We start from the raw sequence: 57,344 nt of genomic DNA, 5'->3' as shown, positions 1-57,344 counted from the left end.
TTGAGCATTCTATTTTTTTGGCTGACCGCGCATTGATTGTTTCAACACCAGAAGTTTCGAGCGTGCGTGATGCAGATAGGGTGATTGGAATCATTGATGCAAAAAGCAAAAAGGCGCAAGAAGGGCAAGAAGTGCTAAAGCATGTGATTATTAACAGACTAAAACCTGAAATGGTAGAAAAAGGTGAAATGTTAAGTGTAGAAGATGTGCTAAATATTCTTGCTTTGCCTCTTATTGGAATTGTGCCAGAAGATGAGAAAATCATCTCTTCTACTAACACGGGAGAACCTGTGATTTATGGTAATTCTCTTTCTGCTCTTGCTTATCAAAATATTGCAAAACGGATTTTGGGTGAAGAAGTACCCTATTTGGAATTGAAAGCCAAAAAGGGATTCTTTGGAAGGTTATTTTCATGAGTTTAATGGATAAATTCTTCGGTAGCAAAAAATCTTCTGCTAAGGAAGCAAGAGACCGCTTAACATTGATTTTAGCTCACGAACGCGCAATTAATGTGCCTTATATGGAGCAAATGAAAGAAGAGATACTAGAAGTGATTAAAAAATACACAAAAGCTCAAAAAATTGATATGAAAACAGATTCAAATCAAAATTTTAATACACTTGAAGTTGAGATTCTATTAGAAAAATAATTGAATATATGGATAAAGTAAAGCCCATAACTATTGGTATTATTGCATTATTGCTCGTATTGCTTAGCTTTAACTTTATCCCCAAAACTCCCAAATCAAAACCTGTCTTGCAAACAAAAACACAAGAAAATTCTCAAGTCTCAAAAATCATATCAAGCAAGGAATCAAATGCGACTATAATGCAAAGCAATGCAGAGTTAATCCAAAAAAATATTGATTTTTTGAAAGAAAATTTAGAAGCACTTAAGGCAAGTTCTCTCGCGGAATCCTCAAAAGAAATCTCCCAAACACAACCTCAAGACACAGATAATTCGGAGGTTTTTAAAAAACAAGTCGTATCTAATGCAACAAAAGAATCTCAAGAAACACAAAAAGAATCCGCTCTTGCTAAAATGCAGGAAAATTCATCTGAAACAAAAGAATCTGCACTATGTCGCCGAACGAAGCCGCAGCTTGCAATTATTATTGATGATATTGGGAATTTCGCACAATATCAGGCAATAACTAAAATTCATTACAAGATTACTCCCTCGCTTTTTCCCAAAAGCAAGGCGAATCCAAAAACTCCAAAAATTGCGAAACTCGCTCCTTTTTATATGGTGCATTTGCCACTTGAGGCATTGGACTTTTATCAAGCAGAGCACGAATGGCTGTTTGTTGGAGATTCACAAAACAAAATTCAACAAAGAATCCAAGCAATTAAGCAAGATTTTCCAACACTTACCTATATCAATAATCATACAGGGAGTAAATTCACGCAGGATTTAGATTCTATGACGCTACTTTTAGAGACGCTTAATAAAAATAAAATTAGTTTTCTTGATTCCAAAACAGCTCCCAATACCAAAACAAGTGTATTTTACTCTACACATTCTATGGGGCAACTCAATCCTTGCCAAAGCAACTATTTGGAACGTGATGTGTTTTTGGATAATGAATTGAATATTTCAAAAATTACACAAAATCTAATCCAAGCGGTGAAAATAGCGAAGACTAAGGGTTATGCTATTGCGATTGGACACCCTCACAAAGAGACTTTGCTAGCTCTTAAAAATGCAGAAAATTATCTATCCAAAAGCGGGGTAGAGCTTGTATATGTGAATGAAATTATTGCACCATAACAATTTTATAAAGAATTATGCTAAAATATTGAGAATTTTAGGATTTTTAAGGGATTCGCAATGACAACTCCAACAGAAACTCGCCAGCTACAAGGGAGCATTTTAAATATTGCGTGTGTAAAAGATTCCACTTTTTGTATTGATAATGTTTTTTATATTTCTGAAATCAATCAAAACTTACATATTGGAACAAGTATCCGAGTAATTAAAGATATAGAATCTCCGCATCGTTATTCGCACGCATTTGGAATCTCTCCGCATTCTTATTTTTGTTTTCCTATTATGGGTGAAAGGAAAGCATTTGTTTTAGAACTCAATGGTTCTACTTTGAAACACATTGCGACATTAGAAGACCACGATGGCGATATAGAATCTTGTGCTTTTTCTCACGATGGGAGATTTTTTGCCACAGGTGGGCAAGACGGAAGAGTTTTTTTATATGAAGGACGTAGCTTTTTGGCTATTTCCTCTTTATTGGCGCGCTCGGATTATATTTCTACGATTCGCTTTTCTAAAAGCGGCGATTTTATTGCAATTAGCGGATTTGATAAATTTACGATGATTTTTGATGTTTTGCGACATAGAATCGCTTTTAATTTTGCTACAAACGATGTTGTAGAGGATTCTTGTTTTTTTGAACACGATGAAAAAATTTTGTTAGTATGTCGCAACAATGCAAGCATTATTTTTAGCTTAAAAGAGGGCAAAATTATTTCGCAAGAATACCCTTTTGCATTTTGGCCCACAAGTATTGCCATTACAGAGGAAGAAAATTACGCACTTGTTGGCACGCGTTCAGATATGCTTTATGTCTTGTCTTTGAAAGATAATTCAAAAGCTATGGAGATTAACAACGAACACGCTGGCACAGCCTCACTGGCTTTTTCTCACGGACATTTATATATCGGTTCTATTGACGGAGCACTTTTGATTATTGATTATAATGAAGGTAGAGAGGAGCTGGAATCTAGTTTGCAAAAAAAAGATTACAAAAGCGCACGTGAGGCGATTAATAAAAATGTATTTTTAAGCATTCACCCCTTGACGAAAATCTTTGATGAAGTGTGGCCCGAAATCCTAAATGAAGCCATTGCATTGTTGAATGAAAATGAAATAGAAAAAGCAGTGGAACTTACTGCACCCTTTGTCGTCAATGAATCAAAAAAGAATGAATTTGACTTTTATTTGTCTCAAAAGGAGGGGGTAAAGACTTTTTTAGAGTTAGTTAATAAAAAAGATTTCACCAAAGCCTACGAGATGCTAAAGACAACGAAATTTTTAGTTAAAACACAAGCCTATGAAAAGCTAGAAAATATCTGGAATAAAGCATTTTTTAATGCCAAAAAACTTCTTATGGAAAATGCAAGCACCAATAAGCGTTTGGCAGAGCAGGCTTTAGCACCTTTTAACAATACGCCCAAAAAAGAACTCATTGTGCAGCTTTTGCGTAACTGCGATGTGTTTGAAAAAGCAGATATGCTGATTAAAAAGCAAAATTTCAAGGAATATTTTAGCTTAACCTTTCAATTTTCATTCTTGCGCGAGACGGATTTGTATAAAAAAGTGCTTTTAGTGGGCGAGCGAATGCTCACAAATCTGATTGAATTAGAAAAAAACTTCCATTACGATGAGGCAAAAAAAATTGCAGAAACTCTTCTTGTTTTTCCAACACTAAAGCGCGCAGCAAATGAACGCATTGTGCTAATGCAACAAAAAGAGAATCTCTTAATAGCGATTGAAGCAAAAGACATTAAAAAAGTCTATTCCTTGGTAGATGAAATTGAAAGTTTGCGCTCTATGCAGCAGTTTAAGGATTTCACAAAAGACTTTTTAAGATGTTATGAAGAAGCAAAAACCTACGCGCAAACAGGAGATGCAAAGCGCGCAATGGTTGTTTTTGGCGAGTATATGGAAGTGCATTATTGGGTAGATAAAATTGGCTCACTTTTAAAAACAGCTTATTTAAGTCAGATTCAGCAAAACTTGCAAAGTGCCGATGTGAATTGGGTGATTACAATCAAACGTTATTTTGAACGTTTTGGTAAAAGCATAGAATTAGTTAGATTGCTCCAAGAGCACCCAGCCAAAGAAATCCTAGATGAGTTTGAGGGTGATGGCGAGGGTGATGGTTATCGTCGTTATGGTTTTGTGGATACAATTGTCATTTATCTGGTTCAAAAAGAATCCTAAAGAAATAGTTTGGAGTCCTTAAAAGATTTTGCGATTCTGCCTACAATTCCGACTGAATTGTCGTATTTGGGTTTAAAGCAGATTTTTTACTGCGGCAATTTAGAATTATTAAACTCACGTAAAATTACTATTGTCGGCACGCGGAATCCCAACCCTTATGCTCAAAATTTCACCCAAACTCTTGCGCGCAAGCTTACAAATAAGGGCGCGGTAATTGTGAGTGGAGGCGCGCTTGGCATAGATATTATTGCACATAAATATGCCTTACCCAATACCATTATGGTTTCGCCTGCTTCTTTGGACATTATCTATCCGCGCACAAATGCAAAAATCATTCAGCAGATTTACCGAGATGCTTTGATTTTAAGTCCATTTGATTCTCCTTATTCTCCCCGCGCTTTTTCGTTTTTGGAGCGCAACAAATTGGTCGTTAGTCTTGGAGAATATGTGATTATCCCTCAAGCAGATTTAGAAAGTGGGTCAATGCGAAGCGCGAATTATGCACTAAAGCTTGGCAAACAAATCTTCGTACCACCTCATCAGATAGGGCAAAGTCAAGGCACTCAAAGTTTGGCTCAAGAGGGCAAAGCGCAAGTGATTTGGGATATAGATGAGTTTGTAGAATTGCTAGGATTCCAAGAGGAATGCAAGCAGGATTCTGCAAATCAAACAATAGCGGTAAAAGATGAGGTGTTAGAATTTTGTAAAGGCAATCCACTCTTTGAGGAAGCGTTTTTGAAGTTTGGGGCAGTTTTGTTTGAATATGAACTAGAGGGTAAAATTTGTCGTCATAATGGCAGGATTGAAGTGCAATAAACTTGTTCCCTTGCGTAACAACCTCAAATAAACAGAAAAATTAAAAAACCTTTACACTTCATTTTAAGACTCTGTAATTTATAACGAATACCCAAACTTTCTTTGAAGTCTTATAGAAAAGAGACAAACTAGAAAAAGAGAATCAAGAATTGAAAAATAAACAAGCTTTTAACGCTTATGGAATCCCTCAAAACATTTTTACTAAATCCGATTCTAAAAGTGATTCTATAATACAAACCTTGCTAAAGGATTCTAAAGAGGGCAAGGGGGTTTAAAGATTTTATTGCAAAGCTTAAAGTATGCAAGATTATAGATTGCTTCGTCTCTTGCTAAAACTCATTTCTTGCAAGGACGCAATGGCAAGTTTTAACCTGCTGCTTGCCACCAAGAAAATGCACCCAAAAGCACCAAATATCGCAAGCCTTTGCCAAGTGCAATAAAGAAAACCGCCTTGATAAAAGAATATTGATAAACGCCAAGTGCGAGGGCAAACACATCGCCTAAAAAGGGCAAAAAACTAAAAAATGCAAAGCAGAATCCGTATTTTTGGATTTTGTCTTGGTAACGATGGATTTTTTGGCTCGTGTTTTTGAAGTATCGGTTGAGTAAATAATCGTTGCCAAAATAGCCAATCGCATAAGTTGTCAGTGCACCAAGTGTGTTACCGAATGTGGCGACACACCACACGATAGATTCGGAATATCCTAAGGATACGAAGCCCAACACAAAGACTTCAGAGCCTAGCGGATAAAGACTGCTTGCCAAAAAGCAGACAAGTAACAATCCCACTAGTCCTAGAGATTCTAAAGTTTCCATAAAATTTTTTTATGATTTTTCTATATTAAATTTAAATTATTTCAAAAACTCCGTGATATTGTTTATCACCCCGTCAATCAATACGCATTTGCTTTCCTCATATCCCCAAGCATTATGAGGAGTCAAAACTAGTTGATTAGCTATTTCTTCATTTAAGAAAGGGTGATTTTGCGGTATGGGTTCTTTTGTAAAAACATCAAATCCCGCATAAATCTCGCGTTTTTTTAACTCGTCTGCCAAATCCTCTTCATTCACGATTCCGCCTCGTCCGACATTGATTAGAATTGAGCCATTTTGCATAAGATGCAAATTATTTTTATTTAATAGATTTTTCGTATTGTCATTTAGTGGCGCGTGGATAGAGACAACAAAGCATTCTTGTAGAAGCGTCTTTAAATCCTTGTGCGGATAAGTTGCATTGAGATTTTTACCGCTAGTAGAATAATAGCAAACTTCCGCACCAAAGGCAGTTGCTAGCTTCGCTACTTCTTGTCCTATGTTTCCTAGTCCTATAATTCCCCATTTTTTGCGGTAAAGTAGTTCTAATGGTTTGGCAAGATTCGTAAAAAGTGCGCTAGAAGTGTAGTAACCGCTTTTGCAGAAAAAATCATAAAGCGGCAACTTTGCACTTAATGCTAATGCCATCATTAAAGTGTGTTGTGCCACGCTTTTTGTAGAATAGCCCGCGACATTTTTTACCGCGATTCCACATTCTTTTGCCACCTCCAAATCCACATTATTCATTCCGGTAGCAGTAATGCAAATGAGTTTCAAGGTTTCTTTGAGAGCATTTAAAATAGGAGCATCTAATACGACTTTATTGCTAAGCACGATTGTAGCACCTTTTGCCCTCTCTAATGTCTGTTCTGGTGTGGTTGTAGGATACTCTGTATAATCTACATTTGGGAGTTTTTTGAGTAGTTTTTCCTGCAAATCGTGTTCTCCCAAGCTTAGTCCGTCCAAAAACACAATTTTCTCTTGCATTTGCAATCCTTTTGGTTATAATTTCGCATTATTTTACTATATAAAGAGGCAAAATGCGTAATTATTCTAAAATTGTTTCTATTCTTTTGGATTCGCTACCTTATATTCGGTTTTTTCGTGGTTCTAAAATCGTGATTAAATATGGAGGTGCGGCGCAAATCAATCCGAATCTAAAGGAGCAATTCGCAATTGATATTGTAATGCTTTATATGTTGGGAATCAAGCCCATCATCGTGCATGGCGGTGGGAAGCGCATTAATGAGCTATTAAACGCACTTAAGATTCAAAGTGAATTTGTAGATGGATTGCGAGTTACGAGTATTGACGCACTAAAAATCGTAGAAATGGTGCTTAGCGGGGAGATTAATAAAGAAATTACAGCCTTTTTGAATTTTCACGGGGTGAATGCTCTAGGTTTAAGTGGCAAAGACGCTTCTTTGTTCCAAGCAAAGCCAAAGGAAAATGGCAGGTATGGCTATACAGGTGAAATCATTGAAACGCGCGGTGAAGTGATTGACAATCTGCTTGCTCAAAATCTCGTTCCGGTGATTGCACCGATTGCTTGTGGAGAAGAAGCAGGACACCCGGGGTTTAACATCAATGCAGATTCTGCTGCAAGCGCGATTGCGATTGCCACAGGAGCAAAGCGCGCAATTTTTTTAACCGACACCAAAGGTGTATTGGATAAAAATGGCGAGATTATAGAATCCTTGAATATTGCTCAAACCGAGAATCTCTACCGCGATGGCACGATTTGTGGTGGAATGATTCCAAAAGTAGAGGCGTGTTTGGATTGTGTTAAAAATGGGGTAGGGAAAGCTCATATTATTGACGGACGGATTCCGCATTCTTTGCTTTTGGAGCTTTTCACAAGTGCGGGAATTGGGACAGAATTTACAGCAGAATAATTGCTAATGAGGATTTTCTTGCCTATTTTATTGGAAGTTTTTTTGTTTTGCATTTTTTTGCTTTTAGTATCTGGAAATTTCCTTATGGGATTGCGTGCTTTGGAATACGCTTCTAAAGTGTATGATTATAGCTACTCTGGCGTTGGACCTAGAGCACATTATACTTTGTTGATGTTTTATAGTATTCCTGTCGTGCTAATTTATAGCATTTTTCATTATGGAATTTACCGCAAATACAGGGGAAGAAAATTTTTCTATATAGCCCTTATATCTTTTGTCGTAATCTTTTTCTCTTTGTGTATAGAATTTCCGGTTTATAAACGAGCAACATTTTCAATGCATTCTGTGATATTTGGACTAATGTGTATGGAGATTGCTACTTTATATCGTTTGCGAAATAAATGTTTGGAAAAAATTAAAATCTTGACAAATAAGTAAAAGTTAGATTTTGTAACTTAAGTTTTTATCCAATTGTTGCGTATTTTGTATGGATTTTCACTTCGTGGGTGAGTGTTTCGCACACCACGAAAATTTTCTCACAAAGACAAAAGCAAACCGCCTTGTCATTGCAATGACTGCGCATAGGCAAACTGCTACGCAAGTTGTGCGCAACACATTATCACAAATATGAGAATTTGAAACTAGACTTGATAAAAAACAGAATCTAAAATCTTGATTTTTTCTTGCAAAATATGCGCTTTAATAGCTTGTGCGTTGGGGAGGTTCTTTTGGGATTCTAGCCAGAGCTTGGGAGAATAAGCATTGAGTGCATTAAAAGTTTGAAGTATGCGTTGTCTAAAAGCTTGATTGGAAAGAGAATCGTAAGGAGAATCTTTGCTTTGGGTTGTGGAATCTTGCAAATCAATGCGCCCTTTTCTGTCAGCGAAGAGCAAGGCAATTTGCAGGTTTAACAAGGATTTGTCTCTGCAAAAAGAATCAAAAAACTCTATTATTTTAGAGGGACGCATTTCGTCTAGTTTGTAAATTTTGGTATGGTTTTTGATGAGTTGCAACATCGGTTTTTGGATAGATTTTGGAATAAAAATATCAAGAGCAGGCAAAATATATTCTTGCTTATCGTGTCCGCTAGAATTGCCAAAATGGCGATAACAATAAGGTTTGGCAATATCGTGATATAAAGCGGCGAATTTCAAAATTAAAAGTTGTTTGTTTGAAATTTGTTGTGTTGCTTGGAGGGTTTTTGCTAGCGATTCGGTGATTTTTAAAACTTCCATTGTGTGTGCAAACACGGAGGCTTCTAAATGGTGTAAATTGCCCTCTTTTAAGGTGGTGAGCGCATAGAGATGTGGAAAAATAATATCCAAAACTCCTAGTTCAAAAAGTGTTTCAAAAAACAAAGAAGTATTGGGGGCTTGCATTGCGGATTCTACTTCGCGATAAACGCGGTTTGGCTCAAGCGATTCTAGTTCTTTGCGCATTTGATAAATTAGCACTTTTGTGCTGGGGTGGATTTTCCAACAGATTCCAAAGCGTGCGCGAAATCTTGCGATTCTAAGCACACGTAAAGGGTCTTCACAAAAAGATTCGGAAGTGTGGCGCAAAATCTTGTTTTTTAAATCTTGGATTCCATTAAAGGGGTCGTAATATTCGCCCTTTGCTTCATCTAGAGCAATAGAGTTAATTGTCAAGTCGCGCCGCTTCAAGTCCTCTTGTAGCGAGACTTGCTTTGTTTGCACGCAAAATCCATTATAACCTGCGGAAACTTTCTTTTCTCTGCGTGCTAAGGCGATTTGCGAGCCATCTTGACGCAAAAAAACAGGGAAGCTTTTACCCACGCGTGATAAATGGCTAAAGTCTTTTTCGCTATAACCTACCGCGACATAATCCCTATCTTTGATGGGTAGGCATAGGAGTTTGTCGCGCACTGCACCGCCTACGAGACAGATTTGTTTAGTATAGCCCGTATTTGCCATCAGTTCGTTTATAAATGACACGCATTTTGGAATCTTTGTCGTTAAAGACAAAGAATTGTTGCGAGCTACTTTTAAGACGCTCTAGCGCGTCTTCAATATCCAAAGGCTTGTGCAAATCTAAATCCATCGGCACGATTTCGTCCTCACCCTTGTGTGCGCTTGCTTCATCGCGTAAGATTTGATTTGCCACAATAGTTTCGCTTGGGATTGCTTGCTTGTGATGGATTTTATCGTGATAACGACGCAAGATTTTGTGCATACGCGAGATAGCAAGGTCTGCCGCAGCATAAAGGTCTTTGTCATTTTGATTAATCACTACGGTGTTAGCGTGAGCTAAAGAAAGCGTCAAATCAATATTGAAAAGACATTTTTTCTTTTTCTCGCCCTTTTTGTGCCCCTTTTTTTCTTGATAGGAAATAACGACACGGACACTCAAGATGTCTAAATTATATTTTCCCAAACTCTCGGTTAAATGATAAATATAATCTTTAATAGAATCTGTTAGTTCAAAATGTCGCGAAGTGATAATGGTGTGCATAGGGTTGCCTTTAAATTAGAATGGAGCTATTGTAGCATATTAAAGTGCAGTTTGCATACTCTGGCGCAAAATTGTTTTGTTTATTGGAATCTTTTGCGATTCCATAAAGATTTCAAATGCTAAAATCGCTTGATTAATCAGCATTTGTTTGCCATCGCTATGGGGGATATTTAAACTCTTTGCAAGCGTTAGAAAGGGTGTTTCTCTCCCATAAACCAAATCAAAAGCAAACTTGGTAGAATCTAATAGTGGAGCAAGAAGCGTAGAATCTAAGGGGAGAGAATCGTTTGTTAATCCCGCAGGAGTAGTGTTGATGATGAGGTCAAAACATTCTTTTGGAGTGAAGTTTTCAAAAGTTGCGGTGTGGAATCCCAATGCAATAAAGCTCTCTAAACGGCTTTGCGAGCGGTTGAGAATTGTTGTAGAGATGCCTTTTGCTTTTAAGATACAAGCAAGAGCTTTTGCAGAGCCACCTGCCCCAATAATTAAAGTATTTTTTGGGTTTAGGGATTCTATACATTGATAAAATCCTAAAGCGTCTGTATTGTAACCTAGTATTTTTTCTTTTTCAAACACAAGGGTATTGACTGCACCAATTTCCTGTGCGATTCCAAAGACTTCATTGCAGGATTTAAATGCAATCTCTTTGAAAGGCACGGTAATATTTGCACCTGTTAAATGCAGATTTTTAAGGCTAGAAAAATTTTCGGGATTCTCTAATAAATAGCGACTATAAAAGCCGACGACTCCCAAAGATTTGAAAGCAGAATTGTGCAAAATAGGAGAGAGGGAATGATGAATCGGATTGCCAATTACTGCAAACTGCATAGGATTCCTTTACTTTTGAAAGTCGCGTTTTGAGGTTGAAGCTATTGTCTTGTAACAAGAGAGCGACGAACAACCCAACCATTTTTGATAGAAGGTGTATTAGCATCTAAGATTCTTACCCAAGCATCTTGTGTTTCTACGATAATAACAGAATCATTGGGTGTCAATTTCCCAATTATAGGCGTGTCTGTGGAGGGTAATTCGCGGATATTTAAGCTCGGAACTTTGGAAGTGTAAATGGGTGTGTCCTGTGTGTTTTGAATCGGAGTATTTGCATTTTGAACATTTGGGATTTCCGCATTCGCAGCATTTGTTATTGTCTGTTGTAAGGGCGCGTTATTTTGTGTTGGGACAAGTGTGCTTGGCATAGCAGGAATTGGGTTGGATTCCGTATTTATTACATTAGCGGGTTTAGTATCTGAAATCATAATTTCTTTTGGAATCTCTTGTGTATAGCTTTTGAGAATCCAGCCTAATACTTTACCCTCTTCAGATGTTCCAATCATAATCCATTCCCCACGTTGTTCTAAGAGGATTACTTTATGGGAGGGTGTTAGTTTGCCAATAACAGCGGAGGTTGCATTTGGCTCTTGACGAATATTCAAAGAACGCACATTAGAGGTAACATAGATTTTGTTAGCTGTCGTAGAAACAGGTGCGACAAGAGATTTTGGCAATTCTATATTTTGTTCTTGTGAAAGAACTTGAATTGGAAATGTAATTTCATAGCTAAATTTTTTCATAATCCAACCTAGCGGCTTTTCATCTCCTGCGTCTGCAATAAGAATCCAATCACCTTTCTCTTCCAAAAGAATCACTTGTTCTGTTGGTGTGAGCTTGCCAGCAATAGCTGCAGTTGTGCTTGGCTCTTGACGAATATTTAAAGATTTGACATTTGTAGAGAGATAAGTTTTTGGTGGCTGTATTGGCTGATTTTGCACCTCTTGTGCGGATAAATTTTCTGTTGTCTGCACCTCTTGTTGTGATTGTGTTGGATTGGATTCTATGAAAGGTTTTGTTGGTGATTCTGCAATATTTGTTGCGATTTTATTTTCTTTGCTAAGCATAGAATCCGCTTCCGTTTCTGCAGCAATAGGAGTAATTTCTTTTTTGCGTATGATTTCAAAAGCAGAATAATAAATTACAAAGCTAAGCAATAGCACAAAAATTGGTAATGGATAAACTTTTAAAAATTTTTTTAGACTTTCAAGCATAGAAATCATTTCACTTTCGTAGATAAAATTGAAACACTTAAAACTTAATCATAAATAAGATTTAAGTTCAATGTTTATCTTTATATTATAGCATAAATTTTTTTAAATTAAAGAAATTTTACAGCTTTTTCTCCATTGATTAACTCGCCTAAAACATATCCTCCAGATTCTTTAATGACAGAATCCACCTCGCTATTTTCCACGATTAATACCATTCCAACGCCCATATTAAAAGTTCTGTATTTATCTTCTTCCTCTACATATTGACAGAGCATATCAAAAATTGGTAGAGATTGGATATTTTTTGTGATGATTTTTGCGCAAACATTTTGTGGCAAAACGCGCGGTAAGTTTTCAATCAACCCTCCTCCCGTGATATGCGCAAGAGCTTTGATTTTGTTTTGTAGTTTTTTGAAAGTTTTAACATAAATTTTAGTTGGCGTTAGGAGCGTTTGTATCAGTGGTTTTCCCTCAAATGTGGAATCCAATGCAATATGATGAGAAGAAAGAATCTTGCGCACAAGAGAATAGCCGTTGGAATGAATCCCACTGCTTGGCAAAGCGATGAGTATGTCGCCTGCTTTGACTTGTGATTCTCTCTGCATCATTGCGCGTTCTGCGATTCCAACTGCAAAGCCGGCTAAATCAAAATCTTTGTGTTGATACATTCCGGGCATTTCCGCGCTTTCTCCACCAATCAACGCGCATTCTGCTTCTAAACAGCCTTGCGTGATTCCTCTAATGACTTCTAAAGCGGAATCTTTATTGAGTTTGCCTGTGGCATAATAGTCCAAGAAAAACAAAGGAGTTGCAAAATTGCAAATCAAATCATTGACGCACATTGCAACTAAATCAATCCCAACACTATCTAAAATTCCACTATCAATTGCAAGCTTTAGTTTCGTGCCTACGCCGTCTGTTGCAGCTAAAAGAACAGGTTCTTTGTAATTGTTAGGAAGTAAAAATGCCCCGCTAAAAGAGCCGATTCCACCCAAGACATTAGGATTAAAAGTCTGTTTCACAAGCTCTTTTAGGTTTTCAACAAGTGCATTTCCCTCTACAATATCTACACCAGAATCTTTATAATTTAGTTTTTCCATCGTTGATTATCCCGCAATAAATTTAAAGGCAAATGATACAAAATTACAACTTAAACCTTATTGTTGCTTTTTCAAGGTAAGTTTTATGCGAATTTTATTATAATAAATAAGAACAATTTAAGCAAAAGGAGTAAAAATGGCACCAAATACTTTTAACAAGCCAGCAAATTTTATCAATCGTGAGTTGTCTTGGTTGCGCTTTAATACGCGCGTGTTGAGTGAAGCACAGGATTCTAATAATCCACTCTTAGAACGTTTAAAGTTTATTGCTATTTATGGCACAAATTTAGATGAATTTTATATGGTGAGGGTTGCAGGTTTAAAAAGACTTTATAGTGCGCGCATTACAGAGAGCGGTCCAGACAGATTGACGCCAAAAGAGCAATTAGATGAGATTCGTAGTTATCTGAAACTAGAAAAACAACGATTAGAGGCGTGCTATTTTGAAATCAGAGAAGAATTAAGCAAGCTTGGCTTATGTATCAAAACCTATAATGAAGCGGACAAGAATCAGAAAAAGGAATTGCGAGAATATTTTATCAATCATCTTTATCCTATTGTTGTGCCAATTGCGGTAGATGCGACACACCCTTTTCCGCATTTAAATAACCTTAGCTATGTTTTGGCACTCAAACTCCAAAGCATTGACAATCCAAGTGAGATTAAATTTGGTATGACTCGTATTTCACGAATGTTACCCGGATTCGTGCGCTTAGGTGATACTTATTTCCATACAGATTCCATTGTTGCAGAATTTACAAATGAGTTATTCCCGGGCTTTAAGGTGATGAGTTGGACTTCATTTAGAGTTACAAGAAATGCAGATATGGAGATTGAAGAGGAAGAGGGTGATGACTTTATGGCTCTAATGACGGAGGGTTTGAAATCCCGCCGCAAAGGAGAGATTATCCGCTTAGAGATTCAGAAAACCGATGATTTGGAGCTAAAAAACTTTGTAGAGCAATATATTAAAGTAACTCCTGAAGACATTTATGAGTGCGAAGCACCAATGAATTCCAATATTCTTTGGGAGATTGTAGGCAACAAAAACTTTGCTAAATTGACTTTCCCAAGCTACACTTCTAAAATCTTACCCCCACTAGATTCTAATGCAAATATTTTCTCTGTGCTAGATTCTCAAGATATTCTTTCGTTCCAACCTTATGAGAGTTTTGATCCTGTGGTGAATTTTATCCAAAGTGCGGCAAAAGACCCCGATGTTTTTTCTATCCGAATGACACTCTATCGCGTAGGGAAAAATTCCCCCATTGTTAAGGCGTTAATTGAGGCGGCAGAGAATGGCAAACAAGTTACTGCATTAGTAGAGCTTAAAGCGCGTTTTGATGAAGAAAACAACTTGCATTGGGCGCGTGCATTAGAATCCGCAGGAGCGCATGTCATCTATGGTGTTCCGGGGCTTAAAGTACATGCAAAAATTGCCCTTGTGATTAAAAGTATCGGACGAGAATTGCGAGAATATGTGCATTTAAGCACAGGAAACTACAATCCTAGCACTGCAAAAATATATACAGATATTAGTTATATGACTTCTAAGCGGGAATTTACACAAGACGCAACAAAGTTTTTCCACAATCTTTCAGGATTCTCTCATAAATCCAAACTCAATACTTTGCTTGCCGCTCCCTTGCAAATTAAGCCAAAAATTTTGGAATTAATAGAAAACGAAACTAAAGCAGGCAAAGACGGACGCATTATTTTAAAGGCAAATTCTATCGTAGATACCGATGTGATTTTGGCACTTTATAAGGCATCGGCTGCGGGCGTGAAAATAGATTTGATTGTGCGTGGAATCTGCTGCTTAAGACCGGGTATTAAGGGTGTGAGTGAAAATATCCGCGTGATTTCTATCGTGGGCAAATACCTAGAACACGCAAGAATCTACTACTTCAAGCACGCTAAAGTGCAAATTTATTTTGCTAGCGCAGACTTAATGCCTAGAAATTTAGAACGTCGCGTAGAGCTTATGACACCTATTTTTGAAGACAATTTAGCCGATAAACTCTTTGGAATCATCAAGATTCAAAGTGAAGACAATGCAAAAGCACACGAACTCCAAAGCAATGGAGAATACATTAAGCTTGCGCCAAAAGAGGGTGAAAAGCCAACCAATAGCCAAAAAATGCTAGAGGACCATACGAATACACTTTATGCTTCACTCAAACGCGAGGCAGAAGAAGTCAAGGCAAAAAAACTTGCAAGACGAATGCTCAAAGAGAGTTAAGATTCCTGCGATTTCATAGAATCTCGCAATTCCCTCAAATTGCGGGCTATTATGGATTGCCGCGCAAGTTAAAACTTGCTCGTGATGGCTTGCTGCGTCATTGCCCTTTCTTTCTGTCATCGTGGGGCTTTTTGCCTTGTCATTGCGAGCGTAGCGAAGCAATCTATAATCTAGTATTGCTTTAAGTTTTCTACTCCGTCTTAAGTAGAATCTTTGCGTTTAAAAATTACCCTAAGTATTCAGAAATATCTTTTTTAGAATCTTTCCATTCTCCGATGTGTTGCCATTTCATCGTATCACAATAACGACAAAAAGGCAATGGCTTTGCCATAAAATTCAGAATCTCTTGGTAGGCAAGATTGGGCTTGTGAATATCTATAAAGTCTAAAGATGTGATTTGCAAGTTTTGCGAGAAATGCTTGTTAAAATGTTCAATATAAGCAGAAGGGTAAAGCTTGCCCTCGTAAAGTTGTGCGCATTGGTTGAGTGTGCAACCAATGAAGCTTTGAAAAGGGTTAGAATTGCCCTTAGGATTTAGAATCATTTTTGTCATCACTTCTTGTTTTTTATCAGAATCCATAAAAAACTTTAAAACCACACCTTGTTCTTTGCAGACTTTCTGTATTCCGTCCCAATCTATCTCTATGGGATACTTTGTTGGGTGTATTTCTATGGTATTTTCTCTGCAAGATTCCCAAAACTCTTGATTTTGCTTTGGAAGCAAAATGCCAAATTGGCACATTGGGGAAATGTTTGCGCATAATGGCGAAGTAATCTTTTTTTGAGCCTAAATCTTTGAAATTGTTGTTTTAATTTCAAAATAAAAGGAAAGTTTAGCTTATTCTGTCCCCCCCCCCCGATTAATTGCTCGTTTCATTGATATACCTTATGTGCATTTATTTTTGGAATCATAGAGAAAAATGGATTATTTTTCAAGCAAAGCACGCAATAAATACTGCGCATTTTCTAGTGCGATTCTGCGATGTGAAATGGAATTTTTCTCCTCACTGCTTAACTCGGCTAGAGTTTTGTTAAATCCATTGGGAATGAAAATCGGGTCATAACCAAATCCATTTTCTCCGCGACACTCTGCAATCACCTGTCCATACATAAACCCGTGCGCACTAGAATCGCTTACAAAGGAGCTAATGCCAATACACGCGCAATAATGTGCCCTTGAGATTCCGCCTAGTCTTTTTACTTCGCTACGCAGTTTTTCTAAATTCTCCTCCGCTCCACCTCCGCTATATCTTGCGCTACGAATCCCCGGTGCACCTCCTAGCTTCTCTACGCAGATTCCGCTGTCATCGGATAAGACAATATCTCGCACTTTTAGAATCCCTTGATTTTTGAGTATTTCAAAAACCACCCTAGATTTAATTAACGCATTTTCTTGAAAGCTTGTGCCGTCCTCTGTAATCTCAAAGGGCGTCATCAGTGTGTCCCAAGAGAGAATCTCTACTCCAAAATCTTGTGAAAATGAAGCGTAAATTTGTCGGATTTCTTTGATTTTGTCTTGATTTGAAGTTGCTAAGATTAAGCGCATAACTTGCCTTTATTTATTTTTGGGTAAAATCATTTTTTTGTTTTGGAATTTTAGCATAAGGACGCAAAATGGCAAAGGAATCCCTCATCAAGCAAAGCTTGCCTCTAAGTCTCATTCTCGCTTCTAGGTTTTTTGGACTATTTATTGTTATGCCCATTTTATCGCTTTATGCGCTCTCTCTTCAAGGCTCAAGCCCGATTCTAATTGGAATCGCAATGGGTGGATATGCGCTGACGCAAGTCTTATTTCAAATTCCTTTTGGATTCCTAAGCGATAAATTTGGGCGCAAAAGTATGATTGCGCTAGGGCTTGTGGTTTTTGTTTTTGGCTCACTCGTCTGTGCCTTGAGCGCGGATATTTATTGGCTGATTGTAGGGAGGTTAATGCAAGGAGCTGGAGCTGTTGGAGGAGTGATAAGCGCAATGATAGCGGATTTGGTGCGTGAGGAGAATCGCACAAAGGCAATGGCACTTATGGGAGGGACGATTTCGCTTAGTTTTACCTTTGCACTGATTTTAGGTCCGATTCTTGGTGCGCATTATGGAATCCCAAGCCTTTTTTGGATTACCTGTATTTTGGCACTTTTTGGACTTGTAATTTTGTTTGTTGCTGTGCCCAATACGCCCAAAGTTACTTATCGTTTCACGAATCAAAGCGGAGAATATAATGCGATTTTAAAAAACAAGAATCTCCAAATTATGAATCTCACAAATTTCTTGCAAAAAGGCTTTATGACTTTGGCATTTCTTATTATTCCTATTGCTCTTGTTAAGGGCTTTGAAATGCCTAAAGAGGACTTGTGGCAAGTGTATATTCCCGCCTCACTTTTAGGATTCTTTGCAATGGCACCCGCGGCGATATTAGCGGAAAAAAGAGGGAAATTTAAGGCAGTAATGATTGTTGGAATCTTGTTTTTTGTGTTTAGCTATTTGCTAATGTTAAGCGAAAGTCAAGCGGTGTTTATCTTTGGTGTGCTTGTGTTTTTTGTAGGATTCTCTATCCACGAGCCCATTATGCAAAGCCTCGCAAGTCGTTATTGTAAAGCACACCAAAAGGGCAGCGCAATGGGGATTTTCACTTCTTTTGGCTATCTAGGCTCGTTTTTTGGTGCGCTTTTGGGAGGGCATTTTTATACTTTTTTTAGTATGCTTTCTATTACGATGTTTGTTGTCATTACCTCTTTTTTATGGATTCTCTCTTTTTCTCTTTTGGCAAATCCAACTATGCAGAAAAATCTTTATTTATCTTTGAAAAATAGAATCACAAATGAGACTTTGGAAGTGTTAGGGGAGTTGCGCGGGGTGCTTGAATGGTATATCAATGAAAGCGAGCAAGTTGTGGTGGTGAAATACGATAAACACTTATTGGAGGAAGCAGAAATTTTGGAATTTGCTAGAGGACATTTAGAGGGATATTTTGATTTAGGGGATTCCAAATAACTATAAAAAATAGAATCCAAAAAAGGTGAAAAATGGCAAAAGAGCAAAACATAGAAATTAGCAAAAAAATCTTAAAGATAACAGGCTCTACCAATGCTCAACTAGACTTAATAAAAGAAGGCGATAAGGTGCTTTTGGGCTTAAGTGGGGGTAAGGATTCCATACTTTTAGCGACACTTCTAGCGAGACTGAAAAAATATGCACCTTTTAAGTTTGAGTTTAAGGCAGTTACGATTGATTATGGGCGCGGGGGCGAGTATGAATATATCTTTGAGTATTGCGAGAGGCTTGGAATCCCCTATGAACTCTACCGCACAGATATTTATAAGATTTTGGAGGAAAACAAGCGTGAGGGGAGTGTGGTTTGTAGTTTTTGTTCGCGTATGCGGCGAGGTGCGCTTTATACGAAAGCTTTAGAGGGAGGATTCAACAAACTCGCCTTAGCTCATCATTTAGATGACGCAGCAGAAAGCTTTATGATGAATCTCACCTATAATGGTGCATTGCGTTCTATGCCACCCCTATATAAAGCAGGAAATGGGTTGTTTGTGATTCGTCCGCTAATTTTTGTGCGGGAGCGGCAAATTATTGACTTTATTGCCAAAAATAACATTTATATTGCTCCTGATTGTAATTGTCCTGTGATGTGGCAAACGCACGACAAACGTCCTTTCGCAAGAGAGAAAACAAAGCAAATGTTAAAGAAAATGGAGGAAGAGAATCCAGACTTTTTTACTTCTTTGAAAGTAGCTTTAAGCAATGTGCATTTAAATAGCCTCTTTGATGAGCGGTATTTGGACAAACAAGAGCAAGAATCTAGCAAATAGCATTAACCTTTGCATTAAAAGATTTGCCACAATTTAATTTATCAGAATCTTGCGGAATCTCACACACTTCTAGCTTTTGCCCTCCAAAATCAAAAGACTATAATATCAAGAGGTGACAAGGGTTTCAAAACTCTACCAAAGGCTCAAAAAATGCTTTTACAAAGCGGTTTTGCGCACTTAATAATCCAAGTGGAATTGCGCTTATTAATTACTCCGAGTTAAAGCGCGAAAAAGTAGAATCGGATTCCACAATCCACCGAGGAATGCAATGAGCCTAGCACTAGGATATGTCGTAATTACCGCTTGGACATTATCGCAAATTTGTTTTTGAAAAAATCCAATGCGTTTAAGCGCAAAGGCTACACGATAGGCTGTATTCTTATGGTTTGGGAGGGGCGTTTAGCGCACTAATCTTCGTGCTTGAGAAAATGCCCTTAAGTGTTGCGTATTCTACTTGGGGGGTGGTGGGAATTGTCGGCACGAGCCTTGGGGGCTATATATTTTTCAAAGAGCGTTTAGGAATCATCGGCTATATCGGTATGGTAATGGTGGTTTGCGCTGTGGTTTTGTTAAATCTGTAATCAAAACAGAATCCACAATGCCCACAATCCCCCTTTAAAATGGAATCTTTGAGATTTAACGACTTCGTCATTGTGAGATTCCGCAGGAATCTCGGCAATCCATAATCCCGCATACCTGCAAATTTAACTATTCTGTCATTGCGAACGAAGTGAAGCAAACTATGTAGAATCTCGCTTTTAAGATTCCATTGCAAAGTCTAATTTATGCTAGATTATAGGTTGCCACGAGGCTAAAGCCTCTTGCAATAATGAAAAACAACACGCAAAGGTTAGCAAGGACAAGGTGGGGGATTTCATTGTGAGATTCCATAATGTTTGGAAGCTTCATCTCAAGCTTTGCGTTGTGAAAAGAGATTAAAAAAGTCGGAGATTGCTAGATTTGTGGGATTTGCAAGGGAAATCCTTGCAAGAATTATAATTTGTCTGCGTTTTGTGAAAGGTATTCTGCTACGCCCTTTGCGTCTGCTCTCATACCTTTGTCGCCTTTGTTCCAACCTGCTGGGCAAACTTCGCCGTGCTCTTCAAAGAAAGTCAATGCGTCGCACATTCTTAGCATTTCGTCCATATTGCGCCCAAGTGGCAAGTCGTTAATCACTGCGTGGCGGACAACTTGATTTTTGTCAATCAAGAATGAGCCGCGGAGCGCAACTGCATCACCGATTAGCACTTCATAATCACGTGAAATTTGTTTGGTGATGTCTGAAACCATTGGGAATTGCACATTTCCGATTCCGCCTTGATTTACAGGAGTGTTTTTCCACGCAAAATGCACGACATCAGAGTCAATGGAAACACCAATGACATTGAATCCTTTTTCGCTAAATGCCTTAACTCTATGGTCCATCGCGATGATTTCTGAAGGACAAACAAAAGTAAAGTCTTTGGGCCAAAAGAATACAACTGCACCATTTTTGCCTAAGTTTTTTGAGAGTTCAAAATCCTCTACGATAGTGTTATTTGCCAAAACTGCTGGGGCTTTGAAGTCTGGAGCTTTTTTTGTTACTAACATTTTAAATCCTTATAAAAATAATTGATTGATAAAAAATATCAATTAGAAAATGATAACAAATCTTAGATAAATTAAAGATTAAATTAAGTTTATTTTTAGGGGGGGGGGGCATAATATGAGTTTTATTTTAATAGAGAAAGGGATTTCAAATGGAATACAAAAAATTAATGTTGTGTTTAGGTTTATGCTCTTTACTTATTGCAGGCTGCACTTTTAAAGGGGGTAATGAGATTTTAGCCAAAAAGACACAAGAGGATTTCAAAAAAGAGTTGATTAAAGGCAAAACAACCAAAGCACAAGTGATACAGATGTATGGTAAGCCAACGGGGACACATATAGAGGAGGACGGCACGGAGACATTGGTGTATGAGTATGCAGAAGCAGACTACGATGCGACCAATCATATTCCTTTAATCGGAGTTTTGATTTCCAAAGATGAAATAAGGAGCCACAATTTACAGATTTATTTCACAAAAAAAGATGTAGTGAAATCCTATACGCTTTTTAGGAATTCGTCGCAAAATCAGGGTGTGAAGCTACAATAGATTTTGTATCAATCAAAATTTACCCACTTTGTTTATTTGTGGATTGCTTCAGAGGGATATTGTGGGTTTTCACTCTTGTGAGAATTACAACGCAATTCGTGGCAATTTATAATATTTGGATACTAGGAATTTTCCACTGCGTCTTTGCGGGTGAGTCTTAACTTGGATAGCAATCCACATTCCAAACTGCTTTTAGGATTCCATTGTAAAAATATATTGGTAATTTTCCCTTAAAATCTGCAAGATTTAAAATTAAGTTTCTTTGTGATACAATCCCAAAAATTTAAAATACAAGGTGAATTTATGCAAAAAGAGTTTCTTTTCACTTCCGAATCTGTAACCGAAGGACACCCAGATAAAATGGCTGACCAAATCAGCGACGCAATTTTGGATTATATTATAGAGCGAGATACAAAGGCGAGAGTAGCTTGTGAAACTTTGCTTTCTAATGGTTATTGCGTGATTGCAGGAGAATTAAAAACAACGGCTTATGCGCCAATGCAAGATATTGCTAGACGCGTGGTGCGAGAGATTGGCTATATTGACGCAAGATATGGGTTTGATTATCATAGCGCGGGCGTGTTAAATGGAGTAGGCGAGCAAAGTCCAGATATCAATCAAGGGGTAGATAGAGAGGACGGCGAGATTGGCGCGGGCGACCAAGGGCTAATGTTTGGCTATGCGTGTAAGGAAACCGATGTGTTAATGCCACTACCAATTCATTTGTCCCATAGAATTACAGAGGGTTTGGCAAGAGCTAGGAAAGATGGCACTTTGCCTTTTTTGCGTCCCGATGGCAAATCCCAAGTAACGATTAAATATGCAAATGGCATACCTATAGGAATTGATACGATTGTCGTTTCTACGCAACATAGTCCAGAAACTCCACAAAATACATTGAGAAGTGCAGTGATTGAAGAGGTGGTGAAAAAAGTTTTGCCAAAAGAGTTTGCAAACGATAATATTCGTTATTTTGTGAATCCTACAGGTAAATTTGTGATTGGCGGACCACAAGGTGATGCAGGGTTAACAGGGCGCAAAATCATCGTGGATACTTATGGCGGAAGTTGTCCGCACGGGGGAGGTGCATTTAGCGGAAAAGACCCAAGCAAAGTAGATAGAAGCGGAGCTTATGCGATGCGCTATGTGGCTAAGAATCTTGTAGCAAGCGGAATCTGTGATAAGGCTACGATTCAAATTGCGTATGCAATCGGCGTGGTAGAACCCGTTTCTATTCTTGTCAATACGCACGGCACAGGAAAAGTAGAAGATTCTAAAATTGAAGAATGCGTTAAACAAGTGTTTCGTCTCACTCCGCGCGGAATTATAGAATCCTTAGATTTACTGCGTCCGATTTATCAAAAAACTGCAAGTTATGGACATTTTGGACGCGAATTGCCAGAATTTACTTGGGAGAAGACAGATAAAGCCGAAGCAATCAAGGATTATTTTAACCTCAAATAGTCTTTAAAGAGTTGGCGAGTAGGAAAATCTTGGTTGGTTTTGCGGGTGAGTGTGTAATTGGTAACTCACCTTACAAAACAAATGTCAGGGGACACGATGAAATTTGCGATTTCTAAAGTTAGAATAGAGATTGCCAAGCAAGGGATAGGAATAAAGATTTAGTTTTTTGCTTAAGCGAAAAAGATAATCCGCTTCCTTGCGCGTGCTTTGAGAAATGTCAATCCTACGGATTCTCCTTAAGTCATCTCCTTTGCAAAGCCCACCATCTATGGTGCTAAAGGCAAAATCGTATCCACAAGTGGATAAAAGATTCAAAGCATTTGTATTAAAATCTCCTCTAGGAAAGCAGAATCCAAAATATTTTTTGTGGGGAAATATCTCCGAAATCTTATCTCTTGAGTGCGTCAATTCTTGCTTCAATCTCTCTGTATCTTCGCTATTGCAAGAAAAATGTGTCGCGCTGTGGCTATCAAACTCCATAAGTCCGCTTGCGTGCATTTCTAGGATTTCAGAGAGATTCAGAAAATATTCTAAATCATTGGAGTAGTTGAAGTTTTTGTGAAGTTTTGGTTCTAAATCATAAATCTCTCGCTTAGAATCACGGATTGTATTGGTAATCAAAAAACACACCGCGGGGATTCTTAGCTCCTTTAAGATAGGGAATCCAAAGCGATATAAATCAAAATATCCATCATCAAAAGTCAAGAGTACCTTTTTCTTTCCGATGTTTTTGTTTTGCAAAATTGCTTCTATGAACTCTCCATAGGTGATAAAGGTAAATCCCATATCTAAAATTCGCAAAATCGCCTTTTGGAGCATTGTTGGGCTAATTGTCAAACTATCGCTTTGTGTGTGGATATGGTGTAATGTGCAAATACAAATTGGAAACATTGATTGCGCCCCTTATATGGAATCTTGGAATCTTTGCGCGACTTGAGCAAGGAGATTTTCAAGTGCGCCTTTGAGTCGTGTATGGTCGTGGCGGGTGCAGACATACTCTAAAGCCCCTCTTGCATACATTAGAGATTCCTCTTTGTGTGTGATGAGGTGTAAGATTTGGCAACTTAAATCTTGCGCGTCCAAATATGAAGCACAAAGCCCCCTTTGTTTGTGGGCAATTAGATGATTCATAGGAGGCTTGTCATACACTACGATAGGCACTTGCGAACACATTGCCTCCAATAATACCGTTCCAAGCCCCTCGGTGTGGCTTGCGAAGACATAAATATCAAAGGCTTTGATGACATTGAGGGCATCTTCACGCCAACCCGTGAAAATAATGCGTTCTCTTTGCTTGAAGTCTTGTTGGATTTGATTTTTGATTCCTTCATTGATTCCACCGCCAAAGACAATCACCGCATTAGGATATTCTTTTAACACAAGTTTAGCAGCCTCTGCGAAGTCATACACGCCCTTTTTGGGATACAAAGAAGTGAAAGTGCCAATCACCAAAGAATCCCCTGCGATTCCAAATTCCTCTCTAAAGCTGCTTTTTGTTTGTTTCAAGCTTGTAGTATCAATGGTATCTGGGAGATAAAATAGTTTAGATTTTGGGACGCCAATTTGCTCTAAATATTCCCCTACAGCTTCAGAAATGTATAGAATCTTATCAAACAAATGTGTATGCAATGCTTTAGAGAGAAAGCCTTTAATGGGGTAGAGATTGTGCCTCTCACGCATAAAAATCGTGCGGATTCCATTGAGTCTGCACAAAATGCGCGTAGCTACTCCTATCCAACTATCAGTAGAATCGTGGGTGATGACGCAATGGATATGGTATTTTTTGACGATAGAAAAAAGCTTGGGAATGCTTTGATGATAGGTTTTCTTAGACATTTCGCACGCAATCACTTCAAAGCCAAGATTCTCCGCTCTTTGTGCAATTTGTGTGTTTGGATTGGCGAACAAAAAGACTTTATGCCCAAGTTCGCGCATAAGCTTCATTTCGTTTAAGACTTTATTTTGCCCCCCCCCCAACTTTTTAGAGTCTCTGTGTGCAGAATGTTCATTTGTTTGTTCTCTTTTCTTTAATGCGTTTTACTGCAACAAACCCAAGCCACATCATAAAGCACACAACAAAAATACTTACCCAAGTCTCATCAAGCCCCACAGGTTGTGTCAAATCAAAAAACCCTTCAAACATTTTTGCTCCTAAGATTTTTTAGAATCTGCTAAAACTCCAGCACAACGCACACAAGGTGTGTCTGCTTCTTGTGCGATAAATTGCCAACAACGCGGACATTTGTGTCCTTTGGCTTTGCAAATGTGATAAGTCTCTCCCTCAAAGGTAAAACTCACCAATAGATTGGAAGCTGTTTTGTTACACTCTACTGCGCTTACCATAAGCCAAAGATTCAACTCCTCAAACTCCGCAATTTTAGCGGAAGTGATGAAATCTACTTCTAATGTGGATTTGATTTTAGATTCTTTTTTGAGGCTGTCGATTTGCTCCAAGAAACAGGAACGCAAAGCCAAGAGTTTTTCAAAATCTATCTTGGGTTGTTCAAAGCAAGGGAGCGGCTGATAAAGAACTTCAAGCACAGCAATATTTGGGTTTTGAATCTCCTTTGTAATTCCACAACTTTCCAACAATGCCTTGCTCGTTGTGTGGTTTAAAGCTTCGTTAATTGTATAGGTAAGAATTGGAGCAAGAAGCCCAAACAATCTGCCACAAATAAGAGCCATTACATTTTGTGCAGCTTTGCGTTCTTTGGACTCTAGCGCATTGCAATAAAGATTGTCTTTGCAAAGGTCAAGGTAGATTCCACTAAGTTCCGCGTTTAAAAAGTAGTTTAGCTCCTGCAAGCCTTTGGAAAATTCATATTCATTAAAAAGCGCATTAACTTCTTTAAAGCAGTTTTGTGCTTTTTTCAATATCCACAAATCAATTTGGCTAAAATGCCGTGTCTCTAAACTTTCTAATGTTCCTATATTGGCGAGTAAAAAGCGAATCGTATTGCGGATTTTGCGGTAATTTTCACTCACTTGTTTTAGGATATTGTTAGAGATTCTTTGGTCATTTTGATAATCACTCTGCGCAACCCAAAGTCGCAGGATTTCTGCTCCAAATTCCTTTAATACATCTTTTGGCGCAACCACATTGCCTTTAGACTTGCTCATTTTCTCGCCATTTTCGTCCATTGTAAAGCCGTGCGTTAAGATACTTTTGTAAGGTGCGCATTGATGGATTGCACAGCTGACGAGCAAAGAGCTATGAAACCAACCTCTATGTTGGTCGCTTCCCTCTAAATACATACTAGCAGGATTCCCTCCGCTAGCATATTTATCGCTCTCTAGCACGGCTTTCCAAGTGCTTCCACTATCAAACCACACATCTAAAATGTGCTGCACTTTTTCTAAATGTCCTGCTTTGTCTTTGTGTTGAGGCGGGAGGAGTTCCTCTACACTTTTGCTCCACCACGCATCACAACCTTCTTTGGTAAAAATTTCCGCAACAAAATCCAAAATCTCTGAATCCAATAAAACCTTGCCACTTTGCTTGTCTTTAAAAAAGGCAATCGGAACACCCCAATCTCTTTGCCTTGAAATACACCAATCGGGGCGATTCTCTATCATAGAGTAGATTCTGTGCATTCCGTGTTCGGGATAGAATCGCGTTTTTTTAATTTGTTGTAAAGCGACTTGACGCAAAGTTTCTCCATTGCTTGTATAGGGTTCGTCCATTAGAATAAACCATTGTGCAGTTGCGCGAAAAATTACGGGTTGGTGCGAACGCCAACAGTGCGGATAAGAATGTTTGATTTTGCTATGAAGCAACAAATGTTCTCCCAAAAGCTCCAAGATTCTTGGGTGTGTATCAAAGATAAATTTTCCCACAAATTCATCGGGATTGAAGAATAATTTTTCCTTTATTAATGTTTCATCAAAACAACCTTTATCATCTACGGGCATTAACATAGGCAAGTCGTATTTTAGTCCGATGAAATAGTCGTCCTCTCCGTGTCCGGGTGCAGTATGCACGCAACCGCTTCCCTCGTTGCTTGCGACATGTTCTCCTAAGATGATTTTAGAATTCCTTCCATTTAGCGGATTGGTTGCGTGTTTGTTTTCTAAGATTTGGGAGTGGAATGTCTTTAGAATCTTGTTTTTCACTATGCCAAGTTCTGCCAATTTCTCTACTTGGGAGGCGAGGACTATTTTATTATCTTGTGTTAATGCGTAGAGTTCTTCGGGATTAAGAGCGATTCCGCTATTTGCAGGAAGAGTCCAAGGAGTAGTTGTCCAAATAACACAAGAGGCTTTGTGGATTCCTAATTCTTGCGTGCCTAATGCTTGAAGCGCATCTTCTTGCAAGGGAAAAGCGACAAAGATGGAATCGCTCTCTTTTTCCTCGTACTCCACTTCAGCTTCTGCTAAGGCAGTTTGACAAGCCCAACTCCAATAAACAGGCTTACTGCGCTCTTTGAGTAAGCCTTTTTTGGCAACTCCACAAAGTGCTTTGTAGATTTCTGCTTCAAAGGCAAAATCCATCGTTTTATAAGGATTCTCAAAATCTCCAAAGATTCCGAGTTCTAAAAATTCATTTTTTTGGATTTGGACAAATTCCTCTGCGTGTTTGCGACAAAGTTCGCGGATTTTGATTTTGGGTAAGGAATCCTTTTTTTCTTTGCCAAGCTTTTTTTCTACTTGTTGTTCAATAGGCAATCCGTGGCAATCCCAACCCGGTGTGTAAAATACTTTTTCGCCTTGAAAATAATGCTGTTTTACAATCATATCTTTGAGGATTTTATTGAGTGCGTGTCCGATATGAATATGTCCGTTTGCATAAGGCGGTCCATCGTGTAGATTAAAAGTAACGCTCGCATTTTTGCGGTTTTGTTCCATCGTTGGATAAATACGACTACTTTTCCATAGTTGATAGGTCTTCGGTTCATTTTGCGGGAGATTTCCACGCATAGGAAAGTTTGTTGTAGGTAATGCTAGTGTATCTTTGTAGTCCATAAATTCCCTTTTGTTAGACAAATAAAGTCTAGATTCTACCTTGATTTCTTTTAAAAGTGCCTAATTTTTAAGTCTTTTTAACGAATTTTTGATTACACTTGAAGCTATGAAAAAACAAAAGTATCCACTAACAAAAAAAATTATCCTAGCTTTTGCAGGTATCTTGATAATGTTTTTTGGTTTCACCGCTTTTATTTTTTCATCTTTTGGTAATGTATATGTTGGAAATCTTTTGCTTTTGAAGTTGGAATCTTACACGCATTTTAAATGGCAAGCAAGACACTTTAAAATCACCCCCTCTCATTTTTCTTTGGAGGCTGTGGCGCATAATGGGCAGTTAGAGTTATTTTTGGAGAGTGATTATTCCTTGTTTTTGCGGAATCTTAAAGGCAAGTTTTTGTTAAATTCTCACGGGTTTAGCACAAAAATTGCAGACAAAACCTTGCAATTTGCCGAGAATACTTGGGTAGAGGGTGAATTTAGCGGCGAATTTGCACATTATATTTTGCAAGCGCAAAGCAATCTTTTGGATTCGCAAAGTGATTTGAATGCTTATGGCTCTTATTTGGATTTTAAGAGTCTTAAACTGCACACAAAAAATGCAAGTTTAGCGACACTCTTTGTTTTGTTTGATGAAGCACCTTATGGAGATGGAATCTTAAACTTTGATTTGAAATTAGAGCAAGCTCAAGAGGATTTGCAAGACACTTCTTACTCCCTTTGGCAAACTCTTTTAAATACAAAATCCGAAGCGAATCTTTATAATGGAATCTTCAATGTGAGCCTAGAGGGTGGGGAGCTAGCAGCAGAGGAGTTTTTATCGCATTTTAATCTCACAATTCCACCGACATATTTTATGGGAGAATTACAAGGCGAGATACATCACAATACTTTCCAACATCATTTGAAAATTTATTCTAGCGTTGGGGATTTTGCGCTCAAGGGGGCGAGCAATCTAAGAACTTTAGCCACCGATACAGAATTTCATTGTGGTTTTCAAAATCTTTCACCCCTTTCACCTTTTTTTGGGATTCCGCTTAATGGGGCTTTGGAGACAAAAGGAATCGCAAAGGGTGATATGAAAAATATGCTGATTAGCGGAACGATGCGTTTGGAAAACTCCCCTTTGGATTTTCGTTTGAATTTGCAAAATTTACAAGCTAATACCTTGAAACTCACAAGTCAAAACTTGGAGGCAAGCGCGCTTTTTACGCTTTTTAATCAACCTTCTTTTTTGCGAGGAACGCTTAATCTCGATTTGGATTTACGCGATTTTGCAAGCGGAATCTCTGGCGTTGTCTTAATGCAAAGTCAAGATTTGTTTATCAATAGCCCACTTATAGAAATGCGCACGCACATCGGATTTCCTGCTATGACATTTCAGCTAGATTCCAAGATAGAGCTAGCGCAAGGACAAGGAATCCTAAATTATGCGCTCCATTCCAATCTTGCAGATTTTCAAGGGCAAGGGGGCAAAATCTCTTTGCAGCCCTTTGCGTTTGAGATTCCACAAGAAATCACCTTAACGAAGCTTCAAAATTTCTCCTATCGGAATAAAAGCCTCTTTAAAGGCATACTGAATGCACAAGGATTAGCGACTAATGAGTCTTTGAACCTTAAAGGAGAGATAAAAGAAGACAGCAATGCAAAATCATCTAGTTTGCACGCGTTGAGTTTGAGTGTGAGCAAAACGGCTTCCAATCTTTATCTCAATCAGCTAAGTAGTGCGCAAATTTATACGATATTTCCAAAGATTCCTCATTATTTTGAAGGAGTGGCGAATCTCAATGTCAAAGAATATTTTGTGGAAAATATATGTCATTTTAACTTTGATATTACCAATGTAAGATTCCGCAATACTGCACTTTTGCGCTCTTTGAATCAAGCAATAGGGCAGAATCTAAGCCAAGTGGATTTTAATGGCTTCCTCTATCATCAGCTTACTATGGACAATCAACTACACAGTACGATTTCTCTCCAATCAAAAGCAGATTCCAAAAAATCAAAAGTGCAGAATATTCAAATCCAATCTTCCAAAATTGTTACGAATCTAAACAATTCTACTTTGGAGGGAAATTTGCTTCTTAAGCACTCTAAAAGCACTGAAGAGCATAGATTGTTCGGAAATATTCATCAGCCAAAAATTTATTAAATAGAAATAAAGGCTAAAATTTAATGTTTATTTAAGTAAATTTAAATGAGATTTTATTTTTATTCCGCTTAAATTTTGACTGAATTTTTAATTTTTTAAGGTGTTTATCAATAATGGAAGATTTAAAACAAACCTATCCAGACGCACTTCCTTATCATAAAGGAGGCAAAATTGAAGTGGTTGCACGCACGCAATTAAATAATGAGCACGATTTATCTATCGCTTATTCTCCGGGTGTTGCTGTTCCTTGTAAAGAGATTCAGCGCGACCCACATACCGCGTATGAATACACTGCCAAAGGCAATCTTGTTGCTGTTATTTCCAATGGCACAGCCGTTCTGGGGCTTGGAAACATTGGGGCACTTGCAGGAAAACCTGTAATGGAGGGGAAATCAGCATTATTTAGGAAATTTGCCGATATTAGCGCGTTTGATATTGAAGTAGATGAGACAAATCCGGATAAGTTTATTGAGATTGTGCGCGCAATCGCGCCAACTTTTGGCGGAATCAACTTAGAAGATATTAAAGCACCTGAATGTTTTTATATAGAATCACAACTCAAAGAGGTTCTTAATATTCCTATTATGCACGATGACCAGCACGGAACGGCAATCATTTCAACTGCGGGAATTATCAATGGATTAAAAATCACAAATAAAAAGGCAGAGGATTTAAAAATTGTCGTTTTTGGCGCAGGTGGTGCGGCGATTGCGTGTGCAAAAATGGCACAGAATCTAGGAGCAAAAGAAATTATTATGTTTGATAGCAAAGGCGCAATCACAACTTTTAGAAAAGATTTGAATGGATTTAAAAAAGACTTTGCAATTTCTCGCCAAATCAACTCTTACAAGGAAGCTTTGGACGGCGCAGATGTTTTGCTTGGGCTCTCTCGTGGGGATATTTTGACTGCCAAAGATATTGAGGGAATGAATCCAAACCCTATGATTTTTGCGATGAGTAACCCAATTCCAGAGATTGACCCAAAGATTGTGTATGAGACAAGACCTGATGCGATAATTGCAACAGGCAGAAGTGATTATCCTAATCAAATCAATAATGTATTGGGATTCCCTTATATTTTCAAAGGCGCATTAAAAGCGCGCTCAAGATGTATCAATGAGGAAATGAAGTTTGCTTGTGCGTATGCACTTGCCGCACTTGCAGAAAAGCCTATTCCTGATGATTTGAGGGCGGAGTTAGAGAAAATTCACGGGAGAAAGTTCGAGTTTGGTAAAGATTATATTATCCCTAGCCCTTTTGATACGCGCTTAAAAGACTTCGTTTCTAACGCGGTTGCACAAGCAGCGATTAATAGTGGGGTTGCACGCGTCAAAAGTTTGGAATCTTAAATTTTAGTTTTAAGATAATTGTTAAAGAAATTTCAATGGAAGAATTTGCTTACAAGTTGGTGATGTTTGGTTTTAGCGCACTTTGTGAGGATTTGGAAGAGGTGAAACGTCGCTTGAGTCTTTATCCTGCCGAGCGGTATGAACTTGAAAATGGCGACGAATGCTTTTTGATTGATTTAAAAACGCGTGATTCTTATTCTATCGTGCTTGAGAATGAGAGATTTGTGATAAAAGGCTTAGAATCGTGAGATAAGCGCATTGGACTGATTTCCGAATTAAGGTTTCAGATAGTTTTCTTTAACTAGCAAATTTACAACTTCCTTAAAAAGCGGTACAGCCGTGCGTGTGGCAAAATATGCTTCTGTCTCATTGGGTTCAAACACGCTAATGCCAATGGTATATTCACTCCCTTTTTCATCGTTTGCAAAGCCAAAAAATGAACTATTGTATTTACGCACATATTTTCCACCCTGTGCGATATGCGCAGTGCCTGTTTTGCCACCAATTGTAATGCCTTTTACTTGCGCAGTTTTTCCTGTTCCCTCATTGACAACTTTAATAAGAGTATCTTTTACTTCTTTGGCGGTTTTGTTGCTTAGGATTCTAATGGGGGTTTGATGCTTGAGCTTATAGCGGATAGATTTGGAATCTTGGATATATTCCACCAAATAAGGATTATAAGAGATTCCATAATTCGTGATGATATTGTAGGCTTTAAGCATTTGAATAAAGGTCGTGCGCAATCCATAGCCGTAAGAAGCGGTGGCACGATAAACTTCGCTTTGGAATCGCTTTATATCTGGAATTACACCCACGCGCTCGTAAGGCAAATCAATTCCACTTGGATTTCCGAATCCAAAAGCTTGCAAGGCGGCATTGTATTCTGGTGGGCTAAGTCTTTGGGCTATTTTTGCCATACCGATATTGCTAGAATAGAGCAAAACCTCTTCAGCTGTTGCAGATTTTAACCTATGGGTGTCTGTAATATAAAAATTATGCAATCTAAAGCGTCCATTTTCCAAATCAATGGTTTCATTGGGAGTAATAAGGTTTTTATCTAGTAAAATCGCATAAATAATGGGTTTGATAATGCTTCCGGGTTCATAGGAATATTCAATCGCATTCGCATTGAGTTTAGAATAATCGTTTTTTGTGATGAGATTCGGATTAAAGCGCGCACTACTCGCAAGACTTAGGATTTTTCCGCTTTTGCTTTCTATAATGCCAATTAGAATCTCTTTTGCTCCAAGTTGCGCTGCATTTTCATCTGCAAGTCGTTCAATTTTTTTTTGCAACTTTAATGGAATAGAGGTAATAACATCGTAGCCGTCCATTCTTTCTTTGAAAGTGGAATGTTTGTTTAAAATTACATTAAAACCAATATCGCGTTGCCCAATCATCAGCAAATCACTCATCGGCTCTAGCTCATTATCAAAGCTTTTTTCAATACCTTTAACGCCTTGCACGCGTGTAATATTCGTCTCATTTTGCTTGTTAATATAGCCTAGAATTGGCTCCATCGTGTCTTGATAGAGATAATCCCTAGATTCCCCGCTTTCTACTACGGATAAGCCATATTTAAAAATATGTCCATTTTCGTCTTCATAGCTCTGAAAAACATCTAATTGATTCAGCTTTAAGTTCAGTTGTTTGAGATAACTTGCACTTTTGGAATCAATGGCATACGAAAGTGTTACATTGCCTTTTTTCTCTAGTTTGGAGAGAATTTGATTCTTTGGTATCTTGCTATAAATGCTAAAAAGATTGACGAATAGTTCTTTTTTTTGTGGATTAATGTTGTGAGTATTGACGACTGCTTTATAGACTTTTTTGCTAGAGGCAAGCAAGAATCCGTCACTACTATAAATATTTCCTCTAATTGCGCTTTCAATGCGTTTGGCTTGGAAGTTTGGAAGTTTGCGAGAGGCGAAATTTTGATAAAAGATTGTCCCTAAAAAAATGCAGAATCCCATTCCTATTGTAAGAAATAGAAGTAATATCTTGCCTGCCTTTTTAGATTGCGCGTCATTCATTTTAGGCAGAGATTAAATTTGTGTTCTAATAAGTTCTTTATAGGCACTAATGGCTTTATTGCGCACCTCTAGCATTAATTTCATACTATTTTCGGCTTTTCCGATTGCAATAGCGGCTTGGTGGATGTCTTTGATTTGCCCTGTCGCCATATCTGCCATTACTTGCTCATTTGTTTTTTGGTAGGCATTGACTTCATCTACCGCTTCTTTTAGCATATTACCAAAGCTCTTAGAAGGAGGATTTAAATCGTGGTTTGGTGCAAGATTTGGAACATCTTGGAGTTTAGAGTTTAATTTTTCTAAATCCACTCCGTATTTGTTAATTTCCATTTATAATCCTTTATGCTTGGAACATTGAAATTGCTGTGGTTGCCATATTTTTAGCACTTTGGAACACAGCAACATTTGCTTGATAAGCTTTAGTTGCCTCAATCAAGTCTGCCATTTCCACGACTGCATTAATGTTGGGATATGCAACATAACCTTCAGAGTTTGCATCTGGGTGATTAGGTTCATATTTCATTTTTGGCTGTGTGTCATCACGGACAATTTTATCAACATAAACACTCATTAGCGTAGGTTTTGGCTTCCTTTGCTCATCAAATTCGTCCATTTCATCTAATGGATCTTCATATTTTAGCAAATTATTGCTGTTTTCATACTTTTGATTCAAAACTTTATCAAAATCAAAAGCTTTTAATATAAGATCTCTTCGTCTATAAGGTCCTCCCTCATCGGTGCGCGTGGTATTTGCATTGGCAATGTTGCTGGAAATTAAATTTACTCTTTGTCGCTGTGCTGATAACCCATAACCGCTAATATCAAAACTAGATAAAAACATTTAAATCCCCTTATATATTTCTTGAAGATTCTATTGCATAGGTGAAGATTCCACCTTGTTTGCGCAATGCACCAATAATTGCTTGATACATAATATCATTTTTGCCCATTTCACTTGTTTCAATATCCAAATCCACACTATTGCCATCATTGCGAGAAAGATGTCCATCACGATAAAACATTGTGGGACGCTTTAGGCTCATATCCTCAATAGGAAGCAAATGATTTTTGTTTGTAATGGCTACATCAAGTTCTAATTTGCGGTTGCGATTAAAAATCTCGTCTGCTTTTTGTGCCATCATTTGTTCAAAATTCACATCTTTTGGGCGATACATTGGAGTAGAGACATTGGCAATATTGCTAGCAATCATATCCCTGCGCACAGCTCTATGGTCAAGAGCTTCTTGCGCAAGCGCACGCGCTGGGCTATAACTGAAAATACTCATAGCAAATCCTTGAATATTGAATTTGTTAAAGAGTAAGCAAGTTTTGTTCCAAAATAATGATGAGTGATTCTATATGTTAATGTTATTTACTAGGAATCATTGCCAAGCAAACTTAAACTTACCCGGCAATGAGGAATTGCGAAAATGTGGAATCCGCACAATGAAAATTTGGCGACAAGGAATTCCAACGACTTGTTTATTCTTTTAAACTTTTCATATCAATCACATAGCGGAATTTTGCCTTGCCACTCGTGAGATTCTCATACGCCTCATTGATTTGCTCCACAGAAATAACCTCTGTCTCGGGATAGATTCTATGTTTTAAAGAAAAATCAAGCATTTCTTGTGTCTCTTTCATTCCGCCAATGAGTGAGCCATAGACTTTTTTACCCGCAGCAAATACAAGTCTCGTTAAATCAATACCAAGCTTCTCATCTGCAGGTGGTAAGCCTACAATAGCCATTTCTCCGCCAAATTTCAACAACTCTGCATAGGCATTCACATCATACGCGGTTGGAATCGTAGAAATGATAAAATCAAATCGTTCGCTCACACCCTTTGTATCAGTATAAAGTGCCTTTGCACCAAGCTCTAATGCCTCTTTTTCTTTATTTTTATTACGCGCAAACACGCTCACTTCCGCACCCATTTTGATTGCGTATTTGAGTGCCATTACACCAAGCCCACCAAATCCAGCCACAGCGACTTTATCGCCCGCCTTGACATTGCTAAATTTAATCGGCGAATAGGTGGTGATTCCCGCGCAAAGCAAGGGAGCAACTTTTTCTAACGGCGCATCTTGTGGGACATTGACTGCAAATTTTTCGCTCACTACAATATTATTTGAATATCCGCCATAAGTTGGCTCGTTATCGTGGAAGCAATCGTGGCAATCATAAGTAAAGACGCATTTACCATTTTCGCAAAACTGCTCTTGGCTTCTTTTGCACGCCTCACACTCACCGCAAGAATTAACCATACAACCTACCCCTGCGTAATCGCCAACTTTAAATTTGCTTACCTTGCTTCCTACTGCCACGACTTTACCCGCAATCTCGTGTCCGGGCACCATTGGAAAAATTCCCTTATGCCATTCCTCACGCGCACTATGAATATCGCTGTGGCAGATTCCAGCATATAGAATCTCAATCAAAATGTCAGTTTCTCCCAAAGCGTGGCGCGAAAAACTAAAGGGCTTAAAAGTATCACTTTTATGTGCGACTGCGTAGCCTTTGGCAGTGATTCTCTGTCCTGTGCTTGCTTGTGTCAAATTTTCTTTTAATAGCATTATTCTCTCCTTGTATTTCAAAGTTAAGTTGTAGATGAAATTCTAAAACTTAATATGGAATTATAAGATATGAGACTTAGTGTCTGTCAAGAGTTGGTAAGGATTTTATGAAATTTTACTTCGCCTTTGCGGGGAATAAATACAATTAAGTAAAGCACACACAGAGAATCGCCATAAGGATAAAAATCGTCGCACGCACAGGAAGCCGCAAGAGCAAGAAAAGAATCACAGAGAAAATCGCAAGTGCATAAGTAGAATCTTTGCGATTCTGTAGGTTTTTTACAAATGTGCAATACAGGATTCTATGCGCAAAAATCCCTCGTCTATTTCTTCTCGTGTAATCGTAAGGCTTGGCAAGAATCGCGCGGTGTTTTTACCGCTTTTAAGCACCAAAACTCCTGCTTCAAAAGTAGCATTTAAGAATTTTGTCAAGGTTTCCAAATCTCTTACCCTAAGTCCGCGCATAAGCCCTAAGCCCACTTCTTGCGTAAAAATTTCTGCATAATGTTTTTGCAAATCTTGGAGTTTTTGTGTAAAGTATGTAATCGTTTTGTCTAGCTCCCCACTTTGCTTGTGTTCAAATAGAATCTCTAACACCTCCAATGCCGCACTTGTAGATAAAAAATTTCCACCAAAAGTGCTTCCGTGGTCGCTTGGTGCAAAAATATCTTTAAGGCTTGTCATTACTGCGCCAATAGGCACACCGCCTGCTAATCCTTTGGCAGTCGTAATCACATCAGGCGTGATTCCATAGACTTGTGAAGCAAAGAGTTCGCCGCTGCGATAAATGCCTGTTTGCACCTCATCTACCATTAAGAGCACATTTTTTTCTTTGAGAATCTTGGCGAGTTTTTGCACTTCTGCCTTGTCAAAAGGCGTGATTCCACCTTCGCCTTGCACGAGTTCTAAAAGTACGGCACAAGTTACATTGCTGATTTTATTTGGAACATCGTTTAAGTCTTTAGCATACACAAATCCATCGGGAAAAGGTCCAAAATATTGGTGCATTTTGTTTTGCGCGGTTGCTTTTAAGGTGCTAATCGTGCGTCCGTGGAAAGAGGAATCTAAAGTGATGATTTGATACCTTTTCAATTCTCCATTTTCTTCACCAAATTTTCTCGCAATCTTCAGCGCACCCTCATTTGCTTCTGCACCAGAGTTTGCGAAAAATACGCGCATATCATAGCCACTAAGCTCAACAATCTTTTTGGCAAGACGCGCTTGTGGCTCAATCAAGTAAAGATTGGAAGTGTGGATTAGGTTTTTTGCTTGTTTGTAGATTGCTTTTGTCAAACGCGCATTGCCGTGTCCTACGCTGCACACCGCGATTCCAGAACCAAAGTCAATGTATTCTTTACCTTTTGAATCATAAAGTCTTGCCCCACTTCCTTTTACAAAATGCACATCATTGCGTGCATAAGTATGCAAGACAAAGTCTAAATCCATTTGTTTTAAATCTTGTTGTCCCATTGTTAGCCTTAAATTTTGGAAATTTTGAGAATTTTAAAATAATAAAACTTAAAAAGTTTGCAAAGCAATCTACAATTCTTATTCTTTAGTGCAATGAATTGTAAATCTTTTAAGAAATAAGTAAAATAAACACAAGTTAATTCTTAAAACGCGTTATAATTCCATCGACTTTAAGTCGTAGCAAAATGCAAGAAGGAATCCTAATGGCAAAAACAAAGGAAATAGAATTTGCTTTTTCAATCTTGAGTGAATTATTAGATGAGGTTGCGCCAAATATTAAACCTACTTTTATCGCACTAAAAGACAATCCAAGCTTTTTATTTAAAGCAGAATCCAATCTGCTACAAGAGCTTAGTTCGCAGGAGATTTCTAATCTCATCAAAGCCTTTACACTTTATCACTTGCTTTTAAACATTATTGATGAACGTTATCAGTTGAGCTTGCGACAAAGTAGAGGGCAAATCCTTGTCGCTATTGAGGAATTAAGAGCGCAAAAATACGATGCGGAGGACATTAAGGAGGTTTTTAAAAAGATTCAGTTTTATCCTGTTTTTACCGCACACCCCACAGAATCTCTGCGCAGAACATTTTTAGAAAGCTACCACGAAATGTATGATGATTTGCGTGCGTGGTTTGAGTTTGGGCAGATGGGTGCAAAGGAGCATTTGAAATATCGCCTCAATCTGCTTTGGCATAGTCATATCGTGCGTAGTGAGAAAATAGAAGTCTTATTTGAGCTAGACAATCTACTTTATTTTATGGAAAGCTCTATTTTGCAAAGTGGTGCGCGTGTTTTGCAAGAAATACAAGACGCACTAAAAATACTTGGAGAGAATGCGAAAGATTCTATGCTTAAAAAATCTCCCCTTTTGCTTGGAAGTTGGATTGGCGGGGATAGAGATGGGAATCCTTATGTAACGAATCGTGTGATGATTGAAGTGATGAAGCGTCAGCACCAAACAATAATTCATCAATACTTAAAATGGATAGATAGGCTAAGAAGAGAGCTTTCTATTGCGTGCGAATATGTTAATCCTAGTAATACATTATTAGAAAGTTTAGAGCAAGAAAAAGAGCATTTAGACGAGACAACAAAAAAGCTTTTTTCACAAGAGCCATTTCGTGCAAAACTTGTTTGTATGCACCAAAAGCTCCAAAACAGAATCCTTATGCTCAACCTCCCTCAAAGTGCTTTGAAGCAAAATAAACTCTATATTTATGAAAATTCCAAAGAGTTTATCAAAGACATTGAAATGATGATGGAATCGCTAGATGAGCGTAGCAGCACTTATTTGAAAGAGTTAAGAAATCTTGTCTTGCTTGCGGGATTCCATTTAATGCGACTAGATTTTCGCCAGCATCGTGAGGTGTTTTGGCTTGCTCTTGCAGAGATTTTCGCGACTTTGGGTTATGTGCAAGGTGATTTGTTGCTTTTGCCAACAAGTGAGCAGACAAAGGTTTTAAACGCAGCTCTTAGCGCGCCTTTGGTAGATTTGAATCAATTTTATGGAAAATTTAGCGAGCAAACACAAGAAACTTTGCTTAGTTTTATAAATTTTAAATGGGCAAAAGATAGAATCAGTGATAACATTATTGATTCTTGTATTGTTTCAATGTGTCAAAGCGCAAATGATTTGCTTTGTGTGCTGTGGTTTGCCAAACAAAGCGGATTGTGGTGCAAGGGCAAAAAGACGCGTATTTCCATTTCGCCTTTGTTTGAAACAATTGGGGATTTGGAATCTGCGCCTAAGATTTTGCGCGAACTTTGTGCAAACCCACATTATGCTGAGTATTTGCAATCCCGCAAGAATCGTCAGGAAATTATGATTGGTTATTCGGATTCTAGTAAAGATGGCGGAATCTTTGCAAGCAATTATTCCTTGCGCAAGGCGATTGGGAATCTCATCGTGCTAGAGAAAGAATTAGATGTGAAGTTTAGGCTTTTTCACGGGCGTGGAGGAAGTGTAAGTCGTGGAGGAGGTGCGCTAGAGGACGCCTTGCTCTCTTCGCTACCTAGTAGTGTGGCGGGATTCTTGAAAACAACCGAGCAGGGCGAGGTGATTAGCTACAAATATCTTAATCCCAAAAAGGCAGAATCTAGCTTTTCAAGCGCATTGGCAACTTTGCTGAAAAAATCAGTTTATGATAGATTTGGGACAAATTGTAATGTGAGTGATTCAGAATTTGATACTATAATGCAAACCATTAGCACGGAATCTTATAAGGCTTACAGAAAGCTTGTGTATGAGACAGAGGGGTTTATTGAGTATTTCAAATCTGCGACACCGATTGATTTTATCGCGCAGTTGAATATTGGCTCACGTCCTTCTAAGCGCAAAGAGACGCAAAATGTGGAGGATTTGCGTGCAATTCCTTGGGTTTTTGCTTGGACACAGAATCGCGCAATTATCCCCGCGTGGTATGGTTTGGGAAGCGGATTGGAAGAAGCGTTTAAAAAGTATGGACAAAAGGAAATCTTTAGGAGCTGTTATAGGGAAAATTTGTTTTTTAAAACTACAATTGACAATATTTCTCAAGCTTTTTTGAAAGTGGATTTGGAGATTGCAAAGCATTATAATGATTTCGTAGAAGATGTGGAATTGCGCAAAAAAATCTGGCAAATGATAGAGAGTGAATATCATCGCACGTTGGATTGGCTACTGTATGTCCGCAAAGAGGAATCTCTGCTTGCGAGCGAGAAGTTGATTCAAGAATCTATTTTATTGCGCAAGCCTTTTTTGACAAGCCTTAGTTTTTTTCAGTTGCATTTGATGAAAGTTTATAAAAATGCACATTATGATGAACAAAGGGAGCGGATTGCTAGACAGATTGTAACGACGATTGTCGGGATTGCACAAGGTGTGAGAAATACAGGGTGAAAGGATGGCGAGTAATCTAATGCAAAATACAATCTGCCAAAGCTGCGGTATGCCTATCACTTCAAAGGAGCAAATGGGCTTAGAAAAGGACGGAAGCGCGAGTGTTGATTATTGCAAGTATTGTTATGAAAGAGGTGAATTTATCCATAAAGTCTCAATGCAAGAGTATATAGAAATGTGTTCGCTATATGGCGCACAAGCGGGAATGAGCAATGAGCAATTCAAAGCACACTGCACTAAATTATTCCCCACACTAAAAAGGTGGCAAACATCTTAAATCAAGCTCTTCTATGGCTTGCAAAGCTTGTTGATGAAAGGGGGTTAAATGATTATTTATCCCATAATACGCCCAAGCACCTTTACGATTTACATATAAAAAGCCTGAATCTTTTAATATTTTCAAATGCCTTGATAAGCGTGATTGCTTCATATCTAACATATTTTGCAAATCACATACGCAAGTCTCACCATTTGCAGATAAAAAATTCAAAATTAATATTCTCGTCTCATCATTGAGCGCACCCACAATGTTTAAAAAACTATCAACCTTATTCATCTTATGCCTCACTATAAAAAATAAATAATCATACCAAATCCTATGGCAATACATAAAACCAACCCAACAAACAATGCTAAAAAATTTAACTTAAATATGCTTTTTAATAATATGAGTTCAGGCAGAGAGCAACCAGCGCCAGCGATTAAAAAACTCATTATTACACCCTCATTGACGCCAACTCCAAGTAATGCGACACCAATAGGTATAATTGCCTCCACCCTAACATAAAGCAAAATGCCAATAAATGCAGCAAAAATCACATTTAAAATCCCAAACCCACCAAGATAATTTTGTAAAAAATCCTGTGGCATAAAACCATGTATAAAAGCTCCTATACCCATACCTATGGCAATATATGGAATAAGTTTTTTATAGTCTTTTAAACTTTGAAAAAATAAATTTTTTATAGAATCTTTATTTTTAGATTTTGTGCAACAAGACATATTCTTATTCATTTGAGTATCACAACAAGAGCTAGATTTTTGCAGGACAGAAATAGAAAAAGATGTGAAATCAATAGGTTTCTTAGCTTTAAAGTGGTCATTATGATTCGTGCTTTTAAAATTTTCTTGTAGAAATTTTTGAGTATCAAGTTTTTGTATCATAGTGGATAAAATAAAAATAGCAACAAACAAAAAAGCTAGATAAATCAATGTGATTTTCAGTCCAAAAGCCATAAACAACATTCCCACAATTATAGGATTAACAAGCGGAGAGGTAAGCAAATAGGCGATACATACACCAAAAACTACATTTGTTTTAAGCAATGCACGAAGTAAGGGAATAGTAGAACAAGAACAAAATGGTGTAAGAGAGCCCAAAAGAATAGCTTTTATATAACTAAGATAAGAATCTTTGCCTAAATGCTTTTCAAAGCTGCTCTTGTATCTATTGTTTAAAAAAGCAATCAAAACAGATACGACAACAAAAAAGAGTGATAACTCAACGAAATAAATGGCAAAAAATTTGAAAAATTCTAGTAATTGACTTTCCATAAAAAATACTACCTTATTATAATATTGATATATGTTGATATTATAATATATAAATCTTAATAAACACTGAACAGATTATTATTAAGTATTTCTAGTGCGAAATGGGGTAAGAAACTTCAAAGCAGCTTGCACCTTTAAATCATCAAATTATTATAGTAAAATGCAAAGCAAAATTTAAGCCTTTAAAAAGGAGAATCCACAATGCGCACGCAAAAAGAAATTTTCGCCCTTATTTTAGATTTTGTCAAACGCACAGATTCTATCCGCGCGGTTACATTAGAGGGTTCAAGGGCAAATCCCAACATCAAGCAAGATAAATTTTGCGATTATGATATTTCTTTTTTCTTAAACGCTAAAAACTTAGAATCCTTTAAAAATGATGAGGAATGGCTTAAAATCTTTGGCAATATTTTAATGCTCCAAAAGCCTGAAGCTATGGAGCTTTACCCGCCTGATTTAAGGGAGGGTTGGTTTAGCTTTTTAGTGCTTTTTGATGATGGGGTGCGCATAGATTTGAGCCTTATTCCCCTTGCGGACATAGAATGGTATAAGGACAATGAGCGGCTAATGCGCGTTTTGCTTGATAAAGATAATCAATTTATGCCTATCAATGAGCCAAGCGATAGTGCGTTTTTTATCAAGCCTCTAACCAAACAGAGCTTTTTGGACTGTTGCAATGAATTTTATTGGCGCTATGTTTGCATACACAAGGACATTTTAAGAGGCGAAGTGCTCCTTGCAAACGCACATTTAGCGATGATGAGAGAGGGGCTTTTGATTTTGCTTTCTTGGCGTGTGGCATTAAGACAAAATAATTTTGCTTTTTCTCTAGGCAAGGAATATAAGTTTTTACCCCATTTTTTAGAGCCTAAAGAGCGCAAAAGTCTCTATAAATGCTATAAACTAGGGGATTTAAAACAAGCGCGAAAAACGCTTAAAACAATGGAGAAATTCTTTGCCAAAAATGCGCGGGAGCTTATAAAAGTGCATTTTAAAGATTTGCACACTCTGCCTTATGCAAAAGAAGCAAAGCAATATGTGACGATTCTAAAAACATAAAATAGTATAAATCAAACTTAGAATCTTATAATGCCTTGAGATTTGTTCAAAGGACACCTATGCCACGCCCTACCAACAAAAGCGATTTGCTTGCCTTAAGTCAGAAAAATTATGAATCTCTGCTTGCGTTGATAGAGCAAATCCCGCTTGAACAACAAAGCACACCCTTTGAATATAATGAGCGCGACAAGACTTTGCGCGATGTGCTGGTGCATTTGTATGAATGGCAGATACTTTTGCTTCGCTTTGTGCGCACAAACCTTGAGAGGACGAGTGATTTTGTGCCTTTTCTCCCTGCGCCTTATAATTTCAAAACCTATCCCGCGATGAATAGGGAGATTTGGCAAAAGCACCAAAGCACGCCATTAGAGAACGCAAAGGCAATGTTAGAAAAAAGCCACATAGAATGTATGGAGCTGATAGAGAGCCTCCCGCCACAGGAGCTTTTTATCAAAAAGTATTATAAATGGTGCGGCAACACAAGCCTTGGGAGCTATTGTGTGAGTGCGACTTCAAGCCATTATGATTGGGCAAGTAAATGTATAAAAAAGCGTGTGAGGAGCTTAAAAAAGGCTTAGTTTTTCTTATAAGCCGTAATGATTGTATAGCTTGTGGAATGGATTGTTAGCTTACAATGAGGCAAATGCACATAAAGGTTTTTGCCTCTTTTTTCCAAAGTAGCGTCCTTACTTAGAATCTGCTTTTTGCACCAAGAGAGAATATCATCGCTTTTAAGTTCTAAATTCCTCTTTATCCGCGCTACTCCTCTTTGCGTGGTGTGAAGTTTATCAATATTTTCAACCAAAGATTTCATCTCATACCTCCAATAACTGCCTTGCAAATTATAACCTATTGATAATAATCAAAGATTTTGTGCTTATTCTTCATTCAATATTCTATTCATTGCCTTGCAATTTTGTTTTTTTTGATAAAATATGGGTTTGGAAATAATCATTAAAAGGAGAGGGAATGAAAGCAGAAGCTGTAGAATTTTTGACATTCTTAAATGTTCAAAAAACACAATTTATTATTCCTCCATATCAGAGAACTTATAGTTGGGACAAAGAACATTGTGAGAAATTATGGCAAGATATTGAAAAAATTAGCACAAATGAGAAAATAAAGGCTCATTTTATAGGCTCTATTGTGTATATCAAAGATGATATTTATCATCAAAGCTCAATTAATAAACTTTTAGTCATAGATGGGCAGCAGAGATTAACTACTTTAACACTGCTTTTAGAGGCTTTAAGAGAAATTACAAATGATGAGATTGGAGGATTTTCACAAGCTGAAATTAGAGATTATTATCTCATTAATCAATATGGTAAAAATGAAGAAAAATACAAGCTTATCCTCACACAAAACGATAAAGACACGCTTATTTCATTGATAGATAAAGATAAAGCACAACCTGCACAAATTTCAAATAAAATCAAAGATAATTTTGAATTTTTCAAAAAGAAATTGGAACAAAACAAAGAGAAACTAGAAACTATTTGCAAAGGCATTAACAAGCTTTTAATTATTGATGTATCGCTAGAGCGAGGCAAAGACGACCCACAGCTAATTTTTGAAAGTATGAATTCCACAGGCAAAGATTTATCGCAAGCAGACTTAATACGCAACTATGTTTTAATGGATTTACCCCCAGAGAAACAAAATGGATTTTATGAAAAATATTGGCGCATTATGGAGATTGAATTTGGGGAAAATTTTAATAAAGACAAACAAGAAAAACAAAGTTTTGATTATTTTGTAAGGCATTATCTTACCATAAAAAATGAGGGCAAAATTCCAAACTTAGATAAGATTTACGAATCTTTCAAGGAATATAAGCAAAATAAAAATATCAATACGCAGGATTTATTGGTTGATTTGCAAAGATATGCACATTTTTATTGTGCTATGGCTTTTAAAAAAGAGGGGGATAAAGAACTTTTTGCAATATTTGAAAACCTTAAAGCATTAGATTGTGAAGTAGCGTATCCATTTTTGCTTGAGCTTTATAGAGATTATAAGGAAAATGTTTTAAGCAAGAATGATTTTTTAGAAATCTTAAAACTAATAGAAAGCTATATATTAAGAAGGGCAGTTTGTGGAATCCCTACGAATGCCTTGAATAAAGTTTTTGCATCTTTTATGAAAAATATCACAAAAGAACGATACCTTGAGGGCGTTAAGGCATATTTTAATCTCCAAAAAGGCAATGCAGTTTTTCCGAATGATAAAAGTTTTAATGAAGCACTTAGCGAAAAAGACATCTATCACAACAAAAAGAAAATCTATTTACTTGACAAACTAGAAAATTTTGATAGAAAAGAAAAAACAAGCATTAATGAATACACCATTGAACACATTATGCCACAAAATATTGATAATAGCATAGAGTGGCAAAACGAATTAGGTGAAAATTGGCGAGAAATCCACGAAAAATATTTGCATACTTTAGGTAACCTCACATTTACAGGCTATAACTCCGAATATTCTAATAAGTCTTTTAGAGAAAAACAAAGTATGAAAGGTGGTTTTAAAGAAAGTCCTTTAAGATTGAATAATGGCTTAAAAAATATAGAGTCTTGGAATGAAACAAGCATTAAGCAAAGAGTGAAAGAATTGGCTAAAGATGCTTTAAAAATTTGGGCATATCCCAAAATTGATAAAGAAAATTTAGAAAATTATAAACCCAAAAAAGAACAACATACTTTTACTTTGGACAATCATAAGCATTTGCAAAGCGGTAAGAGTAAAGAATTATTTGAGATTTTAAGAAAAGAAATTTTGGCACTTGATGAAAATGTAGAAGAAGAAATTTTAAAACAATACATTGCTTATAAGTTTGATACTAATTTTGTGGATATTATCCCACAGCAAAATCGCTTAAAGTTAAGCATTAATATCTACCTTGATGAATTAAATGACCCCAAAGAATTAGCAAGAGATGTTACAAATATAGGAATTTGGGGTAATGGAAAAGTGGAAGTCATTTTAGATGGTATGGAAAAATTGCCTTATTGTTTAGGATTGATTAGACAAGCGTTAGAAAAGCAACAAAATGATTAAATAAGGACTCCAATGCGCTACTTCATCGGCATAGCATCAAAAAATCATATTCAAATAGGACAAGCAGGGGGATTTTGCCAACTCTGCCACGGCAAAGCCGCACCCAGAATGGAAAGCTTACGCAAGCAAACTGCGTTTTGGGCATTTTGAAGTCTCCAAAGAGTTTTTTAACTTCCTCGCAGAGTATATGACACAGGATTCTTAATGCAAAATACAATCTGCCAAAGTTGCGGTTGCTATTACAAAAGCAAAAATGATTAATCCTTAAGGAGAGTTGAGCCTTTTTATTGGAGAGTGCATTCTATTTAAGGTAAAATTGTGCCAAAAAAATTGGTAAAATATTACCAAAAAATCCCACAACAAAGAGACTCTTATGACGCACCAAACCTTAGCGCAAACACTTTTTAAATCCGCCGATAAACTCCGCAAAAACATTGACGCCGCCGAGTATAAGCATATCGTTTTGGGCTTAGTTTTCTTAAAATACATCTCCGATAGCTTTCAAGCTACTTTTGAAAGAGTGCAAAATGAGGGCGGAGATACGGAGGATAAAGACGAATACCTTGCCTACAATGCGTTTTTCGTGCCGACAAAGGCGCGGTGGGGCTACATTATGGAAAACGCCAAACAAAGCAATATCGGCAGCCTTTTAGATAATGCAATGCAAACCATAGAGCAAGAAAACCCAAGCCTTAAAGGCGTTTTACCTAAAGTCTATGCCAAAGAAAATCTAGATTCTATTTGTTTAGGTGGGTTGATTGACTTGCTCTCTAATCTCTCTTTGCAAGGAGATTCCACCCAAAGTAGCGATATTTTAGGGCATATTTTTGAATATTTCTTAGGTGAGTTTGCGCTAAGTGAGGGCAAAAAGGGCGGGCAGTTTTACACACCAAAAAGCGTTGTAGAGCTTCTTATTGCAATGCTAGAGCCTTACAAAGGACGCGTATTTGACCCCTGTTGTGGCAGTGGGGGAATGTTTGTGCAAAGCGAACTTTTCGTGCAAAGCCATCAAGGCAGCATTGATGATATTTCTATTTATGGACAAGAGAGCAACCAAACGACTTGGCGACTAGCGAAGATGAATCTTGCCATAAGACAAATTGACTCCTCACAAGTTAAATGGAATAGCGAGGGTAGCTTCTTAAATGACGCGCATAAGGACTTAAAAGCGGATTTTGTCATCGCCAACCCGCCTTTTAACGATTCGGATTATAGTGGCGAACTCTTAAAGCTTGATGGACGTTGGAAGTTTGGCACTCCCCCTACTACAAACGCAAACTATGCGTGGATTCAACACTTCCTCTATCATCTTGCCCCTAAAGGCGTGGCAGGATTTGTCCTTGCCAAAGGCAGCCTCACAAGCAACACAGCGACAGAGGGCGAGATACGCAAAAACTTGATAGAATCTAATCTCATTGATTGTATTGTCAATCTCCCCGCTAAGCTTTTCTTAAACACGCAAATCCCCGCTTGTCTGTGGTTTATGCGCCGCTCCAAGACAAATAAAGAAATCCTTTTTATAGACGCAAGAAATTGTGGCGAGTTGATTAATCGCAAAAATCGTATTCTAACAAGCGATGAAATACAAAAAATCAGCCAAACCTACCATAATTGGAGAGCGGCAAAAGACTACGAAGACATCAAGGGCTTTTGCAAATCCGCTTCCCTACAAGAAGTCGCCGCACTCGGCTACACTTTGACACCGGGTAGATTTGTAGGCTTAGAAGAAAGTGAGGAAGATTTTGACTTTGAGACAGAATTTACACACTTAAAAGAGAAGTTGCAATCTCAAATGCAAGAGGAAGAGGCGTTAAATAAAAGGATTCTAGCCAACCTTGCGTTGATAGAAAAATGAAAGAGTAGAAGATTATAGAGTGATAAGAATCGCAAAAAGCATAAAAATACAAAATTCAGAGTAACCTCTCATCAGCTAAGCCAACAAGCACCCACGATTCATCGCGGTAAGCTCTCTGAATTGCAAGGATTATAGTATAATTATTTTGAAAGAATGCTATAATCACAAAGGGATTCCATAATGCCAACTTTATTGACGCTTAGGGGATTTAAATTTTTCTTTTATGCTAATGAGCACGAGCCGAAGCATATCCATATTTTAAAAGATGAGTGCTTTGCAAAGGTAGATTTAGAGACTTTGAGTGTTTTAAAAAACACTTTCAAGCCAAAAGATTTAAAATTTGTCTTAGAAGTTATCAAAGAGCACAAATTAGAATTTATAAGGAGCTGGAATGACTACTTTAAAGGGTAAAAAAGTCTGTGTGCAAGGAGAATATTTGAGTGTAGAGCTTGAAGATGGGCGCATTATCCTCACACCGCTTAAATGGTATGCACCACTGCAAAAAGCAAACCTTGAGGAGCTTAATGCCTATGAATTTATTTGTGATAAAACAGGCATAGAATGGGCGAGTTTGGACTATCATTTGAGCATAGAATCTATGCTTCAATTTCATATAAAAAGTGCTTAAGATTGCGTAATTTCAAAAATCAGATGCCACTTTGAACCTCCTTTTATCATTCTGAAATCTCAACGAACAAAGAATCTTATGTAAAAGTTTCATCGCAATCTGCTATAATGCCTAGAAGATAAATAAAGGAAGCAAAGGAAAAATAATGAATATCACCTTATCCAAAGAAGCACAAAACTTGCTTCATCTCGCACAAGAGAATACGAAACAGCCAATAGAAGCGATTATCACAAAGGCATTGGCAAATTATTTAGAGGATTTGGAGGATTATAAAAGTGCGCAAGAAGTAGAGAAGCGACTACTTAGTGGCACTCTTTTATTGGCATTGAGGATTTAGCAAAAAAGGAAAAACTTAATGCAAGTGAAATAAAATAAAGATTATAAAATTTGCTATAATTAAAAAACTTCAAGCCAAAGGATACACAATGACACTTATCATTGAAAATGTCAAAGAAGAGTTTTTGCCAGCTTTTAAGGGGTTGGCTAAGGGAATTAAGGCAAAGATAAGAACACAAAAATCAAGAGCAGAAGCTATTGCCCAAATGGAAAAAGAGAGTGAGGAAATGGATAAACTCTACAAACAAGGCAAATTAAAAACCTATTCAAATGCTAAAAAAATGCACAAAGATATTTTGAATGAAATATAAAATCGCTTATTCAAAACAATATAAAAACGCAGTAAAAAAACTTAACAAAGAGGATTAAGCCTTGTTGAAAATCTCTTAAACCGCCTTGCAAATGATGAAACTTTAGAGCCAAAATACAAAGACCACAAATTAAAAGGCAGTTTAAAAGGCTTAAGGGAATGTCATATTAAACCAAATTTAGTTTTGATATATGACAAAATAGAAGATTTACTCATTCTAAAGGCAATTAATGTTGGCTCTCATAGTGAAGTGTTTTAAGTCAATCTCTCAAAGTATAAGCAAAGCATAGAATCTCACAAAGGCAAACAATGAATAAAAACATTCCAACCAAAAATGCAACAATGGGCGCAACAACTCACAACCACAAAGAACACACGACTGCAACCGCGCCATTTCATTCTGCTTTCTTTGAATCCCTCCATAAAGAGCAATGGCAAAGGGTGAAGTTGGGGGAAGCACCACTTCAAATTATAGATGGTGATAGAGGTAAAAATTACCCCAAACAAAATGAACTTTTTGATAATGGTTATTGCCTATTCTTAAGCACAAAAAATGTTCTTAATGCAAAATTTGATTTTACAGAATGTCAATTTATAAATAAAGAAAAAGATGAAATCCTTAGGAAAGGAAAATTGCAAATTGATGATATTGTTTTAACAACAAGAGGAACAATCGGTAATATAGCACTTTATAGAGAAAATATTGACTATAAAAATATACGCATAAATTCGGGTATGGTTATACTACGACCTGATATTATGGAAGTAAATTCTACTTTTTTGTTGTATGCAATGCTGAATAGTAAAAAATACATTGATAATTTTGTATCTGGTTCGGCACAACCTCAATTACCCATTAAAGATTTATCTAACCTCACAATCCCTTTACCGCCACTTGAGACACAGCATAAAATCGCGGAGATTCTAAGTAGTTTGGACGATAAGATAGATTTGCTCCATCGCCAAAACAAAACTTTAGAATCCTTAAGCCTCACTCTCTTCCGCCATACCTTTATAGACAATCCTAAACGCAACGCGTGGGAGGAAGTAACTTTAAATGATATTTGCCTAAAAATAGCTTCAGGAGGAACGCCATCTACAAGAATAAAGGAATATTATTCTGGCAAAATTAATTGGTATTCTACAAAGGAGCTTGACGATAATTTTCTATTTGATAGTATTCAAACAATTACAGAAGATGGACTTGAAAATTCATCGGCAAAACTTTTTCCTAAGGATACTATTATCATAGCAATATATGCAGCACCCACCGTTGGGAGACTTGGAATTTTAACTCAAGATTCTGCGTTTAATCAAGCGGCTTGTGGATTAATAATAGATGAGACAAAGTGTAGCAAAGAATTTGTTTTTTGCTTTTTAAAAAATGAAAGAGAGAATTTAAATTTATTGGCTTCGGGTTCAGCGCAACAAAATCTTAATGTAGAGAAAATAAAAAGATATACTTTGCTTTTACCCGATAAAGCAACATTTCATAATTTTCAGATTCAAGCTAAAGGATTTTTTGATAAAATCTACAATAATTCTAAGCAGATTCAAAATCTAGAATCTCTGCGTGATATAATGCTACCGAAACTCTTAAGCGGTGAAATGGAGGTGTGAAAATGATTCAGGTGTGTATCAACAAGAATGACAAAAATCAAAAAAATCGTGGGGATTTGCTTGAAAAAATAGCAAAGGAGTTTTTAGAAAGACTTGATTATAGTGTTGAAACAGAAGTTAGAAAAACAGGAATGGAGCTTGATTTGTTGTGCAAAGCAAATGCAAATTTATCAAAACAAATCTATGTAGAATGTAAGGCTTACCAAGAGAACAATAGAATCCAAGCTGATGTAATTAAAAACATTGTCGGAATTAGAGATATAGAAAACTATAATGAGGTTTGGTTAATTGCTCTATCAGAACTCGGAAAAGATGCTAAAGGGTTAAAAGAAAAAATACAAGCCGATGAAAACAAATCTAAACATTATATTTTTTATACTCCAAAAGAATTTTTGAGCGCACTCCAAAAAAATGGATTGATTTGTAATCCCGATATACCAAAAGAAAAAATTAGAGAAAGAATAAAATCAGTGAATCCAATAGGCAACCATTACCTATTAATTACTGAATATGGATATTTTTGGGCTTTTGAGCATAAACAAGGAGGCAAACCCAAAAATATTTTTGTTGCTTATGCAAATAATGGAGAGTTAGTTGAGGAAAAAGATTTGTTAGAAAATCTACAAAATCTTGATTCTAGTTTTTCTAATCTCAATTTTAATTTTATTTTGGAAAGCACTAATGCCTATAATTCAAGCAGTGTTATAACTGATTTTAAATTAGGTAGTAATTATTTTAAAAGCATTAATGATATAGGAATCAAGCTAACGCACCCAAACAAAAACGAACTTACATTAAGTGATATTTTTTGCTATCAGGATTTGCAGAATTTACAAGATATTAATGATGATAAAGTTTCTGTTATAAGTTCAGAAAGAATTTTAACACTTGGAGATTATAAAAAGTGTATCATATTTGGCGAGGAAGTATCAGGTAAAACTGCTTTGCTTAGAATGTATCAAATAAAGTTTAATGAAAATGGTTTAATTCCAATTTGTATCAACGCTAAAGATATTAAAACAGGCGAATATGATAAATTTGAAAATTTATTAATTAAATATTTTAAAAATCAGTATGGGGAATATAATGAACTCAATACTCTAATTAAAAATAAAAAAGATTCTATTGTTTTACTTATTGATGATTTAGAGGATTTAGGTATTAAAAAAAGAGAATACAAGCCTCCTTTCTTTAAAATGTTATCTAATCATTTTGAAAATATTTTAATATTCTCCGATGATTCAGTAGAAATGGAAATTTTGACAAAAAGAGAAATAAAAGATGAGTTGGATAATTTTAAACTTTATAAAATTAAAGAATATGGCTATAAACTAAGAGATACTATAATAGAAAAATGGCTTAACATTGGAGTAAAAGAAACCATAAGCGATAATGAATTATTTGACAAAAAAGATAAAATTACCAAAGTAATAGATACTCTAATAGGGACAAAATTTATACCTACTTACCCTCTTTATATTGTTGTTTTGTTACAACAAATTGAATCTGGCACAAGTCATAATTTAAGCGGAAGTGCTTATGCAGAATTTTATAATTACCTTATTAATGAGGCAATGGGTGGGGCAGGTATTAAGCCTGAAGAATTAGATTTTTATCATACATATTTATCGTTTATAGCTTACGAATTTTTTATTAGAGGGGTAAGAGAAATTGATAAGTTTGAGCTTGAAAATATCCACGAAAAATACTGCAAAGAATACCATAAAAGAAATTTTCAAGAAGTGTATGAGAAGTTAATTAAAGCTAGGTTGATTAAGAATATTTGCGAAGTGTATTCATTTGGGCAAAATTATATTTATTATTTTTATGTAGCCAAATATTTGTCAGATAATTCAGAAAAGCGAAGTAAAACTGAAGAAATACAAAATCAGATTAATATGATTATTGAGAGACTATATAGGATTGAATTTGCCAATATTATTATCTTTTTTATTCATCATTCTAAAGCTAGAGCAGAATCTATTATAGAGCAAATACTTAATAAGGCTAAAAATCTTTTTCAAGGAATTTCAGCAATCAACTTTTCAACAAAAGAGCTAGAAAATATTAATAAACTTATTGATAAAGATTTAGAGATAGCCATTAAAGAAGATACTAAACCAGAAGAATATAGAAAAAAAGAGTTAGAATATAAAGATGAAATTGATAATAAAATACCAAGCATAAAAGACAATCAAGAAATAGTGCGATACGATGAAGAAGTTATTGATTTAGATATTTTTGGCAAAACGAATCTATCAATGAAATTAATGGAAATAATAGGTCAAATTGCAAAAAATTATTACGGTTCTCTCCCAAAAAATGAAAAAATGACGCTTCTAAATGAGGTAATTAATTTAGGTTTGAGTAACCTAAATTTTTTTATTCAACAAATTAATGAATATCAAGATTCTTTAATAAAAGAAATAGATGAATTAAATAAAAAAACAGATAATGGTCAAAATTATACAAGAGAACAAAACGCTAAGCGAATAATCTTTAATTTTGTTGTTATGATGTGCTTTGGATTTACAAAGAAAATTTCTACTAGCATTTCATCAGAATATTTATTTGATGAAATAAATAACTTAGATGATAATAATGCTAATTCAATTATTAAGAATGCTGTCAAATTAGAGTTTTCTAATGGTTTGCATAAGGACAAACTTATTAAGAAATATGAAGAGTTTGATAAAGATAATAATTCTGTTGCGAAAGAATTATTGAGAATTTTTGTTCTTGAACACTTATATAAATTTGATGTAAAATACAACTTAAAACAATCGGTATGCCAAAATTTAAAAATTAGTTTATCAAGACAAAATCAAATACTAATTGCAAAATCAAAGGATAAAAAATAAGTTAAGATTTTGCAATTAAGGACATAATATGCAAACTGATACCCTCAACGAAGCGACCATAGAATCCTTGCTCCTGCAACATTTAGAAAACGCAGGATATGACTACAAAAGCGGCAAGGAATTAGAGCGCAAAAGCGAGGAGTGGATACTTGAGGGCACATTTAAAGAGGCGGTGCGGAGGATTAACTTTGCGGATTCCAAACCTTGCAATCTTAACCTAAGTTATAAAATCCAAGAGCAGCTTATAAGCGAGGCATTGGCTAGACTTAAAGCCCTTGAAAATGAGGAGCTTTTAGAAGCAAATGCGAAATGCCACGCTTATCTTACGCAGGGTATCCCGCTTGAAGTGCTACTTGATGGTGAAATGCGAGGCATTCTCTTGCAAGTGCTAGATTTTGAAAACCCGCAAAACAATCACTTTTTGTGCGCTAATCAACTCTATTTTGAATCTAAAATGCCCAAACGCCCTGATGTTGTGCTCTTTATCAATGGCTTACCCTTAGTGGTGTGTGAGCTTAAAAATCCCCTAAATCCAAATGCTACCTTGCAAAACGCCTATCATCAGATTCAAACTTACAAGGCGCAGATTCCTATGCTTTTTATCTCCAATGCGCTATGTATGGTAAGTGATGGGCTAAATAGCAAGGTGGGGAGCTTGAGTGCGGACTTCACACGCTTTATGGTGTGGAAAGACGAGGATAAAACCGATACGCAAATGCCCCAAATACCTGATGTATTAAAGCCTCACAATCTTTTGGAATTTACGCGCTTTTTTATCCTCTTTGAAAAAGAGACTTTTTATGATAAAGCAGGCTTATCCACGACACAAATCAACAAAAAAATCGCTGCTTATCATCAATACTATGCGGTGCAAAAGGCAATAGAATCTGCTAGAAGCGCAATGAATGGAGACAAAAGAGGCGGGGTGCTCTGGCACACGCAAGGGAGTGGCAAAAGTCTCACAATGGTGTTTTTTAGTGCAAAGGCGATTATAAGCTTTGCCAACCCCACGCTTTTACTCATCACCGATAGAAACGACCTTGACGAGCAGCTTTTTGGCACTTTTGCTAGAGCAAAGGAGCTTTTACGCACAGAGCCGATACTCGCAACGAGCACACAGGACTTAAAAGCAAAGCTTAAAAGGGCAAGTGGAGGCATTGTCTTTAGCACGATTCAAAAATTTAGAAGCGAAAAAGAAAGCTTTGAATGCTTAAGTAAAAGAGAAAATATCCTCGTGCTATGTGATGAAGCCCACAGAAGCCAATATGGCTTTGAAGCGCGACTTGATGAGGAGGCGCAACTCCGCTATGGCTATGCAAAATATTTGCGAGACGCGCTACCAAATGCCACTTATCTAGGCTTTAGCGGCACGCCGATAGAAAAGGCAGACGCGGACACAAGGCGCGTTTTTGGAGAATACATTGATATTTATGATATTGCAAGAGCGGTAGAGGATAAGGCGACTTTGCCAATTTATTATGAAAGCAGGTTAGCTAAAATTGCTTTAAGCGCAGAGGGACAAGAGATTTTAAGCGCGCTAGATTCTAAACTAAGCAAAAGTGAGGAGCAAGAGAAAATCAACGCCAAAGCCACAAGATTATGCGAGATTGTCGGGGCAAAGGATAGACTACAAACTATCGCAAAGGATATTTTAGAGCATTTTACACAGCGACAGAAGATTTTGCAAGGCAAGGCGATGATTGTTTGTATGAGCCGAGAAATCGCAGTGTCTTTATATGAGCAAATCGTGCATTTAAATCCCTCGTGGCATAATGAGGATTCCACAAAGGGTAAAATCAAAGTGATTATCACCGCAAAGAGCGATGATGGAGAAAAAATAAGCAAACACCACACGAGCAAGGCGCAAAGAAGCGAAATCGCTAAAAGGCTTAAAAGCATTGATGATGAGCTACAAATGGTTATTGTGTGCGATATGTGGCTCACAGGCTTTGATGTGCCACCCCTACATACGCTTTATATGGATAAATTCCTAAGCGGACATAACCTTATGCAAGCCATAGCGAGGGTAAATCTCGTGTATAAAGACAAACCGGCGGGGCTAGTGGTGGATTATTTAGGAATTGCCAATGAACTAAAAAATGCACTAGAATTTTACACTCAAAGCGGAGGCAAGGGCGCGTTTATACAAGAAAAGACAAAAATTATAGAAAAAATGCAAGAAAACTATGAAATCACCGCGCAAATGCTACAAGGAATCAACTATTTGCAGTATTTTACGCTTAACACACAAGAAAAGCTTGCGTTTATCGCCCAAGTTTTAGAATGTATCCTAGCCCAAGAAAATGGCAAAAAGCGATTTTTGGATAATACAACAAGGCTTTTAAAATCCTATGCAATGGCTCTGCCTTGCGAGGAAGCGGAGAAAATCGCAAAAGATGTGGCGTTTTTTGACCTCATCAAAAGGACTTTGCAAAAATACGAAAGAGAGGAGGAGCAAAAATCTCTTGTGCCACAAAGCGCAATTAGGCAAATTATTAATGACGCGATTGTGAGTGAGGGGGTAGTGAAACTTTTAGATAGCGCAGGGATTGCAAAGCCAAACCTCTCTATCCTTTCAGAGGAATTTTTAAGCGAGCTTGCCTCCCATAAACACAAAAACCTTGCCTTGCAGACTTTGCAAAAGCTTTTAAATGATGAACTAAGTGCGCGTCTTAGCTCTGCACTTTCTGCAAAAAGCTTGATAGAGCGACTGCAAAAGACAATGCAAAAATATCAAAACAACCTCCTTAGTGTAGCAGAAGCCATAGAGGAGCTGATTGCCCTAAGCAAAGAACTCGTTGCGAGTGATATGCAGAGGCAGGAAATGGGATTAAAAGACTATGAGTATGCCTTTTATGAAGCGATTGCCAAAAATGAAAGTGCAAAAGAAGTGATGAGTAAAAATGAGCTAAAAGAACTTGCCATAGCGATTTTTCAAACTCTCAAGCAAAATGTTAGCTTAGATTGGCAGCATAAAGAAAGTGTGCGAGCAAAGCTGCGTGTAGCAGTCAAAAGAGTGCTGCAAAAATATGGCTATCCACCGGATATGCAAAAACTCGCAACAGATAGAATCATAGCTCAAGCCGAACTTGTGGCAGGTAATCTTGTGTGAAGTAAGGAGAATAAAATGTATAAAATGGGGACAAAGAAAAAAGTAGGCTTTGCATTATTGGCAATAATGGTCTTTAATTTATCTAGTAGTTACGCAGATTCTCAACACAAATATTTTCCAAAGACTAGAGAGGAATTAAAGGCTTTTGTCCAAGATGAAAGTATTAATCTAGGAGAAATTGATACTTCTGCCATTACTGATATGGCAAAACTTTTTGAAGGAAGCACAAGGCAAGATTTCAGCGGGATAGAATCATGGGATACTTGTAAGGTAAAATATTATGGAATATATGTTCGCTAAGGCAAAGAGATTTAATCAAAATATAAATGCTTGGGACGTATCCAAAGTAAAAGATATGCATAGTATGTTTGCTGTAGCAGAATCTTTCAATCAACCTTTGGATAAGTGGAATACAAGCAGCGTGAAATATATGAAAGAGATGTTTTATGGGGCAAAATCATTCAATCAGTCTTTGGATAGTTGGAACGTCAAGAACGTTTTGGATATGCGTGATATATTTGGAAGTTCTCCATTGCAAAACAATCCGCCAAAATGGTATAAAGAATAGATTCTAAAGTAAAAAGAAGGATTCTTAATGCAAAATACAATCTGCCAAAGCTGCGGTATGCCCCTTACTTCCAAAGAACAAATGGGCTTAGAAAAGGACGGAAGCGCGAGTGTTGATTATTGCAAGTATTGTTATGAAAGAGGTGAATTTATCCATAAAGTCTCAATGCAAGAGTATATAGAAATGTGTTCGCTATATGGCGCACAAG

57 protein-coding genes and 2 pseudogenes (1 of these 59 running past the window's edge) are annotated in these 57,344 nt (G+C 37.1%); 35 read left to right on the top strand and 24 right to left on the bottom strand.

The genetic code is table 11. The annotated features are described in order from the left end of the window. The 6 genes from minD to CQA43_RS09945 all read left to right on the top strand — a co-directional run. On the top strand, positions 1–416 hold the 3' portion of the coding sequence (gene minD, locus CQA43_RS08475; RefSeq protein ID WP_115552164.1) for a septum site-determining protein MinD. Its footprint begins 385 nt before the window's first position; 416 of the gene's 801 nt are visible here — the last part of the coding sequence; the start codon falls outside the window, past its left edge; the stop codon is at positions 414–416. Continuing rightward, the gene (gene minE / locus CQA43_RS08470) at positions 413–649 is read left to right on the top strand and encodes a cell division topological specificity factor MinE (RefSeq protein WP_115552163.1); all 237 of its coding nucleotides are present in this window, start codon (positions 413–415) and stop codon (positions 647–649) included. The genes minD and minE overlap by 4 nt, the downstream gene beginning before the upstream one ends. 8 nt (positions 650–657) lie before the next feature. Next, positions 658–1,770, top strand: coding sequence for a divergent polysaccharide deacetylase family protein (locus CQA43_RS08465; RefSeq protein ID WP_115552162.1), 1,113 nt, complete (start codon positions 658–660; stop codon positions 1,768–1,770). Between the two features lie 60 nt (positions 1,771–1,830). Further along, positions 1,831–3,960, top strand: a complete 2,130-nt coding sequence (locus CQA43_RS08460) for a WD40 repeat domain-containing protein (protein WP_115552161.1) — start codon at positions 1,831–1,833, stop codon at positions 3,958–3,960. Positions 3,961–3,969: 9 nt separating this feature from the next. Further along, a complete protein-coding gene (locus tag CQA43_RS08455) occupies positions 3,970–4,776 on the top strand; it encodes a DNA-processing protein DprA (RefSeq protein ID WP_115552160.1) in 807 nt (268 codons plus the stop codon). A gap of 149 nt (positions 4,777–4,925) precedes the next feature. Next, on the top strand, positions 4,926–5,051 hold the full coding sequence (locus CQA43_RS09945; RefSeq protein ID WP_281270121.1) for a hypothetical protein: 126 nt from the start codon (positions 4,926–4,928) through the stop codon (positions 5,049–5,051). A gap of 91 nt (positions 5,052–5,142) precedes the next feature. Here the strand turns inward: CQA43_RS09945 and CQA43_RS08450 are convergent, their stop codons facing one another. Both CQA43_RS08450 and CQA43_RS08445 read right to left on the bottom strand, forming a co-directional pair. Beyond that, positions 5,143–5,592 carry a YqaA family protein gene (locus tag CQA43_RS08450; protein ID WP_115552159.1) on the bottom strand — a complete coding sequence of 150 codons (450 nt, stop codon included), beginning with the start codon at positions 5,590–5,592 and terminating at the stop codon, positions 5,143–5,145. Between the two features lie 36 nt (positions 5,593–5,628). After that, positions 5,629–6,576, bottom strand: a complete 948-nt coding sequence (locus CQA43_RS08445) for a D-2-hydroxyacid dehydrogenase (protein WP_115552158.1) — start codon at positions 6,574–6,576, stop codon at positions 5,629–5,631. Between the two features lie 53 nt (positions 6,577–6,629). On the opposite strand from CQA43_RS08445, the gene argB reads away from it, so the two are divergent. After that, positions 6,630–7,484 (top strand): acetylglutamate kinase, encoded by an 855-nt coding sequence (gene argB, locus CQA43_RS08440; protein ID WP_115552157.1) that lies wholly within the window; start codon positions 6,630–6,632, stop codon positions 7,482–7,484. A gap of 18 nt (positions 7,485–7,502) precedes the next feature. Next, positions 7,503–7,922: a hypothetical protein gene (locus CQA43_RS08435; protein WP_115552156.1), complete on the top strand. Its 420-nt coding sequence runs from the start codon at positions 7,503–7,505 to the stop codon at positions 7,920–7,922. A gap of 203 nt (positions 7,923–8,125) precedes the next feature. On the opposite strand, the gene CQA43_RS08430 is transcribed toward CQA43_RS08435, so the two are convergent. The 5 genes from CQA43_RS08430 to purM all read right to left on the bottom strand — a co-directional run bounded on the left by CQA43_RS08430 (position 8,126) and on the right by purM (position 13,098). Further along, positions 8,126–9,418, bottom strand: a complete 1,293-nt coding sequence (locus tag CQA43_RS08430) for an HD domain-containing protein (RefSeq protein WP_115552155.1) — start codon at positions 9,416–9,418, stop codon at positions 8,126–8,128. Next, complete coding sequence (gene hpf, locus CQA43_RS08425) at positions 9,396–9,956, bottom strand: ribosome hibernation-promoting factor, HPF/YfiA family (protein ID WP_115552154.1); 561 nt, start codon at positions 9,954–9,956, stop codon at positions 9,396–9,398. The genes CQA43_RS08430 and hpf overlap by 23 nt, the downstream gene beginning before the upstream one ends. Before the next feature lie 39 nt (positions 9,957–9,995). Further along, on the bottom strand, positions 9,996–10,784 hold the full coding sequence (locus CQA43_RS08420) for a shikimate dehydrogenase (RefSeq protein ID WP_115552153.1): 789 nt from the start codon (positions 10,782–10,784) through the stop codon (positions 9,996–9,998). Between the two features lie 41 nt (positions 10,785–10,825). Further along, on the bottom strand, positions 10,826–11,998 hold the full coding sequence (locus CQA43_RS08415; protein ID WP_181881672.1) for an SH3 domain-containing protein: 1,173 nt from the start codon (positions 11,996–11,998) through the stop codon (positions 10,826–10,828). Between the two features lie 107 nt (positions 11,999–12,105). Then, positions 12,106–13,098 carry a phosphoribosylformylglycinamidine cyclo-ligase gene (gene purM, locus CQA43_RS08410; RefSeq protein ID WP_115552151.1) on the bottom strand — a complete coding sequence of 331 codons (993 nt, stop codon included), beginning with the start codon at positions 13,096–13,098 and terminating at the stop codon, positions 12,106–12,108. A gap of 136 nt (positions 13,099–13,234) precedes the next feature. Here purM and CQA43_RS08405 point away from each other — a divergent pair, with 136 nt between their 5' ends. Next, positions 13,235–15,340, top strand: coding sequence for an RNA degradosome polyphosphate kinase (locus tag CQA43_RS08405; RefSeq protein WP_115552150.1), 2,106 nt, complete (start codon positions 13,235–13,237; stop codon positions 15,338–15,340). 226 nt (positions 15,341–15,566) lie between these two features. Here the strand turns inward: CQA43_RS08405 and CQA43_RS08400 are convergent, their stop codons facing one another. Next, complete coding sequence (locus tag CQA43_RS08400) at positions 15,567–16,082, bottom strand: hypothetical protein (protein WP_115552149.1); 516 nt, start codon at positions 16,080–16,082, stop codon at positions 15,567–15,569. Positions 16,083–16,265: 183 nt separating this feature from the next. Further along, the gene (locus CQA43_RS08395) at positions 16,266–16,886 is read right to left on the bottom strand and encodes a non-canonical purine NTP pyrophosphatase (RefSeq protein WP_115552148.1); all 621 of its coding nucleotides are present in this window, start codon (positions 16,884–16,886) and stop codon (positions 16,266–16,268) included. Positions 16,887–16,954: 68 nt separating this feature from the next. Between CQA43_RS08395 and CQA43_RS08390 the strand changes: the two genes are divergently transcribed. From CQA43_RS08390 to CQA43_RS08380, 3 genes and pseudogenes are all read left to right on the top strand, one after another. Further along, positions 16,955–18,325 (top strand): MFS transporter, encoded by a 1,371-nt coding sequence (locus CQA43_RS08390; RefSeq protein WP_115552147.1) that lies wholly within the window; start codon positions 16,955–16,957, stop codon positions 18,323–18,325. A gap of 32 nt (positions 18,326–18,357) precedes the next feature. Then, a complete protein-coding gene (locus CQA43_RS08385) occupies positions 18,358–19,152 on the top strand; it encodes a tRNA 2-thiocytidine biosynthesis TtcA family protein (protein ID WP_115552146.1) in 795 nt (264 codons plus the stop codon). A 285-nt stretch (positions 19,153–19,437) separates the two neighbouring features. Further along, positions 19,438–19,733 (top strand): annotated as a pseudogene (locus CQA43_RS08380) (SMR family transporter). A gap of 202 nt (positions 19,734–19,935) precedes the next feature. Here the strand turns inward: CQA43_RS08380 and CQA43_RS09940 are convergent. Next, entirely contained in the window at positions 19,936–20,061 is a 126-nt protein-coding gene (locus tag CQA43_RS09940; RefSeq protein WP_281270120.1) for a hypothetical protein, read from the bottom strand. 84 nt (positions 20,062–20,145) lie between these two features. Next, entirely contained in the window at positions 20,146–20,742 is a 597-nt protein-coding gene (locus CQA43_RS08375) for a peroxiredoxin (protein WP_115552145.1), read from the bottom strand. Between the two features lie 149 nt (positions 20,743–20,891). Between CQA43_RS08375 and CQA43_RS08370 the strand changes: the two genes are divergently transcribed. Next, positions 20,892–21,287 (top strand): hypothetical protein, encoded by a 396-nt coding sequence (locus CQA43_RS08370; protein ID WP_115552144.1) that lies wholly within the window; start codon positions 20,892–20,894, stop codon positions 21,285–21,287. Between the two features lie 303 nt (positions 21,288–21,590). After that, positions 21,591–22,751 carry a methionine adenosyltransferase gene (metK, locus tag CQA43_RS08365; protein WP_115552143.1) on the top strand — a complete coding sequence of 387 codons (1,161 nt, stop codon included), beginning with the start codon at positions 21,591–21,593 and terminating at the stop codon, positions 22,749–22,751. Positions 22,752–22,835: 84 nt separating this feature from the next. Here the strand turns inward: metK and CQA43_RS08360 are convergent, their stop codons facing one another. From CQA43_RS08360 to ileS, 4 genes are all read right to left on the bottom strand, one after another. Beyond that, positions 22,836–23,642 (bottom strand): polysaccharide deacetylase family protein, encoded by an 807-nt coding sequence (locus CQA43_RS08360; protein WP_115552142.1) that lies wholly within the window; start codon positions 23,640–23,642, stop codon positions 22,836–22,838. 12 nt (positions 23,643–23,654) lie between these two features. Beyond that, a complete protein-coding gene (locus CQA43_RS08355) occupies positions 23,655–24,686 on the bottom strand; it encodes a glycosyltransferase family 4 protein (RefSeq protein WP_181881671.1) in 1,032 nt (343 codons plus the stop codon). A gap of 70 nt (positions 24,687–24,756) precedes the next feature. After that, the gene (locus CQA43_RS09550; protein ID WP_181881670.1) at positions 24,757–24,894 is read right to left on the bottom strand and encodes a hypothetical protein; all 138 of its coding nucleotides are present in this window, start codon (positions 24,892–24,894) and stop codon (positions 24,757–24,759) included. A gap of 8 nt (positions 24,895–24,902) precedes the next feature. Further along, entirely contained in the window at positions 24,903–27,713 is a 2,811-nt protein-coding gene (gene ileS / locus CQA43_RS08350) for an isoleucine--tRNA ligase (RefSeq protein ID WP_115552140.1), read from the bottom strand. 169 nt (positions 27,714–27,882) lie between these two features. On the opposite strand from ileS, the gene CQA43_RS08345 reads away from it, so the two are divergent. The 3 genes from CQA43_RS08345 (at position 27,883) to CQA43_RS08335 (ending at position 31,462) form a co-directional block, all read left to right on the top strand. Next, the gene (locus CQA43_RS08345) at positions 27,883–29,865 is read left to right on the top strand and encodes an AsmA family protein (protein WP_147290094.1); all 1,983 of its coding nucleotides are present in this window, start codon (positions 27,883–27,885) and stop codon (positions 29,863–29,865) included. 113 nt (positions 29,866–29,978) lie between these two features. Then, the gene (locus tag CQA43_RS08340) at positions 29,979–31,214 is read left to right on the top strand and encodes a malic enzyme-like NAD(P)-binding protein (RefSeq protein ID WP_115552138.1); all 1,236 of its coding nucleotides are present in this window, start codon (positions 29,979–29,981) and stop codon (positions 31,212–31,214) included. 35 nt (positions 31,215–31,249) lie between these two features. After that, positions 31,250–31,462, top strand: coding sequence for a hypothetical protein (locus tag CQA43_RS08335; RefSeq protein ID WP_115552137.1), 213 nt, complete (start codon positions 31,250–31,252; stop codon positions 31,460–31,462). Positions 31,463–31,489: 27 nt separating this feature from the next. On the opposite strand, the gene CQA43_RS08330 is transcribed toward CQA43_RS08335, so the two are convergent. The 6 genes from CQA43_RS08330 to CQA43_RS08305 form a co-directional block, all read right to left on the bottom strand. Beyond that, positions 31,490–33,247 (bottom strand): peptidoglycan D,D-transpeptidase FtsI family protein, encoded by a 1,758-nt coding sequence (locus CQA43_RS08330; protein WP_115552136.1) that lies wholly within the window; start codon positions 33,245–33,247, stop codon positions 31,490–31,492. A gap of 12 nt (positions 33,248–33,259) precedes the next feature. Next, on the bottom strand, positions 33,260–33,577 hold the full coding sequence (gene fliE / locus CQA43_RS08325) for a flagellar hook-basal body complex protein FliE (protein ID WP_115552135.1): 318 nt from the start codon (positions 33,575–33,577) through the stop codon (positions 33,260–33,262). Between the two features lie 10 nt (positions 33,578–33,587). Continuing rightward, a complete protein-coding gene (gene flgC / locus CQA43_RS08320; protein ID WP_115552134.1) occupies positions 33,588–34,088 on the bottom strand; it encodes a flagellar basal body rod protein FlgC in 501 nt (166 codons plus the stop codon). 10 nt (positions 34,089–34,098) lie between these two features. Then, on the bottom strand, positions 34,099–34,533 hold the full coding sequence (flgB, locus tag CQA43_RS08315; RefSeq protein WP_115552133.1) for a flagellar basal body rod protein FlgB: 435 nt from the start codon (positions 34,531–34,533) through the stop codon (positions 34,099–34,101). A gap of 196 nt (positions 34,534–34,729) precedes the next feature. Then, positions 34,730–35,821, bottom strand: coding sequence for an NAD(P)-dependent alcohol dehydrogenase (locus CQA43_RS08310; RefSeq protein WP_115552132.1), 1,092 nt, complete (start codon positions 35,819–35,821; stop codon positions 34,730–34,732). A 279-nt stretch (positions 35,822–36,100) separates the two neighbouring features. Further along, on the bottom strand, positions 36,101–37,291 hold the full coding sequence (locus tag CQA43_RS08305; RefSeq protein WP_115552131.1) for an aspartate aminotransferase family protein: 1,191 nt from the start codon (positions 37,289–37,291) through the stop codon (positions 36,101–36,103). A gap of 203 nt (positions 37,292–37,494) precedes the next feature. On the opposite strand from CQA43_RS08305, the gene CQA43_RS08300 reads away from it, so the two are divergent. Further along, complete coding sequence (locus CQA43_RS08300) at positions 37,495–40,170, top strand: phosphoenolpyruvate carboxylase (RefSeq protein WP_181881669.1); 2,676 nt, start codon at positions 37,495–37,497, stop codon at positions 40,168–40,170. Positions 40,171–40,174: 4 nt separating this feature from the next. After that, positions 40,175–40,447 carry a zinc ribbon domain-containing protein gene (locus tag CQA43_RS08295; protein WP_220271603.1) on the top strand — a complete coding sequence of 91 codons (273 nt, stop codon included), beginning with the start codon at positions 40,175–40,177 and terminating at the stop codon, positions 40,445–40,447. Here the strand turns inward: CQA43_RS08295 and CQA43_RS08290 are convergent. Further along, positions 40,424–40,726, bottom strand: coding sequence for an ArsR/SmtB family transcription factor (locus tag CQA43_RS08290; protein ID WP_115552130.1), 303 nt, complete (start codon positions 40,724–40,726; stop codon positions 40,424–40,426). The genes CQA43_RS08295 and CQA43_RS08290 overlap by 24 nt on opposite strands. Before the next feature lie 11 nt (positions 40,727–40,737). Beyond that, a complete protein-coding gene (locus tag CQA43_RS08285; RefSeq protein WP_115552129.1) occupies positions 40,738–41,724 on the bottom strand; it encodes a permease in 987 nt (328 codons plus the stop codon). A 201-nt stretch (positions 41,725–41,925) separates the two neighbouring features. Between CQA43_RS08285 and CQA43_RS08280 the strand changes: the two genes are divergently transcribed. Together CQA43_RS08280 and CQA43_RS08275 are read left to right on the top strand one after the other, a co-directional pair. After that, positions 41,926–42,783, top strand: a complete 858-nt coding sequence (locus tag CQA43_RS08280; RefSeq protein WP_115552128.1) for an aminoglycoside 6-adenylyltransferase — start codon at positions 41,926–41,928, stop codon at positions 42,781–42,783. A 59-nt stretch (positions 42,784–42,842) separates the two neighbouring features. Beyond that, complete coding sequence (locus CQA43_RS08275; protein WP_115552127.1) at positions 42,843–43,361, top strand: ClbS/DfsB family four-helix bundle protein; 519 nt, start codon at positions 42,843–42,845, stop codon at positions 43,359–43,361. On the opposite strand, the gene CQA43_RS08270 is transcribed toward CQA43_RS08275, so the two are convergent. Next, positions 43,358–43,597: a DUF3781 domain-containing protein gene (locus CQA43_RS08270; protein ID WP_115552126.1), complete on the bottom strand. Its 240-nt coding sequence runs from the start codon at positions 43,595–43,597 to the stop codon at positions 43,358–43,360. The genes CQA43_RS08275 and CQA43_RS08270 overlap by 4 nt on opposite strands. A gap of 155 nt (positions 43,598–43,752) precedes the next feature. Between CQA43_RS08270 and CQA43_RS08265 the strand changes: the two genes are divergently transcribed. The 14 genes and pseudogenes from CQA43_RS08265 to CQA43_RS08200 form a co-directional block, all read left to right on the top strand. After that, positions 43,753–45,846, top strand: a complete 2,094-nt coding sequence (locus tag CQA43_RS08265) for a DUF262 and DUF1524 domain-containing protein (RefSeq protein ID WP_115552125.1) — start codon at positions 43,753–43,755, stop codon at positions 45,844–45,846. 12 nt (positions 45,847–45,858) lie between these two features. Then, positions 45,859–45,996, top strand: coding sequence for an EVE domain-containing protein (locus CQA43_RS08260; protein ID WP_245944288.1), 138 nt, complete (start codon positions 45,859–45,861; stop codon positions 45,994–45,996). A 223-nt stretch (positions 45,997–46,219) separates the two neighbouring features. Next, on the top strand, positions 46,220–47,701 hold the full coding sequence (locus CQA43_RS08255; RefSeq protein WP_115552124.1) for a type I restriction-modification system subunit M: 1,482 nt from the start codon (positions 46,220–46,222) through the stop codon (positions 47,699–47,701). Between the two features lie 180 nt (positions 47,702–47,881). Next, positions 47,882–48,112 (top strand): DUF4160 domain-containing protein, encoded by a 231-nt coding sequence (locus CQA43_RS08250; RefSeq protein WP_115552123.1) that lies wholly within the window; start codon positions 47,882–47,884, stop codon positions 48,110–48,112. Then, positions 48,093–48,329: a DUF2442 domain-containing protein gene (locus tag CQA43_RS08245; RefSeq protein WP_115552122.1), complete on the top strand. Its 237-nt coding sequence runs from the start codon at positions 48,093–48,095 to the stop codon at positions 48,327–48,329. Before CQA43_RS08250 ends, CQA43_RS08245 begins: the two co-directional genes overlap by 20 nt. Positions 48,330–48,474: 145 nt before the next feature. Then, positions 48,475–48,666: a hypothetical protein gene (locus CQA43_RS08240; protein ID WP_115552121.1), complete on the top strand. Its 192-nt coding sequence runs from the start codon at positions 48,475–48,477 to the stop codon at positions 48,664–48,666. Positions 48,667–48,754: 88 nt separating this feature from the next. Further along, positions 48,755–48,976 (top strand): hypothetical protein, encoded by a 222-nt coding sequence (locus CQA43_RS08235; protein WP_034327661.1) that lies wholly within the window; start codon positions 48,755–48,757, stop codon positions 48,974–48,976. After that, positions 48,966–49,234, top strand: a pseudogene (locus tag CQA43_RS08230) (type II toxin-antitoxin system RelE/ParE family toxin). The gene CQA43_RS08235 and the pseudogene CQA43_RS08230 overlap by 11 nt, the downstream one beginning before the upstream one ends. A 50-nt stretch (positions 49,235–49,284) precedes the next feature. After that, a complete protein-coding gene (locus CQA43_RS08225; protein ID WP_115552120.1) occupies positions 49,285–50,595 on the top strand; it encodes a restriction endonuclease subunit S in 1,311 nt (436 codons plus the stop codon). Positions 50,596–50,597: 2 nt separating this feature from the next. Then, complete coding sequence (locus CQA43_RS08220) at positions 50,598–53,456, top strand: STAND family AAA ATPase (protein ID WP_115552119.1); 2,859 nt, start codon at positions 50,598–50,600, stop codon at positions 53,454–53,456. 28 nt (positions 53,457–53,484) lie between these two features. Further along, a complete protein-coding gene (locus CQA43_RS08215; RefSeq protein WP_115552118.1) occupies positions 53,485–56,568 on the top strand; it encodes a type I restriction endonuclease subunit R in 3,084 nt (1,027 codons plus the stop codon). A gap of 15 nt (positions 56,569–56,583) precedes the next feature. After that, complete coding sequence (locus CQA43_RS09795) at positions 56,584–56,868, top strand: BspA family leucine-rich repeat surface protein (protein ID WP_115552117.1); 285 nt, start codon at positions 56,584–56,586, stop codon at positions 56,866–56,868. Further along, entirely contained in the window at positions 56,849–57,136 is a 288-nt protein-coding gene (locus CQA43_RS09790; RefSeq protein WP_115552116.1) for a BspA family leucine-rich repeat surface protein, read from the top strand. The genes CQA43_RS09795 and CQA43_RS09790 overlap by 20 nt, the downstream gene beginning before the upstream one ends. A 27-nt stretch (positions 57,137–57,163) precedes the next feature. Next, on the top strand, positions 57,164–57,344 hold a 181-nt coding region (locus CQA43_RS08200), incomplete at its 3' end, for a zinc ribbon domain-containing protein (protein WP_181881668.1).

The sequence above is a fragment of the Helicobacter ganmani genome (assembly GCF_003364315.1).
Taxonomy (GTDB): Bacteria; Campylobacterota; Campylobacteria; order Campylobacterales; family Helicobacteraceae; genus Helicobacter_D; species Helicobacter_D ganmani.
Note: the sequence above shows the minus strand (reverse complement) of the source record. Positions and strands in the feature narration are given on the sequence as shown.

What these genes read in the sequence shown, in the direction of transcription:
- CQA43_RS08235 (WP_034327661.1), top strand. Translation starts at nt 48,755, where the DNA reads ATGACACTTATCATTGAAAATGTCAAAGAAGAGTTTTTGCCAGCTTTT.
- CQA43_RS09940 (WP_281270120.1), bottom strand. Translation starts at nt 20,061, where the DNA reads ATGAAGCTTCCAAACATTATGGAATCTCACAATGAAATCCCCCACCTT.
- CQA43_RS08465 (WP_115552162.1), top strand. Translation starts at nt 658, where the DNA reads ATGGATAAAGTAAAGCCCATAACTATTGGTATTATTGCATTATTGCTC.
- CQA43_RS08290 (WP_115552130.1), bottom strand. Translation starts at nt 40,726, where the DNA reads ATGAATAAGGTTGATAGTTTTTTAAACATTGTGGGTGCGCTCAATGAT.
- CQA43_RS09795 (WP_115552117.1), top strand. Translation starts at nt 56,584, where the DNA reads ATGTATAAAATGGGGACAAAGAAAAAAGTAGGCTTTGCATTATTGGCA.
- CQA43_RS08285 (WP_115552129.1), bottom strand. Translation starts at nt 41,724, where the DNA reads ATGGAAAGTCAATTACTAGAATTTTTCAAATTTTTTGCCATTTATTTC.
- fliE (WP_115552135.1), bottom strand. Translation starts at nt 33,577, where the DNA reads ATGGAAATTAACAAATACGGAGTGGATTTAGAAAAATTAAACTCTAAA.
- CQA43_RS08260 (WP_245944288.1), top strand. Translation starts at nt 45,859, where the DNA reads ATGCGCTACTTCATCGGCATAGCATCAAAAAATCATATTCAAATAGGA.
- CQA43_RS08385 (WP_115552146.1), top strand. Translation starts at nt 18,358, where the DNA reads ATGGCAAAAGAGCAAAACATAGAAATTAGCAAAAAAATCTTAAAGATA.
- CQA43_RS08430 (WP_115552155.1), bottom strand. Translation starts at nt 9,418, where the DNA reads ATGGCAAATACGGGCTATACTAAACAAATCTGTCTCGTAGGCGGTGCA.
- CQA43_RS08300 (WP_181881669.1), top strand. Translation starts at nt 37,495, where the DNA reads ATGGCAAAAACAAAGGAAATAGAATTTGCTTTTTCAATCTTGAGTGAA.
- ileS (WP_115552140.1), bottom strand. Translation starts at nt 27,713, where the DNA reads ATGGACTACAAAGATACACTAGCATTACCTACAACAAACTTTCCTATG.
- CQA43_RS08280 (WP_115552128.1), top strand. Translation starts at nt 41,926, where the DNA reads ATGCGCACGCAAAAAGAAATTTTCGCCCTTATTTTAGATTTTGTCAAA.
- minE (WP_115552163.1), top strand. Translation starts at nt 413, where the DNA reads ATGAGTTTAATGGATAAATTCTTCGGTAGCAAAAAATCTTCTGCTAAG.
- flgC (WP_115552134.1), bottom strand. Translation starts at nt 34,088, where the DNA reads ATGTTTTTATCTAGTTTTGATATTAGCGGTTATGGGTTATCAGCACAG.
- CQA43_RS08450 (WP_115552159.1), bottom strand. Translation starts at nt 5,592, where the DNA reads ATGGAAACTTTAGAATCTCTAGGACTAGTGGGATTGTTACTTGTCTGC.
- CQA43_RS08250 (WP_115552123.1), top strand. Translation starts at nt 47,882, where the DNA reads ATGCCAACTTTATTGACGCTTAGGGGATTTAAATTTTTCTTTTATGCT.
- CQA43_RS08415 (WP_181881672.1), bottom strand. Translation starts at nt 11,998, where the DNA reads ATGCTTGAAAGTCTAAAAAAATTTTTAAAAGTTTATCCATTACCAATT.
- CQA43_RS08240 (WP_115552121.1), top strand. Translation starts at nt 48,475, where the DNA reads ATGAATATCACCTTATCCAAAGAAGCACAAAACTTGCTTCATCTCGCA.
- CQA43_RS08225 (WP_115552120.1), top strand. Translation starts at nt 49,285, where the DNA reads ATGAATAAAAACATTCCAACCAAAAATGCAACAATGGGCGCAACAACT.
- flgB (WP_115552133.1), bottom strand. Translation starts at nt 34,533, where the DNA reads ATGAGTATTTTCAGTTATAGCCCAGCGCGTGCGCTTGCGCAAGAAGCT.
- CQA43_RS08390 (WP_115552147.1), top strand. Translation starts at nt 16,955, where the DNA reads ATGGCAAAGGAATCCCTCATCAAGCAAAGCTTGCCTCTAAGTCTCATT.
- CQA43_RS08395 (WP_115552148.1), bottom strand. Translation starts at nt 16,886, where the DNA reads ATGCGCTTAATCTTAGCAACTTCAAATCAAGACAAAATCAAAGAAATC.
- CQA43_RS08255 (WP_115552124.1), top strand. Translation starts at nt 46,220, where the DNA reads ATGACGCACCAAACCTTAGCGCAAACACTTTTTAAATCCGCCGATAAA.
- CQA43_RS09550 (WP_181881670.1), bottom strand. Translation starts at nt 24,894, where the DNA reads ATGTTTGAAGGGTTTTTTGATTTGACACAACCTGTGGGGCTTGATGAG.
- CQA43_RS08405 (WP_115552150.1), top strand. Translation starts at nt 13,235, where the DNA reads ATGGCACCAAATACTTTTAACAAGCCAGCAAATTTTATCAATCGTGAG.
- CQA43_RS08310 (WP_115552132.1), bottom strand. Translation starts at nt 35,821, where the DNA reads ATGCTATTAAAAGAAAATTTGACACAAGCAAGCACAGGACAGAGAATC.
- CQA43_RS09790 (WP_115552116.1), top strand. Translation starts at nt 56,849, where the DNA reads ATGGAATATATGTTCGCTAAGGCAAAGAGATTTAATCAAAATATAAAT.
- CQA43_RS08335 (WP_115552137.1), top strand. Translation starts at nt 31,250, where the DNA reads ATGGAAGAATTTGCTTACAAGTTGGTGATGTTTGGTTTTAGCGCACTT.
- CQA43_RS08420 (WP_115552153.1), bottom strand. Translation starts at nt 10,784, where the DNA reads ATGCAGTTTGCAGTAATTGGCAATCCGATTCATCATTCCCTCTCTCCT.
- CQA43_RS08220 (WP_115552119.1), top strand. Translation starts at nt 50,598, where the DNA reads ATGATTCAGGTGTGTATCAACAAGAATGACAAAAATCAAAAAAATCGT.
- CQA43_RS08270 (WP_115552126.1), bottom strand. Translation starts at nt 43,597, where the DNA reads ATGAAATCTTTGGTTGAAAATATTGATAAACTTCACACCACGCAAAGA.
- CQA43_RS08375 (WP_115552145.1), bottom strand. Translation starts at nt 20,742, where the DNA reads ATGTTAGTAACAAAAAAAGCTCCAGACTTCAAAGCCCCAGCAGTTTTG.
- CQA43_RS08215 (WP_115552118.1), top strand. Translation starts at nt 53,485, where the DNA reads ATGCAAACTGATACCCTCAACGAAGCGACCATAGAATCCTTGCTCCTG.
- CQA43_RS08340 (WP_115552138.1), top strand. Translation starts at nt 29,979, where the DNA reads ATGGAAGATTTAAAACAAACCTATCCAGACGCACTTCCTTATCATAAA.
- CQA43_RS08460 (WP_115552161.1), top strand. Translation starts at nt 1,831, where the DNA reads ATGACAACTCCAACAGAAACTCGCCAGCTACAAGGGAGCATTTTAAAT.
- CQA43_RS08355 (WP_181881671.1), bottom strand. Translation starts at nt 24,686, where the DNA reads ATGCGCGAACTTGGGCATAAAGTCTTTTTGTTCGCCAATCCAAACACA.
- metK (WP_115552143.1), top strand. Translation starts at nt 21,591, where the DNA reads ATGCAAAAAGAGTTTCTTTTCACTTCCGAATCTGTAACCGAAGGACAC.
- purM (WP_115552151.1), bottom strand. Translation starts at nt 13,098, where the DNA reads ATGGAAAAACTAAATTATAAAGATTCTGGTGTAGATATTGTAGAGGGA.
- argB (WP_115552157.1), top strand. Translation starts at nt 6,630, where the DNA reads ATGCGTAATTATTCTAAAATTGTTTCTATTCTTTTGGATTCGCTACCT.
- CQA43_RS08305 (WP_115552131.1), bottom strand. Translation starts at nt 37,291, where the DNA reads ATGGGACAACAAGATTTAAAACAAATGGATTTAGACTTTGTCTTGCAT.
- CQA43_RS08360 (WP_115552142.1), bottom strand. Translation starts at nt 23,642, where the DNA reads ATGTTTCCAATTTGTATTTGCACATTACACCATATCCACACACAAAGC.
- CQA43_RS08330 (WP_115552136.1), bottom strand. Translation starts at nt 33,247, where the DNA reads ATGAATGACGCGCAATCTAAAAAGGCAGGCAAGATATTACTTCTATTT.
- CQA43_RS08445 (WP_115552158.1), bottom strand. Translation starts at nt 6,576, where the DNA reads ATGCAAGAGAAAATTGTGTTTTTGGACGGACTAAGCTTGGGAGAACAC.
- CQA43_RS08245 (WP_115552122.1), top strand. Translation starts at nt 48,093, where the DNA reads ATGACTACTTTAAAGGGTAAAAAAGTCTGTGTGCAAGGAGAATATTTG.
- CQA43_RS08345 (WP_147290094.1), top strand. Translation starts at nt 27,883, where the DNA reads ATGTTTTTTGGTTTCACCGCTTTTATTTTTTCATCTTTTGGTAATGTA.
- CQA43_RS08370 (WP_115552144.1), top strand. Translation starts at nt 20,892, where the DNA reads ATGGAATACAAAAAATTAATGTTGTGTTTAGGTTTATGCTCTTTACTT.
- CQA43_RS08295 (WP_220271603.1), top strand. Translation starts at nt 40,175, where the DNA reads ATGGCGAGTAATCTAATGCAAAATACAATCTGCCAAAGCTGCGGTATG.
- CQA43_RS08275 (WP_115552127.1), top strand. Translation starts at nt 42,843, where the DNA reads ATGCCACGCCCTACCAACAAAAGCGATTTGCTTGCCTTAAGTCAGAAA.
- hpf (WP_115552154.1), bottom strand. Translation starts at nt 9,956, where the DNA reads ATGCACACCATTATCACTTCGCGACATTTTGAACTAACAGATTCTATT.
- CQA43_RS08400 (WP_115552149.1), bottom strand. Translation starts at nt 16,082, where the DNA reads ATGTGCCAATTTGGCATTTTGCTTCCAAAGCAAAATCAAGAGTTTTGG.
- CQA43_RS08265 (WP_115552125.1), top strand. Translation starts at nt 43,753, where the DNA reads ATGAAAGCAGAAGCTGTAGAATTTTTGACATTCTTAAATGTTCAAAAA.